Below are 57671 nucleotides of genomic sequence, written 5' to 3'. Positions count from 1 at the left end.
CGCCACCGGCTACCGCAACGGCGTGGCAACGGGTGCCGGCCATCCCTTTGTTGCCGATGCGGGCGGCTCCAACGTCACCGTCAATCTGCTGGCGGACTTCGGAAATGTCGACGAGGTCCGGATCACCACCACTGGCAGCGCCGGAGCGCCCAACCAGCTGTGGCAGGAAGGTTTCAACAACTTCGTGTTCACCGAGCCCACCGGCAATGCCGACTTGAGTGCCCTGTCGGCGTCGTCCGGCGGCTTTTCATTCTTGGCCGCGACAACCAGCTACGGCTTTACGGTCGCCAACGCAATAACCAGCACGACTGTCACGCCAACGGTCGACACTCCGGGCGCAACCGTCACCGTCAACGGTGTGACCGTTGCCAGCGGCACCGCCTCAGGGGCTATTGCGCTGAACGTCGGCTCCAACACCATCACCACCGTCGTCACGGCTCTCGACGGGAGCACCACCAAGACCTACACCATCACCGTCACGCGCGCGGCACCGCCCTCGAGCAATGCCAACCTGAGCAACCTAGCGCTCTCGGCAGGTACTTTGAACCCCGTGTTCGCCTCGGGCACCACCTCCTACACGGCCAGCGTGCCCTTCACTACAACATCGCTCACCGCCACGCCCACCGTGGCCGATGCCACTGCCAGCGTCACCGTCAACGGTGTCGCTGTCACCAGCGGCAATGCGTCGGGGGCCATTGCGTTGGCAGTGGGCTCCAACACGATTACCACCGTCGTGACCGCCCAGGACGGATCCACGACCAGCACCTACACCACCACCGTCACCCGCGCGGCCGCGTCGGGCAACAACCAACTGGGCGCGCTGTCGCTTTCAAGCGGCGCACTGACCCCCGCGTTTGCCTCGGGCACCACCGGCTACACGGCCAGTGTGGGCAATGCCACCACGTCGTTGACCGCCACCCCCACCGTGGCCGACGCTACCGCCAGCGTCACCGTCAATGGCGTGGCCACCACCAGCGGCAACGCCTCGGGCGCGATTGCGCTGAACGTCGGTAGCAACACCATCACCGTCACCGTCACCGCGCAGAACGGCACGCCGCTGAGCTACACCGTGACCGTGACCCGGGCCGGGTCGTCCAATGCCGACTTGTCTGCGCTGTCGCTGTCCAGCGGCACCTTGGCGCCTGCGTTTGCAGCTGGCACCACCAGCTACACGGCCAGCGTCAGCAACGCCACCACCTCGCTCACGGTGACTCCGACCGTGGCCGCCGGTACCGCTAGCGTCACCGTGAACGGTGTGGCCACTACCAGCGGCAATGCCTCGGGCGCGATTGCGCTGAATGTGGGCAGCAACACCCTGACCACGGTCGTTACGGCCCAGGACGGCACCACGACCAAGACGTATACCGTCACCGTGACCCGTGCCGCGTCGTCCAACGCTGACTTGTCTGCGCTGAGTCTCTCTAGCGGCACTTTGAGCCCGGTGTTCGCATCGGGCACGACGGGCTATGTCGCCTCTATCGCGGCCGGCACCTCCAGCCTTACCGTCACCCCCACCGCGGCCGCTGGCACCTCTAGCATCACCGTCAACGGGGTGGCTGTCACCAGCGGGGCCGCCTCGGGTGCCATCGCGATGAACCCGGGCAGTAACACGGTCACCATCGTCGTCACCGCCCAGAACGGCGCGACCAAAAGCTACACCGTGACCATCGCGCGCGCGCTGCCTTCGGGTGACGCTGATCTGTCTGCGCTGTCCTTGTCCAGTGGCACCTTGGCGCCTGCCTTTGCCGCTGGCACCACCAGCTACACGGCCAGCGTCGGCAACGCCACCACCTCCCTCACCGTGACGCCAACCGTGGCCGATGCCACTGCCAGCGTCACAGTGAACGGGGTGGCCACCACCAGCGGCAGTGCCTCGGGCGCGATTGCGCTGGCGGTGGGTGCCAACACCATTACCACCTTCGTGACAGCGCAGGACGGCACCACCACCAAGACCTACACGGTGACGGTGACGCGGGCGGGATCGGGCGACGCCAACCTGTCGGCCCTGGCGTTGCCGGGCGGCAGCATCAGCCCGGCGTTTGCGCCGAGCACCACGGGCTACACGATGTCGATCGCGGCCGCGACCACCAGCATCATCGTCACGCCGACGGTCAATGAACCGAACGCAGCGGTGACGGTCAACGGCGTTGCCGTGGCCAGCGGCAATGCCTCCGGCGCCATCGCCATGAACACCGGTTCGAACACCGTCACGGTCGTGGTCACCGCGCAGAATGGCACCACCAAGACCTACACGGTCACCGTGACGCGTGCGGTCTCGTCGAATAACGACCTGGGCGCATTGTTGTTGTCGAGCGGCACCCTGAGCCCGGTATTCAGCGCGGCCCAGCAGAACTACACCGCTACCGTGCCCGACAGCTCCATCACCGTCACCCCCACCGTGGCCGATGGCAGTGCGAGTGTCATGGTCAACGGCGTTGCCACGCCCAGCGGCAACGCGTCGGCCCCCATTGCGCTGAACGTCGGCAACAACATGGTCACTGTGCAAGTGACCGCCCAGAGCGGCTCCACCAAAAACTACACGGTCACCGTGATGCGTTCGCGCCCCACCACGGCGACGGGCATCAGCCCCACCGGAGGCGGTACGGTGAATGCCAGCCTGTCGGGGCCGGCTGGCTGCGGTTTTGACCAGGCGAATTTCATCCCCCGCACGGGAGGCGCGGGCTCGCCGCCTTCTGGGGGCACGGCCGGGTATGTGTTTCCCCAGGGCTTATTCGATGTGATCGTCGGAGGTTGCACCAACGGTGCCGCAGTGACCATCACGCTGACTTATCCGCAGCCGTTCCCATCCGGCGCCGTGTACATGAAATACGGCCCTACGCCGGGCCAGGGCGCTCCCCACTGGTACCCGTTCCCCGGAGCGACGATCACCGGCAACACAGTCACGCTGGTACTTACGGATGGCGGCTTGGGGGATGATGATCTAGCGCTGAATGGCTCTATCCCGGATCCGGGCGGTGTGGTACTGGCCGCAGTCTCCACGGGGATTCCAACGCTTTCCCAGTGGGGTGTGCTGTTGTTGTCCTTGATGCTGGCTGCAATAGCCGTTCTGTGGACTGGTGCTCCGTCTCGTGAACAACTGGTACTTATCGTGCGTACCAGTGAGGTATCTTTGAAACGGAGATACCGCGATGAGGACAGGCAGACCGAAGACTGAACTGGTGCTGTCGGATGAGGAGCGTTCGCAGCGGCTGTCGCTTGCTCGACGCCGCTCGCTGTCTGCGGTGGTAAGCAATCAAGGGAATTTTTAGAAACTATCAATCACACCGAAATGTGATAGTTATTCCACGTTCATATGATATTTTCTACCAGGGCCTGAGCCAGGGCGGGCGCCGTTGAGTATTTTCCAGTGTCGATGGAAATATAGTTCCCCAATTTTGTAGTTCCATAATCAGAACGGCGGTGCAGCGTTGATTTTCGATCCGAAAGTGCTCCTTGGCCGGCGGCAAAAACCCATCCACCTTCAAGGGTGGAACGCTCTGCTTGCTCGCGGATTTTTGCTACCCACGGCAATAAGGCTTGAAGATGATTGAGAATGGAATTCGATATATCCTCAGCATCTTTGGATGCTAAATGAGGCTCCGGTGGTGAAATGTCAGAGCTGTCTACACGCAAACCATCGGGATACCAGGAGAGATAAAAATCGCGCCCGTTGTAGTTTTTTATGTCTCCGAATGGTCCGGTGGCGATGACAGCGCAAGGGGCATGAACCGGTTCTGCAGTGTGCAAGAAAAGCGATTGACGGTATCTGTTCGACCAAACTCCTGTCGGCTCTAGCCCCGCAGTTCGATCTATCGCTAAACGACCTTGCCAGAGCGAGTTTATTACGTAGTCGTATGGGCCAAATATGCCTGCGGAAGTCTCTATTTTCCACATGCCGTTGATTCCAACCTCTGCGGGCCGTGCAGCCATGACACGGGTTCCCATAAATTGTTGAATCAATTTTTCAGCGCCTATCGCAGGTATAAACCGCTCGGCGACCCAATTGGTATCAACGGATCTTTCTGGAACCCGAAAGCCTGCAACAATATCTGGCGACGATGTGAAACCAGCCAGTTCGGAAGAGCTCAGCTGGTGAATCCGACTTTCAGACGCATCTGCTAGATATCGCGCTGCATCTGGGTGAGATCGCACGCGCTCAACGACTTTCTCCATGTACGTCTTCATTTCCGATGCAGAAGTCACGGATTTGCGATGGCAAAAAAACAGGTCGTCTTCGGAGGTAATGGCTGGAGCGAGGGACGTGCCGATCAATTCCTCTATCAATGGCCGAAATCTGAGACCGCCGGGAATCACATGATCCGCCGTGCTTAGCGATGGATCTGCGCTGTAGAGGCACCCCAAGTGGATTTTTCCTTCGTTCCATCGGCTTGCCGCACTGAACGGTTGTTCAGCCATATCGAAGATGGATACTTCGATTCCTTTGCGGGCAAAAAGCAGCGCTGCAGAGCAGCCCATGATTCCAGCACCAAGGATGGCAATTCGGGGGGGATTTCGCATATGTCTTAATTCCAGGTCGAGACATATGATCCGGGATCATAGGGTTCGCTGGCCAATACTAAAAGTGAGGAATCCGAAACCAAATAAGTCTGGCGGCACCACACGCCAGCTCCTAAAAGGAGGCCTGGTCCGGCTGGTGTCAGCACAGTATCCACTTCTTCGTGCCCCTTTCTGAGCAAGAGGCCGATCTTTCCATGCAAGCAAATGAGGAGTTGTTCCCCGCTGCGGTGGCCATGCTCCCCCCGAATGGATCCGGTTGGGGCATCTGTCACTGTGAATGCGCGGCGTGGCGTGAAGGGCAGGCTATCAAAATCGAGGGGCAGCAGATTGCCTCGCTCATCAGTGTGAGTGGGAAGGTCAATGAAGCGGACTCGCCCCCCAAACCAACTGGAACAGAGGTTTGGAGCGATGGTGTTCATCACTTTTCCTCTTTTTTGAGATCTGGATTGTTTTGATAGAGCCATCTCGCCAAAGGGCTGGCGAGCGTCATTTTTTGCTCAGTAGTGAGGTTGGAAATCCAAATTTCCCGCATTATCGCGGCATAGACCTCATAGCGTTGGCGTTTGGAGAATTCCCAACTTCTGGATAAGCTACCGGGTTTGTAGTATTTGTAGCATAGAGTTTGAGGGATGCGTGCGAATTCTCCCAGGAGGCTCATGTGGAACAGCCACGGCCAATCTGCGGAAAATTCTCCTGCGCGATGGGTTTTGAGGCCGTTGATTTGCCGCGCTTGATTTAGGCGAAATAGTCCCCGATTGGGTACCCACCATTTATTACTCCCACTCATCATGAGTGCACCCCGTTGGACCGGGTCGCGAACACCCTCAAGCTCCGTGAATATCCAGTGCTCTTGAGTTCCGTTGGTGTTTGTCAAGTGTACGTCCGAATAACTCATGACAACCTCTGGCCGCATGTCCAGCACTTCTGTCAGCAGTTTGATGTATTCGGGTTTTAGGATGTCATCGTGAAACGCAAACAGTACATAATCTGCGTCAGTCTGATCAAGTAAAAAGTTGCAGTTGCCCACATAACCTAGTCGATGCGGTTGCAAGATCACCCTGAAGCGCGAGTCTTTCTGAGCATGCGCCATGCAGATCTCATAAGTTGAATCACTGCATTCATCTACAGAGACGATAACTTCCAGGTGAGGGTAAGTCTGCGCGGAGAGGCAGTCGAGGGTTGCTTGAATGAATGCCGAAGACTGCCACGCCGGGACAAGCGCGGCCACTTTCGAGGGCTTTGGACTAGGTTGCATGGGCTTGGTAAAGTGAACTCCAATTCTCAGTGTAGTAGAGCCGAATGGGATCGCGGAGGGTTTGCCAGCCTACGTCGTGTTGGCCGCTTGCGTGCATGCCGCAGCACAGTCGGGTGGGCTAGTTCGGGATGCACCGCGACCCGCAAAAGCCTGGATACCTCCCGGAAACCGCTTGCGTCTGTTGCTCGCGGTCTCCCCTTTCTGACCATCAGAACCGGTACGTCGACGTCAACGTGTACGTCCGTGCCTGCCCATAGAAGCAGTCCCCCCGCGCCAGGCATTGCGTGATGTGCACCTTGTCCGCCAGGTTCACCACGTTGAAGGCCACGCGCCAGTCGCCGGCGTCGTACGCCACCATCGCGTCGGCCAATGTAGCGGCCGGGGTGCTGATGGCGCTGGTACCGCTCCATTGCGAGCCGGTGTAGCGCACGCCGGCGCCCACGGTCCAGCCACCGCGGCCCTCGCTGGCGAAGCGGTGGCTCAGCCAAGCCGATGCGGTGTGCTTAGGCACGCTGGCCACGGGGGTGCCTTGGTCGCCTGCGTTGCTGCGGCTGATCTTCGCGTCGGTGAAGGCGTAGCCCAGGGTGAAGTCCCACTGGCGGGCCAGGCTGGCCTGCACTTCGGCTTCAAAGCCCCGGACCTTGACTTCGCCGATCTGCAGGCTGTTGAGCGGGTTGCCGGGGTCGTTGGTCTTGCGGTTCTTCTCGCGCAGCTGGTAGACCGCCGCGAAGGCGCTGATGCCCTGGCCGGCGGGTTGCCATTTCACGCCGGCCTCCCACTGCTCGCCGCGCTGGGGTTTGAAGGCCGTGCCGTAGGCGTCCACGCCGCCCAGCGGCTGGAAGGACTCGGAATAGCCCGCGTAAGGGGCCCAGCCGCCGTCCATCTGGTAGGTGAAGCCCGCACGCTTGGTCCAGGCCTTGTCATCCACCGCGGCCGCGGGGCGGCCCACGGTGTCGGTCTGGGCGCTGTCGTGGCGAAGGCCCAGCGTGGCGGTCCAGCGGTCCCACTTGATCTGGTCCTGCAGGTAAAAGCCCAGCTGCTTTTGCACCACGTTCGGTTGCCGCACCAGCTGCGCTGTGGTGGGTGGCGTGAAGTTACCGTACACCGGGTTGTACACGTCGATGGCCGGTGCCACGGCGCGCCAGGCCTGCTGGCCGGTGTGGTTGCGCTGCACGTCCAGGCCCGCGAGCAGGGTGTGGTCCGCGCTGCCGGTCTTGAGCTTGCCTTCGAGCTGGGTGTCGATCAGCAGCATGCGGCCGGTGTTGATGTTCCACACCGCGTCGCGCACGACGGTGCGGGCGTCGCTGTTGAACACGGGGCGCGCGGGGCGCCCCGTGGCGGCGTTGGCGGTGAAGCTGGTGTAGATGGTGCGGTAGTCCACCTCGCTCACGGTGCGGCGCAGGTTCTGGCGCACGGTCCAGTCCGCGTTCAGGCGGTGGCTGAAGAGGTAGCCCCAGGAGTTGTTGGTGGTGTCAAACGCGTCCCAGCCCGGCTCGCCGATGAAGGTGTTGCGCGGGATCTGGCCGTAGCGGCTGGCCAGCTGCGTGCCCTGCCACGGGAAGAAGCCGATGATCGAGCCGCTCTGGTCCTTCTGGTGCAGCGCCTGCAGCGTGAGCGAGGTGTCGGCGTTGGGCTTCCAGGTGAGCGAGGGCGCGAACACCAGGCGGTCGTCGTCCACGTGGTCCACCTGGCTGCCGCTGTCGCGGCCCACGGCCACCAGGCGGTAGAGCCACTGGCCGTCCTGGTCGAGCGCACCGGTCAGGTCGGCGGCGATCTGCTTGCGGGCGTTGTTGCCCAGCTGCAGCTGCAGCTCGCGTTGCGTTTCTGCCTGCGGGCGTTTGCTGGTGAGGTTGAGCACGCCACCCACGCTGCCCTGGCCGTACAGCACCGAGGTCGGCCCGCGCAGAAACTCCACCCGCTCCAGCGTGTAGGGGTCGGGCCGGCTGGTGTTGTAGGTGCCGTAGGTGCGCAGCAGGCCGTCCTGGTACTGCGACACGGTGCCGCCGCGTGCGGCAAAGCTGTCCACGCGGCTGTCGAAGTAGTTCGACACCGCCCCGGCCGTGTATGCCGTGACCTGGCGCAGCGTCTGCACGCCCTGCGCCTCGATCTGGTCGCGGGTGATCACGCTGATGGCCTGCGGGGTTTCGATGAGGGGCGTGTCGGTCTTGGTGGCGCTCAGCGCGCGTTTGGCGACGAAGCCGGTGACCGGGGCTGTGGGGCTTTCCTGTTCGCTGCCCGCGCTCACGGTGACGGGGGCCAGGGCCCTTTCGGCGGTGGGGGCGGCCGTGCCTTCGGCGGTGGCCTGCTGGGCGTGGGCGGCGCCGCACAGCGCGAGCAATGCGGCCTGCGCGATGGCGGTGCGGCAGGCGGTGGTGCCAGGTCTCATGGTGCTGTTTCTCCGATGGTTGAAAACTCTTCAAGCCCGAGGCGCAAGGCTTGCGGGGGCAAGCGCTGGCCTGCGGTCAGGTGATGGGGTGGTGCGGACGGTGTGGCGCGCCCTCAGAACGTGTAGTCCAGCGACACCTGTACCGTGCGCGGCTGGCCGGGCACCACAGTGCCAAAGCCGGCGGCCGTGGCCGTGCCGTCCAGGTAGTAGCGGCGGTTGCCCGCGTTCTTCAGGTTGGCCTGCAGCCGCACGCCGCCCGCGAACTGGTAGCCCACGGCCAGGTCGACCACGGTGAAGCCCGGCAGGCGCCACTTGTTGTCGTTGGCGGTGAACTTGTCGCCCTGGTGCACCAGGCCGCCGCCGACCCACAGGCCGGGCAGTTGCGGCAGGCGGTACTGCGTCCACAGCGATGCGTTGCGGCGCGTGGCCAGCGCGACACGGTTGCCCACGTTGGCACCGGCGGTGGTGTCGGACAGCACCTTGGGGTCGTGGAAGCTCGCATTGGCCGTCACCGTCCAGCCGGGGGTGATGCGGCCTTGCAGCTCCAGCTCGATGCCCTTGATGCGCTGGCGGGCGGTCAGCACCGAGTAGCCCGGGTGCTGCGGGTCGGTGGCGGGCGCGTTGGTCAGCTCCAGCTCGAAGGCCGACACCGTGGTCATCAGGCGCTGGTCCAGCCATTCCTGCTTCCAGCCCACCTCCAGCTGCTTGCCCTCCGACGGCGGCGCGGAGCGGTCGCCCCACAGCAGCGTGCTGGTGTTGGCCTGGAACGAGCGCGCATGGCTCGCGTAGAGCATGCTGCCGGGGCGGGGCTCCCAGCTGATCGCCGCGCTCGGCTGTGTCTTGCTCAGGTCGGTGGCGGGCGTGGAGTACGCGTCCTTGAAGCGGTCGTGGCGCAGGCCCAGCAGCAGGCCGAAGTCGCCCAGCACCATGCGGTCCTGCACGAACACGCCGGTGTTGCGCGCGTCCGAGGACAGCCGGGACACGCCGGTGGACGCTGCCGCCGGCACCAGGCCCGTCACCGGGTTGTAGAGGTCGACGGCACCCAGGTTGCCGGTGGCGCGCGCGCCGTACACGCCCTGGATGGTGCGCCAGTCCACGCCGGCCAGCAGGGTGTGTTGCACCGGGCCGGTCTGCACCTTGGCGCGCAGCTCGGCCAGCGCGGTGTCCGACGTGTATTCCTGCCCGGGTGCCAGCCAGTAGCCGCGCGGGACCCGGCCGTTGGCCGCAGGGCCCATGGGCGAGGGCAGGTTCACGTTGCGGTTCGTCTCGTTGCGCGACAGGTGCACGCGGCCCTGCAGCCCATCGGTGAAGCGGTGCTCCAGTTCGGTGGAGTAAAAGCGCATGCGGCCGTCGGTGGTCAGCCACGGCTCGCCGTAGAACGCGCTCACCGGCAGCACGTCGGCGCTGCGCGGGTTCTTGGGGTCGGGCACCGCCAGGCCCACGGTGGAGACGCCGTCGATGCCCTGGTATTCGGCCTGCGCGCGCCAGACGGTGTCGGGCGTGATCTGCCACTCCACGCTGCCGGCGATGCCCTGCTTGCGCGGGGTGTTGCCGTCCACGAAGCTGCCGCCCCGGCTGGCGCCGCCATCGAGCCGGTAGCGCAGCGTGCCGTCGGCGTTGAGCGGGCCGGTGAGGTCGAACTCCGCATGGCGCCAGCCGTCGCTGCCCACGCCGACCTTCACGTTGCGCAGCGCCTCGGCCTGGGGCCGCTTGCTCACGTAGTTGACGAGGCCGCCGGGCGCGACCTGGCCGAACTCCAGCGCGGCAGGGCCCTTGATGACTTCGACCCGCTCGATGTTGAACAGTGGCGGGTCCAGCAGGTGGACGAACTTGGCGCCGTCGCGCAAAAAGTTGAAGGTGTTGTTGGCCCACAGCCCCCGGATGGAGAACTGCGAGTACGAGCCGTAGTACTCGCTGCGCATGGACACGCCCGAAGCGTTGCGCAGCACGTCGCGCTCGGTGGTGGCCATCTGCTGCTCCATCAGCGCGTTGTCGATCACGCTCACCGAGCGGGGTGTCTCCAGCACCGACAGGCCCAGGCGCGAGCTGCTCTGGGCGCGCCGTGCGGGCGTGGCGGCCGCGCCCGCGGTCGAATCGACCACATCCACCTGGCGCATCGATGGCGCCGCTGTGGGCGGGGCGGCGTCTGGCGCCGCGCCGGTTTGTGCCAGGGCTGTACTGCACAGGGCCAGCAGGGCGGCGTGGGCCACGGCGGTGCGCAAAAAGTTCGGTTGGATCATGATGCTATGTTTTTAATAGCTTCTAGCGCTTGTATATCTAGCGTTAGGTGGCAATTTGATGCTGAAAAATGGGCGTGAAGCGGCCCACATGAACCCGCTGGCGGCATCGGCTGGCTCTGGCAGGAAGTCGGGCCGTGTGGGGTCGCGCGGCGACGGCTCCGCGCGGCGCGGCCCAGGTGCGGTGGTGCCGGATGGGCTGTACCGGGCTGCGCCGCCGCCCGGCGCAGCGGTTATGCGGCGTGGTGCGGTCGTTGTGGCTCAGTGGGTTTTGGGGGGCGCGGGCAGGGCGGGCGACGCCATGCCGTCGGCCAGCACGAAGGTGAGCGTGGTCACGTAGCTGGCTTCGCCGTACTTCTCGCCCTGGGCTTCGCCGGGGGTCTTGTCGCTGTGCTTGACCTCGGCCACGTACTGGCCCTTCCAGGGGGTGACGAAGGTCACGGTGCCGTCTTCAGCCGCCTCGGCCTCGCGCGTCCAGCCCGAGGGGGCTGCCAGCTGCACCTTGGCCTTGGGCAGCGGCGCGCCCTTGTAGACCACCTTGAACTCGCCGGGCTTGCCGGTGGGCACCAGGTCCAGCGGCGCGGTGGGTGCCACGGCTTGCGTCAGGCCCGCCACCCAGCGGGCCGAGGGCTGCCAGTACATCGCGGGCAGGTTGCGCTTGCTGCGGTCGATCAGCGGGTAGGTGGCGGCGGCGAACAGCGTGTCGGGCGTGCCGGCCACGGTGTAGTGGAAGCCGTCCTTGCCCAGCTGGCCGTCCACGCGTTGCGCAACGGTGCCGGTGCGCTGCTCGAGCGCGGGCACGCCCTTGAACTTGTCCAGCGAGCCCGGCGAGGTCTCGCGCAGGTTGTCGTTGAACTCGCCAAAGTGCAGGCGGGCCTGGCCGCCCGCGTTCTCCAGCCACACCTGGTGGGAGTGGGCGGTGGTGACGGCGGTGAGGGATGCACAGGCGAGCAGGGCGGCAAGCACGGGGGCCTTGCGGCGCAGGGACGAGGACATGGCAGTTTCCTTTCGGTGGTTTCAACAAAAATCGGCAAGCACGCAGCGCTGCGCACCCCTGGACGAGGGGGCGAAACGCGACGCGAAAGGGATTGGCTGCCTACGCCCGGTGGTCAGGCGCTGGGTGGCTGTGCGGCGGCGTGCAGGGTGCAGCGTCCGGACGGACGCGCCGCTGGGGCAAGGGGCTGTGTGGGGTGAGGCGGTGGCGTCAGAAGTCCACGCCCACGCTGACCGACAGCGTGCGCGGCGCACCCACCACCAGGTAGCCCGCGCCGGGGTAGCCGCCCGACGATGCCCAGTAGTTGCGGTTGGTGAGGTTGTCCACGCGGGCGCGCAGCGTCACGAGGCGGCCTTGCACTTCGGTCAGGTAGCGCACGCCCACGTCCAGGCGGTTCCAGCCGGGCACGCTGATGGTGTTGGTGGCGTTGGCGTACACCGAGCCGGTGTGCACCAGGCGGCCGTCCAGCGCCAGGCCGGTCACGCCCGGCACATCCCATTCGGCGCCGATGTTGGCCTGCAGCTTGGGTACGCCGATCACGCGGAGGCCGTCGGTGCTGGCGGTGCCCGTGTTCAGCTGCTTGGCGTCGAGCCAGGTCAGGCCGCCCAGCAGGCGCAGGCCCTTGGTGGCCTCGCCCTGCACGGCCAGCTCGATGCCCTGGTGCCGGTCCTTGCCGTTGCTGCGGAAGATGTTGTCGCTGCCCACGTAGGCGCGCGGCTTGGTGGTGGAGAACAGCGCCACGCTGCCGCCAAAGCGGCCGCCGTCGAACTTCACGCCCACTTCCTTTTGCTTGGCGACGTAGGGCGACAGCATCTCGCCGCGGTTGGCTGCGGTGGAGGGCGCGGTCGCGCCCTGGCTCAGGCCTTCCACGTAGTTGCCGTACAGCGACAGGCTCTTGTCCAGCTTGTAGACGGCCGCCAGCAGCGGGCTGGTGCGGCTCTGGTCGTAGCGGTCGGTCTCGGCCGCCGTGCCGTAGGCGTAGTTGGCGATCTCGATGGTCTGGTGGCGCAGGCCGCCGGTGAGCAGCAGGCGCTTGTCCAGCAGCGACACCGTGTCGCCGATGGCAAAGCTGGTCAGGCGCGTGCTGCCGGTCAGGCGCGGGTCGGCCAGGTCGCCGCCCCGGAAGGCACCCGCGCTGAAGCCCGGCAGCGGGCTGTACACGGGGTTGTAGAGGTTGGTGGCCTGCGTGTTGGCAAAGTCCATCGCGTAGGCGTTCTTCTTGTCCGCGCTGAAGTGCGATGCCACCACCACCCATTCGTGGCCCATGCTGCCGGTCTGCAGCTTGCCGCGCAGGCCCAGCTCGCCGGTGTTCACGCTGTCCTTGCGGGTGTTGTCGAAGCGGTAGGTAGAGCCCGCGCCGGTGCTGCTGTCGCTCACCGTCAGGTTGGCCAGCGAGTTGGCCTCGGAGCTGCGGCGCGCGCCAGCAGCGGCCCAGCCGGTCACGTCCTGCGTGATGTCCCACTCGCCGCGCAGCGTGCCGAAGGTGTCGCGCTCGTTGGAGTAGGTCCAGGGCTGGGCGAAGTTGGTGCCGCCGTCCGGTGCCGTGGGCATTTGCGTGGCGGTGGCGCCCAGCGTCACATTGGTGCGGGTGCTCTTGAGCTTGTGGTCCTGCCAGCCGATGTCGCCCGACAGGCGCACGTCGCGGCTGCGCCAGTCCAGCCCCACGGCTGCCAGGCCGAGCTTGACGTCTTCATGGTCCACGGCCGTGCCGCCGTTGTGGGTGGCCGCATTCACGCGGATGCCCGTGTTGCCGTCGGGACCGAAGCGGCGCGCGATGTCGGCCGCCAGCTGCGTCTGCCCGCCACTCGACACGCCGAAGGTCACGCGGTTCAAAGGCTCGTTGGGCGCGCGCTTGGGCAGCAGGTTGATGGAGCCGCCGATGCCGCCGCCATTGGGGCTGGCACCGCTCAAGAAGGCCGATGCGCCGCGCAGCACTTCCACGCGCTCGAACAGCTCGGTGGCGATGTACTGGCGCGGCAGCAGGCTGTACAGGCCGTTGTAGGCCGTGTCGTCCGAATCGAGGATGAAGCCGCGGATGAAGTACGCCTCCTGGAAGTTGCCGAAGCCGCGCGCCACGCGCACCGTGGGGTCGCTTTGCAGCACGTCACCCACGCTGCGGGCGTGGCGGTCCTGGATGAACTCGTTGGTGTAGCTGGTGATGGAGAACGGCGTGTCCATCGCGTCCTTGGTGCTCAGCACGCCGGCACGGCCGCCGCGGGCCACCTGGCCGCCAGCGTAGGCCGGCGACAGGCCTTGCGCCGATGCGTCGGCACTGGCGTTCACCGTCACGGTGGACAGCGCCTTGCCTTCCGCCGGGGTGGTTGGCGCAGCCTGCTGGGCCAGCACGGCAGGCGCCGCCAGCGCGAGCATCACGGCGGCGGCAATGGCCACCGGCGTGGCGGCAAAAACGGGGCGCAGCGGGGCAGGCTGGAAGGATGTGGCTGGGCGCATGGTCGTTGTCTGAAAAAGTGAAGTTGAAGGGGGTGTCAGCGCGGGGCCGAAGCGGTGTCGCTGCTGCGCATGTCGGTATCTGCAGGGTCGCCGGTGCGACCTGGGGTGGCGTGCGGGGCAGGTGTGGAACGGTGGGCACGCTGTGCAAAAGGCCACGAGAACCATCCCATCACCGCCACCGGAACGCCCAGGCCCACCCATGACCACCAGTCGCCCCAGGTGTCGGACACCAGGGCGGTGATCAGGCCCGTGGTGGTGAGCACGCCCATCACGATGGGCCAGCCCCACAGCGACCAGAACGGGGTCGGCTTCATGCGCGGCCCTCCGTGCGCGGCAGCGGGCTGCCGGTGTGTACTGAAGCGGCAGCGGTGGTGGGCAGGCCGGTGGGCACTGGCGCGGTGGTGGCCGCCGTGGCGTTGCCCGCTTGCACGCCCTTGCGCAGCCACAGGTACAGCCCGCTGCCCAGCACGACGATGGTCGCGATGTCGAGCAGCGCCCAGATGATCTTCATCGGCATGCCGCCGTAGTCGCCAAAGTGCAGCGGCTGCGACACCAGCAGCGCCGTGAGGTACCAGGGCAACTGCGGCGCGGCCGTGACCTGGGCCGTGCGCGCGTCCACCATCACGGGCTGCAGCAGGCGCGAGGTCAGCGGTTCCTTGCCGCGCAGGAAGAAGGTGTTGTGGTGGGGGCTGGAGAACGCGGTGCCCGGGAAGGCGATGAACGACAGCTTCATCTCCGGCGCGTGCGCCTGGGCCGCCTGCAGGGACTGCTGCAGCGGGCCGCGCTCGGCCACGGGCACTGTGGGCTGGCCTTCGTAGGGCTTGAGCAGGACGGACAGCTGGTCGTACTGCCAGTACTTGATCATCAGGTCCGCCCAGGTATTGATCATGCCCGTGGCGCCCACCACGAGGGCCCACACCAGGGTGACGATGCCCAGCAGGTTGTGCAGGTCGAGCCACTTGACGCGGGTGGACCGGTCCCGGCGCACCTCTCCGAAAGCCAGCTTGCGCATGAACGGCGCGTACAGCACCACGCCGGTGACGATGGCCACCAGCAGCAGCAAGCCCATGAACCCCAGGAACAGCTTGCCCGCCAGGCCCGCGAACAGGTCCACATGCAGGCGGAACATGATGTACATGAAACCCTGGTCCACCGGCCGCTGCGACAGCACGGCGGCCGTGCGCGCGTCCACCGCGATCGACTTGAAATCCTCGGTCGGCGCGGGCGTGGGCGTGAGGGTGACGAACCACAGCGCGTCGTCGTCCTCGGGCTGCGAGGCGAACTGCACCACGCGCTCGGGGTGCAGGGCCTGCGCGGCGGCCAGCACCTTGTCCAGGCTGGCGCGCGGCGTGTGGGCGGGCATGGGGGGCGCCTCGACCTCGGTGCCCAGCAGGTGGCCGATCTCGTGGTGAAAGATGAGCGGCAGGCCCGTGAGGCACAGCAGCAGCATGAAGACGGTGCACACCAGGCTGGACCACTTGTGGGTCCAGCTCCAGCGGCGCAAGGCGGTGGGGCTCATGGCGGTGTCGGAAGATAGGAGCGCGGTGCCCGCGCGCGCGCCCGGTCCCCGCGCGGCGAGCACGGGCGACGCGGCGGTGGAGATGCCACCCAGGTGGCAAAAGCAGGGGCGAATGAAGTCAAGCCAGGCAACCCGGAAACGTCGAAGGGGCGGTGGGTGCTGGCTGCAGCCGGCTGCGGGGCGCGGGCTGTGGCTTGCGGATACCTAATTTTACATTGCAAATGGGAATTATTCCTATTGTGGGGGTGCGCGGGGCGCCGCGTTGTCTGGGATGAGCAACACCCGGTGGCGGGTGGGCGCGTGCAGGGGGCGCGCGCCCGTGGCATCGCGTGCAGTGTCCCGGCGCACTGGCGTTGGCCGAGCCACCAAAGTGCTTGCGTGGCTATAGTGCGCGGGCGTGCCCGAACGGGTGCGTGACCGTCGCCACTACAACACTTGGCCTTCCGGCCATCAAAAGACACTTTCATCCATGAAACATTGCCTTGCCCTTTGCGCCATCGCGCTGGCTGGCTGCGCTTCGCAGTACCACCCCCAACCCACCGCCGACAGCGCCACGCTGAAGATCATCGGCAACAACGCCCACTTCTTCACCGAGGCGTACGAGAACGAAGACTGCGTGCCCCACAAGGACGGCATCCGTCTGGCGACCTTCACCGGGATGACGAAGGACGTGGAGAACCCTTCCGTGGGCAAGACGGTGCAGATTCCGGCCGGCAAGCCGTTCGTGCTCTCGCACTACTACATCGATGCGCGCGTGGCCCAGAACCGGATCTGCCGGGTGACCGTGGCCTTCGTACCCGAGCGTGGCCAGAGCTACCAGACATACTTCCATGTGGAGCCGGACGTGAGCAGCTGCGATACCTTGGTGTCCGCCAGTACCGGCAGCCTGTCCATGAACGTGCCATCGTTCAAGTACGGCCGCAACCTGTGCGTGAGCGGCGAGAACCACGGGCCCGTCGCGCGCAAGGCCACACGGCTCGACTGGAAGGTGAACCTGCAGCGCGCTCCCGCACGCTGAGGCGCGGCAGCCGGCGGGCCCGGGCAGGCCCGCTGGCGGTAGCCCGCTTCCCCGTCAGTACCGCGCCTTGAGCGCCACCGTCACGCGGCGTGGCTCGCCATAGAAGTTCTGGCGCGACACCCCGGATACCTTCTCGTAGTAGGTCTTGTCCAGCAGGTTGTCCACCGACAGGTTCAACGACAGGTGGTCGTTGATCTGGTAGCCCACCTGCGCGTTGAACACCGCGTAGCCGGGCGCGTTGATGCGCAGCGCGCCGCTTTGCGCGAAGAACGCGCTGCGGTACGACATGCCTCCGCCCACGCTGAAGCCGCGCAGCGCCGGGCTGGTGAAGGCATAGCGGGTGAACAGGTTCACGCTGTGGCGCGGCGTGATGGGGCTGAACACCTGGCCCTGCTGGGCGACGGGCGCCTTCAGGTAGCGGGTGTCGTTGTAGGCGTAGCCCGCCACGATGTCCCAGCCGGGCTGTGGCTGGCCGCTGACCTCGGTCTCGAAGCCCTGCGCGCGCACCTTGCCGCCGGCGATCGATGCGTTGGTCACCACCGGGTCCGCGACAGCGCGGTTCTCGTCGATGATGCGGAACAGCGCTGCATGGGCCTGAAGGCGCTTTTGCAGGAACTCGCCCTTGACACCCAGCTCGACCTGCTTGCCCGTGCGCGGGTCGAGCAGTTGCTTGGCCGCGGTGAGCTGGGTTTGCACCACGAAGGTTTCGGCGTAGCTGGCGTAGCCGGTGTACTGCGGGTGGAAGTCCCACATCAGCGCGATGGAAGGCACGAACTGGCGGCCGGGATCGGCCGATGCGGTGACCGCGCCGGTACTGGTGCTGCGCGTCACCACCTCGGCCCACGAGAGGCGCCCCCCCGCGAGCAGCTTGACGGTATCGGCCAGGCTGACCTGGGCCTGCCCGTACAGCGCGTTCTCGCGGCGGGTGACGATGGAGGTGAAGCCCTTGAGCGTGATGTCGGGGTACGCCAGGTCGTAGTTGGGCCGCAGCAGGTTGAAGGGCAGGGTCGGCCCGTAGATGTAGTTGCCGTCCCAGGTCCTGCCTTCGTTGTGGCTGGCGCCCACCAGCAGCTTGTGGGTGCGGCCCGCCACCTGCACCGGCGTGGCCAGGAAGGCGTCGTAGTTGCGGGTGCGCACGTGGAAGTCTCCGTCCACGGTTTCCATGGTGAAGCTGCCGTCGGCGGCCAGGGCACTGTTGGCCCGGGCGGAGCGGTAGAAGGCCGTGCGGTCGATGTCCCGCGCGGACAGGCGCACCACGCCGCCGCCGGCCAGGCGGTGCTCCAGCTCGGCGAAAACGTCGGTGGTTTCCAGGTCCTGGCGGTTGGCGCGCAGGCCGGCAAAGGAACTGCGGGGCAGGTCGGCCAGGCGGCCGTCGGCATAGGTGGGCAGGCCCTGATCGATGGCGGCGCGCACGCGCTGCTGTGCTGCGCCCACCGACACGGTGGTGGACGGGGCGATGTCCCATTCCAGCGTGCCGTAGCCCAGGCGCTTGTTGTTGAACAGCGTGTCGATGTGGCTGTCGCGGTCTTCCACCACGGCCACGGCGCGCGCGCGGATCGTGCCTTCGGCGTTGAGGCCGCCGCCCACGTCCACCGTGCCGCGGCGCAGGCCGAACGAGCCCACCGCCGCATCGGCACCGATGGCCAGTTTGGACGGGGCGCGCTTGCGCACCAGGTTGACGGTGCCGCCGGGTTCGCTCGCGCCCTGCAGCAGGCCGGCCGGGCCGCGCAGCACTTCGATGCGGTCGTACATGGCCGTATCGAGCGTGCTGTAGTTGCCTTGCGGAATGGGCACACCGTCGAGCTGGATCGCACCCAGATCGAACCCCCGCGACTGGAACGAGTTGTAGTTGCCCGCGCCGTCCAGCCGCGTGATGGTCATGCCAGTGCTCAGCTTGATGGCGTCCTCGACCTTGGTCAGGTTGCGGTCGTCGAGCTGCTGGCGCGTGACCACGCTGATGGACTGGGGCGTCTCGCGCGGCGTCTGCTGCAGCTTGCCCACGCTGACTTCGCGGGCGGTGTACTGGCCGCTGCCCTCGGTGGTGGCGCCGTCCGCGCCATCGGTCACCTTGACCTCGGGCAGGGCGGCGGTGGCGGCAGGGGTGGGGGCTGTCTGTGCCTGGGCCTGGGCTGTGGCCAGCGTGGCCAGCAGCGAGGCCGCCAGGGCCAATGGGTGCATGCGCATGGTGCTTCTCCTCCTCGATGTTGCTATGAATTGAGTAGCTGCCAGCGCTTTTCCATCAAGCGCTGGTGGCGTAAAAGGCTTTGAATTTGCTGGCGGCGCCTGCATGTGCCGTGTCAGAACCGGGTGCGCAGCGTCACCTGCAGCGCGCGGGGCGAGCCGGGCAGGATCAGGTTGTCGTTGCTGCCGTGGGCCGACACGTAGTACTTGCGGTTGGCCAGGTTCTTCACGTTCACGTCCACATCCCACTGGCCCACCGTGTACTGCAGCGCGGCGTCGAGCGTGGTGTAGCCGGGCAGGGTGACCAGGTTGGTCAGCGAGGTGAAGCGTGCACCCACGTAGTTCACGCCGCCGCCCACGCGCAGGCCGTGGCCCAGGTCCTTCATGGCCCATACGAACGCGGAGTTGCGCGGCGTGAGCGCGGCCACCTTGCCCTGCGCCGCGATGGCCGCCGTGGGCAACTGCAGCGAGCCCGTGGTGGCCAGCGACCTGGTCATGCGACCATCGAGCCACGCGTAGCCGGCGCTCACGTCCCAGCGGCCGGGCAGGCGGCCATTGGCGGTCAGCTCCAGGCCGTTGGTGCGCTGCGTGCCCACGTTGATCTGGCGCGACGGGTTGGTCGGGTCGGTGTTCTTGATGTTGGTGCGCTCGAGGTTGAACAGCGCGCCGGTGAAGTTCAGGCGGCCGTCCAGCACGTCGAGCTTCACGCCGATTTCCTTGTTCTCGGTGATCTCGGGCTCGGCGCCGGTGGTGTTGGCCGCCAGCGCAAAGGTCTCGGCCGAGGGCTGGAACGACTTGCTGTACGACACGTAGTACGAGAGCGCCTCGCTGGGCTGCCACACCAGGCCCGCGCGGGGGCTGAACTTCTTGTCGGTACGCGAGAGGCCCGCGAGCTTGCGGTCGAACGTGGTCTCCTGCCCGAACACGTCGTAGCGCGCGCCCACCAGTGCCTTCCATTGCGGCGCCAGCGTGATCTGGTTTTGCCAGTACAGCGCGGCCGTGTCCTGCGTGGTGTGGCTGGGGATGGCGCCGTCGGCCGCAAAGCTGGCGGCCGGGATGGCGGGGGCAGGGCGGTTGCCGGGGTTGAAGATCGGCACGCGGTCGGCGCCGCCCGAGACGGACTCGGCGCGCTTCTTCTGCTGGCCCAGCTCCACGCCCATCAGCCATTCCTGCTGGAAGCCGCCCAGCTGGTGGCGCCAGGTGACGTCGGTCTGGTTGAAGAAGCCTTTTTCGTCGCGCAGGACGAACGAGCGCGTGCGGCCCACGGTCAGGTTCACCGGGTCGGTGGTGCCGCCGGGCAGGGTGTTGTAGCGGTCCAGCGCGTAGTCGTACAGGCGCGTGACGTTGCGCACCGACCAGTCGTCGTTGAAGCGGTGGTTCAGCGTGGCCGCGAACGACTGCATGGTGCTGGTGGTGGTGTCGTCCTGCGCGGCGTTGCTGGAGCCGTAGTACGTGCGGGGCGACACGTTGACGGGGCGGCCGTTGAGCGCGGGAATGCCAAAGTCCGTCAGGCGCTGGTCGCGGGCGTGGGTGTACTGCAGCAGCAGGTCGGTCTGCGCCGCGAGCTTGAGCGCGAGCGACGGCGCGAAGTTGTGGCGCTTGACGAACTGCTGGTCGCGGTAGCTGCCCGAGTCTTCCACCGCGGCGTTGATGCGAAAGGCCGCGGTGTCGCTGATGCCCACATTCACATCGGCCGTGGCGCGGCGGTAATCGAAGCTGCCCAGGCCCAGCGATGCCTCGCCCGAGGTCTCGCCGAACCTGGGCTTCTTGGTCACGCGGTTGATCAGGCCGCCCGACGATCCGCGCCCGTACAGCACGGCGGCGGGGCCCTTGAGCACCTCCACGCGCTCGATGTCGGCCAGGTCGCGGAAGTACAGCGCATCGTCGCGCACGCCGTCGACAAACTGGTCGGCGATGGCCGTGAAGCCGCGGATCACCACCTGGTCGCGCTGCCCGTCGCCGTGGCTCATGGCCACGCCGGGCACGTTGCGCAGCACGTCTTCCATCGACCGCGTGCCCTGGTCGCGCATGAGCTGCTCGGGCACCACGTTCACGGCCTGGGGCACGTCGCGCAGCGGCGCGCTGCCCTTGGTGGCCGAGGTGCTGGCGGCGGGCGAGTAGCCGTCGTCCCCAGTGGTGGACTGCACCGTGACCTCGCCCAGCGTCTGCGGTGCGGTGGCCGGCGGCGGGCTCTGCGCCCACGCGGCGCTGCAAAGCGCGGCGAGCAGGGCAGCCGACAGGGGTCTGAGCGTGTGGGACTGGCGGATGGCGTGCATGGTTTTTCCTCGGGCGTGTGCGCAGCGCAGATGAAGACGGCAACCCCGCACCCCGTGCCTGGCGCGGGCCGGTGGTCGGCCCTTGGCTGGGAGGTGTGCGAAGCGTGAAAAGGGGTGCGGGTGGTGGCGGTAACGTTCAGGGGCGGAGGTCTGGCGGGCGGGCGGCGGTGTTCATCACCAGCCCCAGGCCCACGCGAGCAGGCCGCCCGCCAGGGCCGCGCCCGCCAAGGCCGGGGCGCGCCGGGGTTGCCAGGTCATGGTGGCCGTCACGGCCACCGCCGCCACGGAGAGCGCGACGGTCCAGGCGGTGATGCCCAGCGAGGCTGGGGTCTCGCCCGAGGGGCGGGCCGCCAGCCACAGCGACAGCAGCAGCACCAGCCACCCGGCGCGGCGCAGGTGCAGCAGGCGGCGCTCCGTGCCTTCCCGGCCCAGCGCGTCTTCATGGTGGCGGTCCATGCCCAGTGCGATGGCGGACCACGCCGCGAAACACAGCAGAAAAGCGGACATGGATCAGGCCCCCGAGGTCGAGACGTCGGGCGTTGCCGACAGCGCCGGTGCAGCGGGCTGTGGGGCGGATGCGCTGGCAGCGGCGGCGTGGCGCAATGCCTTGGACACAGCGGCCTTGCCCTTGGGCACGCGCCCCGGGCGCAGCCGCCAGGACAGCCAGCCCAGCAGGAGGCCCGTGGCCAGGAACGACAGGTCCATGCTCGCCCAGATCCATTCGCCCGCGGGCAGCGTGACGCCCAGGTGGGTGTGGGTGGTCAGCGCATTGATCAGCGGCAGGGCCGTCCACACGGCACCCGCAGCGCCCAGCGGCACCGACCAGCCCATGCGGCTGGGGCGCACTACAGCGCAGGCCAGTGCCCACAGCAGCGCGATGCCCCAGGCGCTGAAGAACCAGGCCAGCTCGGTGTCCGCCCGGCCCTCGATGCCCACGGGGATCAGGCGGTTGGAGGCCACGTACACGCCGCAGGCCAGCGGCAGGCCCGCCAGCGTGGCGATATTGATGGCGGCCACCAGGCGCTCGCCAAAGGGCGCCTTGGTGCGCGCTGCAGGGGCGGCAGCGCCTTGGCGGCCGGCTTTGGTTTGCGACAGGGCGCTGCGCTTGACGGTCCACAGCACCATGCCCGTGGCGATCATCAGGCTGCCCAGCACGCCAAAGCCGAAGAGGGCCCAGCGCATGCCCACATCGGCAAAGCGCGCCAGGTGCAGCCCGTACAGCACGCCATACGTCTTGGCGGCGGGGCCCGTGGGGTCGGCCTGGTCCAGCCACTGGCCGGTGGTGGCGTCGAACAACAGGCGCGGCGGGCGGTACTGCAGTCGGTCGCCCTCGTGGCGCGTGACCTCGACCACGGCGCGGCCCTTGGCATCGCGGCGCGCCTGCAGGCTGCCGATGCGCCCGCCGTCCCAGCGGGTGCGTGCTTCGGTCAGGATGGGCTGCAGCGCGATGGCGGGCAGGGGCTCCACCTTGTCGTTTGCGCCGCGGCGGGGGCGGCTCTCGGCCTTCTCGCCCTGCAGGTCGGCAAAGTACGCGTTGGAGTCCACGCCTTTTTCATTCTTGTACGTGGTGGCGATGCCGGCGGGCATGTACAGCGTGTGGAAGATCATCAGCCCGCTGAAGGTGATCATCAGGTAGAACGGCAGCACCAGCACGCCGGTGACATTGTGCGCATCCAGCCAGGCGCGCTGCCCGCCCTTGGTGGGACGGAAGGTGAAGAAGTCCTTGAAGATGCGCCGGTGCGTGATCACGCCCGTGATCAGCGCGACGAACATCAGCATCGTGGCCACGCCCACCACCCAGCGGCCTTCGAGGGTCCAGCGGCCCTTCTGGGCCGTGCGCAGCTCGAAGTGAAAGCGGTAGAAGAAGTCGCCGCCCATGGTCTGGCGCGCCTCGATGGCTTCGCCGGTCTGCGGGTTCATGCGCAGCGTCTCGAACCGGCCGTTGCCGGTGCCGCGCCACAGCAGGTTGACGGCCGGGTCGCGCTCGTCGGGCAGGTGCATGATCCACTGCGTGACCTCGGGCGACTTGCGCTGCAATGCGTCCAGCGACTTCTGGGCCACCTGCGCATCCGCCGCGGGCAGGCCGTGCATCTCGGGGCGCATCCACAGGTTGAACTCGTTCTTGAAGAACGACAGCGTGCCGGTGAGGAAGATCGCAAACAGCAGCCAGCCCAGGATCAGCCCGGCCCAGGTGTGCAGCCACGACATCGCCTGGCGAAAGCCTTCTCGGTCATTGGGTGTCCTGGCGGCTTTGGCCTTGGCGTTGACCGGGGCAGCCGTGGGCATGCCCGCTGCCATGTCTGCGGACGCGTCGGGTGTCAGTGTGGTGGCGTTCATGCGGCGGCCTTCATCCATTGCGACGCCATGGCGCAGGCGCCCAGTACCAGCGCCGGCAGCAGCGTGCCGGCCCATGCACCCAGGGCGGTGCGGGCATAGAACGCCCAGCCCGCGGCCATGGCGTAGGCCAGCCAGGCCAGCATGGTGGCCGTCAGCACGGCTTCCACCCGCGGCATGAACTGCGCCAGCCCCAGCGACAACGCGGCCGCGAACCCCGCCGCCAGCGCATAGCCGCCTCCGATGGCCGCCACGGCGCGGGAGGTGATGGCCAGCCGGTAGCGCCAGTCGACACGCGCGGTCTTCATGGCGTGCCAGCCGGGGCGCGGCTGTCAGCAGGTGATCCGGGCGATCGGAAAGAAGCGGAGGCCCCGGGCAGGCAGGGGCTGGCGGTGCGGCGCAGCATCAGGAAGGCTCCAGGCAGGTTTGGACACAACAAACGTACAAACGCTGGCTGCAGCGGGGCAGGGCCCGGCTGACTGGCTGGCTAGGTATTCAGGGAATCAATCACGGCACCCGGGCGCAACGCGCACTCCATGCCATCAGGTCTGGGGAAGAGGTGGGCAGGGAAGGGCGGGCGCCGGTCGTAAGAACGCATTCTACTTTTGTTGAGAAGCATTCGCATTTATTGCGGCACAACTTTGGCGGCTTTGATGTGCAGTTGCAACATCCTGTGACTGCAGGGCGATGCGGCCCTGCCTTCGCGCGGACACAAAAAAACGGGCCAGGGCCCGTTTTTCTGATTTCTTCGTTGGTGGTTTTTTCGTGGAGCGCTCTGGTGAACTCTTGCTTCAGTCCGCGTCGCCCATCTGCGACTGCAGGTAGTTCTGCAGGCCGACCTTGTCAATCAGGTCGATCTGGGTTTCGATGAAGTCGATGTGCTCTTCCGTGTCATCCAGGATCTTTTGCAGGAGGTCGCGCGAGACGTAGTCACGCACGCTTTCGCAATGGGCCATGCCTTCCTTGATGGTGGCCTGGGCGCCTTGTTCGGAGCGCAGGTCGCAGGCCAGGATCTCTGGCACGTCTTCACCGACCTGGAGCTTGGCGAGGTCCTGCAGGTTGGGCAGGCCGTCGAGCATGAAGATGCGGTCCATCAGCCAGTCGGCATGCTTCATCTCGCCGATGGATTCGGAGTACTCCTTCTTGGCCAGCTTGTCGAAGCCCCAGTGCTTGAGCATGCGGTAGTGCAGGAAGTACTGGTTGATGGCCGTGAGCTCGTTCTTGAGCTGGGCCTGCAGATGGCCAATGACCTGTGCGTCACCTTTCATGGGGACTCCTTATTGTGTTGATTCCGCCCGATTGTCGTGACCTGCGTCAGCAGGCGCAAGGCAATCCCCTGCGGGGGCGCACGGGGTGCGTGTGATGCTGAGTTGTGTTCGCATTCCCGCGCGGGTGGGCCGTGAGCCGAGCGCGGCCGGGGCGGGCTTCGTGCGCGGCGCCATGCCGCTTCCCGCCAAAAAAAAGGCCCTGGGTGTGATGACCCAGGGCCCCGGCGCATCGCCGGGCCGCGCGTGGCGGCCTGGCCTGCCAGCGGGCTACAGCGCCTTGGCGGACGGGCCCGCTGGCGTGGCCGTGGGCTGCCCGGCGCGCTGCTGGTCGCGCCAGTGCGCAATGCCCAGCCACAGCGTGGGGACCAGCACCAGGGCCAGCGAGATCGCCTGGGCCATCGTGCCTTCGGCCAGATCCTCGGTGGCGGCGTGCCACCAGGCGTTGTCGATGCCCGGAATCAGCGCGCCTTCGGTGAATTCGTGGAAGGCATAGACCACGAGCTGGACCGCGAACACCGCCATGAACCACGAGGTCACGCGGAAGAAGCGGCCCAGGTTCACCGCACGGCCGTAGCGCGTCCAGGCCCATGCAATGGCGATGGCCAGGGCCAGGCCGGCGATGCCGCCCCAGGCCATGTAGCCCAGCTCGGCGCTGCGGGCCAGCGCGGCCAGCATCGTGGCGGTCTCCACGCCTTCGCGGCCCACCATGAACAGCGAGAACAGAAACACGGCCAGGGCGGCGCGCGGGCCCTCCAGCACGCTGGCGCGGTCGATGCGCTGGGCGATCTCCTGTCCCATGCCTTTGCCGGCGCTGCGCATGTGCACCACGCACCAGGCGACGGCGGCCGCGGCCACCAGGGCCATCACCCCCTCGGCCGCGGGTGACAGCGCGCCCACCTGCGACAGCACCCAGCCCAGCACCAGCGACAGCAGCACCGCCACCACGACACCGGCGCGCAGTGGCAGCAGCAGCGCCAGGCGCCCGGTCTTGCGCAGATACAAGGTGGCGATGGCCACGACAAGCAGGGCTTCAAGCCCCTCGCGGAAACAGATCAAGAGGGTCTGGAACATGGCGGATTCGGTTCTTTGCTATGAGTTTATGAGCTGCTTGCGCTTTTCCATCCAGCGCGCGGGGCCGGTGGGGTCACACCCGACGTGAGCCGTGCGGAGATGGATGTGCCTTGCGCCCCTGGAGCAGATCATAAATTCAACTGAGAATGAGTTGTATTTGAATATTTGACAAGGCGCAATGGTTGGGCATGTTCCCCTGTGGACCGGGGGCGGAGGATTTTCCGGTTTCAGTCTCGATGTATAGTTATTGGCAATTGATTTGATCTAATCAATTAATTGGATTGATGGCCCGGAAAGGCCTAGACTTCAGTCCTGTTCACTCAACCACCAACAAGGAAACAGCAATGTCCCTGATCAATACGCAAGTTCAGCCGTTCAAGACCACCGCTTTCGTCAACCGCAATGGCAAGGGTGAATTCATCGACCTGACCGAAGCCGACCTGAAGGGCAAGTGGTCCGTGCTGATCTTCATGCCCGCAGCCTTCACCTTCAACTGCCCTACCGAAATCGAAGACGCCGCCGAGCACTACGCAGAGTTCCAGAAGGCTGGCACCGAGGTCTACATCGTCACGACCGACACGCACTTCTCGCACAAGGTGTGGCACGAAACCTCGCCCGCCGTGGGCAAGGCCAAGTTCCCCCTGGTCGGCGACCCTACGCACCAGCTGACCAACGCGTTTGGCGTGCACATCCCTGAAGAAGGCTTGGCACTGCGCGGCACGTTCGTGGTCAACCCCGACGGCATCATCAAGACGTCCGAAATCCACTCCAACGAGATCGCGCGCGACGTGAAGGAAACCGTGCGCAAGCTCAAGGCGGCCCAGTACACCGCCGCCCACCCCGGTGAAGTCTGCCCCGCCAAGTGGAACGACGGCGCCAAGACCCTGGCTCCTTCGCTAGACCTGGTCGGCAAGATCTGAGCGGACACTGATTCGGCAGAGCGCTGCGGGCGCTCCCCAGCCGGACAGCGCCATGGCGCACGCGCGCCATGCCGTCCGGCTTTTTTACGCCTTTTTCACCTACCTTTGCGGTGCCGGGCTTGCCACAAGCAGCCCCAACCCCCACCCTGCAAGTCACAACTCGAAAGGACACCACCATGCTCGACGAACAACTCAAGACCCAGCTTTCCGCCTACCTGGAGCGCGTGACGCAGCCGTTCGAACTGGTGGCTTCCCTGGACGACAGCGAAACCGCCCGCGAGATGCGCGAGCTGCTGACGACCATCCAATCCCTGCGCAGCGACAAGATCACGCTGCGCACCGACGGCAACGACGCGCGCAAGCCCTCGTTCAGCCTGCAGCGCGTGGGCAGCACGAATTCGCTGCGTTTTGCCGGCCTGCCCCTGGGCCACGAATTCACCTCGCTGGTGCTGGCCCTGCTGTGGACCGGCGGCCACCCGCCCAAGGTCGAGCCCGAGGTGATCGAGCAGATCGCCGCGCTCGACGGTGACTTCAACTTCGAGGTCTACATGAGCCTGACCTGCCACAACTGCCCGGACGTGGTGCAGGCGCTGTCGCTCATGGCCATCGTCAACCCCAAGATCAAGACCACCGTGATCGAAGGCGGCGCCTTCCAGCAGGAAGTGGCCGACCGCGAGATCATGGCCGTGCCCATGGTGTTCATGAACGGCCAGGTGTTCGCCTCGGGCCGCATGTCGGTCGAGGAGATCGTGGCCAAGCTCGACACCGGCGCCGCCGCCCGTGACGCGGCCAAGCTGTCGGCCAAGGCACCGTACGACGTGCTCATCGTCGGCGGCGGCCCCGCCGGCGCCGCGGCCGCCGTGTACGCGGCCCGCAAGGGCATCCGCACCGGCGTGGCGGCCGAGCGCTTCGGCGGCCAGGTCAACGACACGCTGGCCATCGAGAACTACATCTCCGTGCTGGAAACCGACGGACCCAAGTTCGCCGCTGCCCTGGAAGCCCACACCCGCGCCTACGACGTGGACATCATGAACCTGCAGCGCGCCGACCAGCTGATCCCCGCGGCCCAGCCCGGCGGCCTGATCGGTGTGAAGCTGGCCAACGGCGCCACCTTGCAATCGAAGACGGTGATCCTGTCCACCGGCGCGCGCTGGCGCAATGTCAACGTGCCCGGCGAAGCCGAGTACAAGAACAAGGGCGTGGCCTACTGCCCGCACTGCGACGGCCCGCTGTTCAAGGGCAAGCGCGTGTCGGTCATCGGCGGCGGCAACTCGGGAGTCGAGGCTGCCATCGACCTGGCCGGCATCGTGGCCCATGTCACGCTGGTGGAGTTCGCCGACCAGCTCAAGGCGGACGCCGTGCTGGTCAACAAGCTCAAGAGCCTGCACAACGTGACCATCCACACCAACGCGCAGACCACCGAGATCACCGGTGCCGACGGCAAGGTCAACGGCCTCAAGTACAAGGACCGCGCCACGGGCGTGGAGCACCTGGTGCAGCTCGAAGGCGTGTTCGTGCAGATCGGCCTGGTGCCCAACACCGAATGGCTCAAGGGCACGGTGGAGCTGTCCAGGTTCGGCGAGATCATCGTCGACTCGCACGGCCGCACCAACCTGCCCGGCGTGTTCGCGGCGGGGGACTGCACCACGGTGCCGTTCAAGCAGATCGTGATCGCTGCGGGCGATGGGTCGAAGGCCGCGCTGAGCGCATTCGACCACCTGATCCGCATGCCGGTGGTGGCGGCCGCGCCAGCGGGTGCCCCGGCTGCGGAAACGGTGGCGGAAACCGTTTGATGTTTGATTGAAAATGGCCTGCAGCGCTTGATGGTAAAGCGCTGGAAGCTATCAATAGATGAGCGACCGGCTGTGTTGTGCGGCCGGTCGCTTTTTTTCGTGGGCCCGCCGTGTCTTGGGGAGCGGCTGGTGCCTTGTGGTTGTAAATCTGGTTACGTATTGAGAATTATTCTCATATAATTCACCCCATCAGCCAGCCACAACGGCCCTTTCTGCTGCCCGCAGAAGCCAGGACCGTCTGCATGGAGCCAGCTCTGTATTCGTTGTCGTTTCAGAGAAGGACTCCCCTCCGTGGCGCAGGCATTCCGTACCCCTCCGTTTTCTTCCCGGCGCGCACAGGCGCACCCCTCCGATCAATGGCTGCAAGGCCGTCTGCGGTCGCTCACGTGGCTGGTGGCCTGTGCATGCGCCGCCATCGGCAGCGCGCATGCGCAGGATGTGGCGCAACTGATCGCTGCCGGCCCGGTGCTCAAGGAGGTTGTCATCAGCGGCTCGCGCAGCGAGCAGGACCGCGACGAGCTGCCCATGAGCATCGACGTGATCAACGCGCAGGCCATCGAAGAAGGCCAGGTGCGCGACATCCGCGATGTGGCGCGCGAGCTGCCCAACGTGTCGGTCACGCGCTCGCCGGCGCGTTTCTCGCTGGCCAGCGGCTCCACCGGGCGCGAACAGAACGCGGGCTTCAACATCCGCGGCCTGGACGGCAACCGCGTGCTGATGATGGTGGACGGCATCCGCCTGCCGCGCAGCTACGTCTTCAGCGCCAATGCCTTCGGGCGCGACTACCTGGACATCGGCCTGCTGCAGCGCATCGAGGTCGTGCGCGGCGCCACATCGGCGCTGTATGGGTCGGACGGCATGGCGGGCCTGGTCAACTTCATCACCGCCGAGCCGTCGGCCTTCCTCGACGGCGACAAGCGCATCGGCGGGCGCGTGAGCCTGGGCTACGACGGCGACGACCACGGCAAGCGCGTGGGCGCCACGGTGGCGGGCCGGGCGGGCGACACGGTGCAGTGGCTGCTGGGCGGCAACGTCACGCGCGCCAGCGAGCTCGACAACATGGGTACCAACAGCGCGGCCAATGCCGACCGCACCCGTCCCAACCCGCAAAAGGACCAAAGCGGCGCGCTGCTGGGCAAGGTCATCCTCACGCCCGGCGGCGGCCAGCGCCATGTGTTCACGCTGGAGCATGTGGACAAGAACTCCGACTACGAGCTGCTCACCGCGCGCTCCAAGCCGCCGCTGGCCGCCACGTCCGTGCTGGGCTCCACGTCGTTCACCGACATGCAGCGCAGCCGTGCGACGTGGGAGGGCGCGTGGCGCGTGAACTCCGCCTTTGCCGACGACCTGAAGGCGACGCTGAGCTTTCAGGATTCCCACTCGCGCGAGTACGTCACCGAAGACCGCAACACCGCCGCCGACCGCGTGCGCGACGTGACCTACGACGAGCGCACCTGGCAGGCCAACCTGCAGGGCAGCAAGGTGCTGCGTTCGGGCGCTGGCGGCCTGGTGCAGAAGATCACCTACGGTTTTGACTACACGTCCGCCAGGGTCGAAAACCTGCAGACCGGCGTGACCCCGCCCGTGGGCGAGACCTTCCCGCTCAAACGCTTTCCGGACACCACCGAGACCAGCGCGGCCCTGTATGTGCAGGACGAGTTCGTGACCGGCCCCTGGAGCATCACGCCGGGCGTGCGCTTCGACAGCTTCCGCATCAAGGCCGACCAGGCGGGCTTTGGCGCGCAGGCCGTGTCCCTGTCGGGCAATGCCACCTCGCCCAAGTTCGGCGTGCTGTACCGCGCCAGCGAGCAGTGGAGCGTGTTCGGCAACTACGCGGCGGGCTTCCGTGCGCCCAACGCGGGCCAGGTCAACGCCTTCTTCGAGAACCCGGTCAGCAACTACCGCACGGTGCCCAACGCCAACCTCAAGCCCGAAAAGAGCCAGAACTTCGAGCTGGGCGTGCGCGGCCGGCTGGACGCGCTGTCGGTCGAAGCTGCAGCGTTCACGGGCCGCTACAAGGACTTCATCGAAGACCTGCGCCAGGTCGGCGGCACCGGTGCGCCGGGCAACCCGCTGGTGTTCCAGTCGGTCAACATCGGCCGCGTCAAGCTCAACGGCTTCGAGGTCAAGGGCGACATGCGCTGGGGCCGGTGGGCCGGCGGGCAATGGACATCGCCGTTCAGCTACGGCCAGACGCGCGGGCGCGATACCGCCACCGGCAGGCCGGTGAACACGGTGGACCCATCGCGCCTGTCTGCCGGCCTGCGCTACGACACCGGCCACTGGATGGCGCGCCTGGATGCCACCCACAGCGCGGCCAAGAAGGCCAGCGACGTGACCGTGGCGACGGGCAGCACGCAGTACCTCACACCGTCGTACACGGTGCTCGACCTGTCGGGCCAATGGCGCATCCGCAAGGACCTGCGCCTGAACCTCGGCATCTACAACCTGACCGACAGGAAGCACTGGCGCTGGGCCGACGTGCGCGGCCTGGCAGCCAACGCCAACTTCATCGACGCCTACAGCCAGCCCGGCCGCTCCGTGCGGGTGTCGCTGGTGGCGGACTTCTGAGCACCCACGTGAACACGTTCCAAGGCCACCCATCAAGGAGAACACCCATGAGCCACGTTCCCGACCCTTCCAATGCCTCCGATGCCAGCGCCCACTGCGACGAGGAGTACAGCCTGCCGTGCGCCGAGGCGCTGCTGGCCGGCACGCTCGCCCTGATGACGGGCTACGTGCAGGCCTGCTGCGACACCCACCGCGACGCCATGGGCCGCAAGATATCGGCCAACCTGCAGATGCTGGCCGACGCCGACGGCTTCACCGCTCACTTCCGCACGGTGGTCTGGAGCCTGCAAGGCCGTTGGGAACAGCAGTGCAAGGCGCGCCAGGACACCGCCGCCAGCGCCGCACTGGTGGCCGCAGAGCAGCGCCGCGTGCTGTGGCACACCGCGCCGGAGGCCGTGCAATGAGCCGCGCGGTGACGAACACCCCGGGCACTCCAGCCTCCGCGCCCCTGGCCGCACCCGACATTCGCGCGCAGTTCGCCACCGCACGTGCTGCCGGCAAGCGCGCCAAGGAGGCGGCCGAGAGCCTGGGGCTCTCGGAAGGCGCTGCGGTGGCGGCCCACGCGGGCGAGCACGGCCACCCGCTCAAGGCCGTGCCGCTGCAGGGTTCGTGGCTGGAGATGCTGCAGGCGCTCGAGGCCTGCGGCCCCTTGATGGCCCTCACGCGCAATGAAGGCGTGGTGCATGAGAAGACCGGCATTTACACCAACGTGTCGGCCACAGGCCCGGTGGGCATCGCGCTGGGCGAAGACATCGATCTGCGCCTGTTCTTCGCGCAGTGGCATGCTGGCTTTGCCGTGACCGAGCTGGCCAACGACCCCGCCAGGCCGCCGTCGCGCAGCCTGCAGTTCTACAACGCCAGCGGCCGCGCCGTGCACAAGATCTTTACCCGCGAAGCGACCGACCTGGCGGCGTTCGATGCGGTGGTGAGCCGCTTCGCGCAGCCCAGCGCGGGCTATGTGTTCGGCAAGGCGTCCGCGCCGGAAGCGGTGCGGCCCGATGCCGACATCGACGCCGACGGCCTGCGCGAGGCCTGGGGTGCCATGCAGGACACACACGAGTTCTTCGGCCTGACCAGGAAATTCGGCGTGGAGCGTCAGCAGAGCTTTCGCCTGGTCGAAGGCCAGTTCGCGTGGCGCGCCGAACCGCAAGCGGTATCGCGCCTGCTGGACGAGGCCGCAGTGGACGGCCTGCCCATCATGGTGTTCGTGGGCAGCGGCGGCTGCATCCAGATCCACACCGGGCCGGTGCGCAACATAAAGCCGCTCGACACACCGCACGCCCAGTGGATCAACGTGCTGGACGCAGGCTTCAACCTGCACCTGCGCACCGACATGGTGGCCAGCGTGTGGGTGGTGGAAAAGCCGACGGCCGATGGCGTCGTCACCTCCGTCGAGGCGTTCGACCATGCGGGCGAGCTGATGGCCATGTTCTTCGGTGCGCGCAAGCCCGGCAAGCCCGAGCTGCAGGGCTGGCGCGACCTGGTGGCGCGGCTGCCGCAGGCGCAGCAAGATGAGGTGGTCCATGCTGCGTGATGGCCTGACCGACACGGCGCGCAGGCAGCTGCTGCGCGGCATGGCAGCGCTGCCGCTGCTGTCTGTGGTGGGCGCGGAGCGCGCAGTCGCGGCCAGCCCGGCGCGCATCGTCTCGCTGGGCGGTGCGTTGACCGAGGTGGTCTACCTGCTGGGCGCGCAAGGCCAGCTGGTGGGCACCGACACCACCAGCCTGTTCCCCGAGGCCGCGCTCAAGACCGCCAAGGTCGGCTACATGCGCCAGCTCTCGGCCGAGGGGCTGCTGTCCCTCAAGCCCGACGCCGTGGTGGGCACCACCGAGGCCGGCCCGCCCGTGGTGCTGGACCAGGTGCGCAGCGCCGGGGTGCGGGTGGAGCTGGTCAAGGCCGACCACACCTGGGACGAGGTGCAGCGCAAGGTGGCCACCGTGGGCCGCGTGGCCGGCCGCGAGCGCGAGGCCACGGCCCTGCAGGCGGACCTGGATGCGCAGTGGGCGGCGGTGCACAAGCTGGTGGCCGCGTCCGCGCGCCGCCCGCGCGCGATCTTCATCCTGTCGCACGGCGGCAGCCCCATGGTGGCGGGCACCGGCACGGCGGCCGATGCGCTGATCCGTTTTGCGGGCGGCACCAACGCCATCACGCAGTTCGCGGGCTACCGGCCGCTCACGGCCGAGGCCATGGCCAGCGCCGCGCCCGAGGTGCTGCTCAACAGCACGCAGGGCATCGAGGCGCTGGGCGGCGAGGCCGCGTTCTGGCAGCGGCCGGAACTGGCGCTCACGCCCGCTTTCCGCCACAAGGCCCTGGTGACGATGGAGGCCAGCCAGCTGCTGGGCTTTGGTCCGCGCCTGCCCGGGGCCGTGCGCGAGGTGCACACCCGCATGCAGGCGATCACGGCGTGAGCGGCCTGGCCGTGGCGCAGCCGGGTGCGCGCTGGACCGCGGGGCGCCTGTCGCCCCGCACCGCGCTGACCGTGGGCTCGGCACTGGTGGTGCTGGCCTTGGCCTGGGCCAGCACCCAGGGCGCGTACGCCATCGCGCCCGCCCAGCTGTGGCAGGTGCTGCTGCAGGCCGTGGGGCTGGCGCCTTCTGCCGAACAGGCACCGGAATACCTGGTGTTCATCAACATCCGGCTGCCACGCCTGTTGATGGGCGTGGCGGCCGGGGCGGGCCTGGGGCTGGCGGGTGCGCTGATGCAGGGGCTGTTTCGCAACCCGCTGGCCGACCCCGGCCTGATCGGCGTGAGCAGCGGCGCCGCGCTGGCTGCTGCGCTCACCATCGTGCTCGGCATGCACTGGCTGCCCGACATGCCGCGCACGCTGGGCAGTTGGTCGCTGGTGACCATGGCCTTTGGCGGTGGCCTGGTGGTCACGGCGCTGATCTATGGGCTGGCGCAAGCCGATGGCGCCACGCGCATGGGGCTGATGCTGCTGGCGGGCGTGGCGGTCAATGCGCTGGCGCTGGCGGGGCTGGGCTACCTCAACTTCATCTCCACCGACGAGCAACTGCGCAACATCCAGATGTGGCTGCTGGGCAGCCTGGGCGGCGCGCGCTGGAGCGCCGTGGCGCTCGTGGGCACCGTCGTGGCGGTGGCCTGCGGCCTGGGCCTGGCGCTGGCGCGCCCGCTCAATGCGATTGCCCTGGGAGAGGCGCAGGCCGCGCTGCTGGGCGTGCCGGTGGAGCGCACCAAGCGCCTGGCGGTGCTGGTGACGGCGCTCGCCGTGGGGGCCGTCACGGCGGCCACCGGCATCATCGGCTTCATCGGCCTGGTGGCGCCGCACTGGGTGCGCCTGGTGGCCGGGCCGGATCACCGCGTGGTGCTGCCGGGATCGGCCCTGCTGGGCGCCGCGCTGGTGCTGGCGGCCGACGTGGTGGCGCGAACCATCGTCAAGCCGGCCGAGTTGCCGCTGGGCGTGCTCACCGCCTTCATCGGTGTGCCCTTGTTCCTGGCCATGCTGCGCCAATTCAGGAGCAAGGTATGAGAGCAGGCCCGCTCCATCCCGGCGATCCGCTGGTGTGCGATCGATTGGCGGTGGGCCTGCCCGGCCTGCCGCTGCTGGCGACCGTGCATGCGCGCCTGGCGCCTGGCCGCTTCACCGCCATCCTGGGGCCGAATGGCGCGGGCAAATCCACGCTGCTGTCCATGCTGTCGGGCCAGCGCGCGCCGCGCTCGGGCTCGGTCAGCCTGAGGGGCCGGGCGCTCACTGCGGTTGGTGCCTTGGAGCTGGCGCGCCTGCGCGCCGTGCTGCCGCAAGAGACGGCGGTGGCCTTCGACTTCACGGTGCAGGAGGTGGTGGAGATGGGCCGCTTTCCGCACCGCCAGTCGCCCAGCCGGAACGAGGCGTGCATCGCCCGCGATGCCATGGAGGCCACCGGCGTGGTCCACCTGGCGGCGCGCGGCGTGAACACCTTGTCGGGCGGCGAGCGGGCCCGCGCCCACCTGGCCCGGGCGCTGGCGCAGATCTGGGAGCCCCGGCCCGATGGCGCCACGCGCTGGCTGCTGCTCGACGAGCCCACCGCCGCGCTCGACCTGGCGCACCAGCACCAGGCCATGGCCCTGGTGCGCCGCTGGGCGGTGGAGCAGGGCATCGGCGTGGTGGCGGTGCTGCACGACCTGAACCTGGCGCTGCGCTATGCGCACGACGTGGTGCTGATGGGGGCCGGGCGCTGCGACGTGGGGTCCGTGGGGCAAACGCTGGACGCGGCGGCGATCGCACGCGTGTGGGGTGTGGAGTGTTCCGAAGTGCGCGCCAGCGACGGCACGCCGCAGTTTCTCGTGGCGGCCGGATGAAGCCGACATGACGATTTGGTCATCTGCTCCCGTCTTGCCCTTGGTCGCATGGGGATATGCACGGTTGCGCATGCTGCACCGCGCCATCTTGTCACTAGAATGCGCGCACACCACCATGCGCCGCCTGCTCCTCGTCTTTTTGCTGCTGTTCACGCCGCTCCAGTCCATCTGGGCGGCTGCATCGCCGTATTGCGGGCACGAGGCAGCGCCGCAGGCATCGCACTTTGGCCACCATGTGCACGAGCACCGGGCCGATGTGCCGGCCGAGCCATCCCATGCCAGCGAAACTCAGGACCACAAGGCCCTGGCCACCACCGGCACGGCCGACATGGACTGCCATGCCTGCCACGGCGTGGGCAGCGGCATGGCGCTGAGCGCGGGTGCCCAGGCCATCGTGGTCTCGGTCGCCCGCCCTGTTTCCCAGGTGGCACCTGCCTGGGTGCATCCACCCCTCTCACGCCCCGAACGTCCCAACTGGTCCGTCCTCGCCTGAGCGGCGAGGCGGGGCACCGGGTAGCCCCTTCCTGACGATTCCACGCAGCTCTCGCGAGCGGCGGCGGCGCGTGCTTGTGCGCCGGACATCGTCGTGCCTTGCCGATTTCAACCCCGTGGCCCCCGGCCATTGCAGAGGAATCGGATGCAACGAACGAGAAGAACGAACCACACACCACGGCTGTGCATGGCGGCCGTGGCCCTGGGGTGGGCGCTGGCCGGCAGTGCTGCGCTGGCCCAGACGCCGGCGCCACCGCTCACGCTCAAGGCCTTGTTCGACAGGGCCTGGGAGCGCCAGCCCGAGGCGCAGTCGGCCGCGCTGCGGCGCGAATCGGCACAGGCCGCGCGCAGCGGTGCATCGTCCTGGACGGCCGAACCCGCCGCGCTGGAGCTGCAGGCCAAGACCGACCGCCCCGGCAGCAACCAGGGCAACCGCGAAGTGGAGATGGGCGTGGCCCTGCCGCTGTGGCTGCCCGGCGAGCGCGCCCGCAAGGCCGCGCTGGGCGATGCCGAGATCAAGGCCGTGGAAAGCCGCCGCCTGGCCGCGCAGCTGCAATTGGCCGCCACCGTGCGCGAGGCCTGGTGGACCCTGCAGCGCGCGCAGGCAGAACTGGGCCTGGCGCAGGACCGGCTGCACAACGCGCAGCGCCTGGCGGCCGACGTGGCGCGGCGCTTCCAGGCCGGAGACATGTCGCGGGCCGACCAGGCCCAGGCCGATGGTGCCGTGGCCCAGGCCGAAGCCGCGGTGGCCGAGGCCACGGGCGCACGCGATGTGGCCCAGGCAGCCCTGGCGGCATGGGGCGGTAACGGGGTGCTGGCCGACGGTGCCGAGCCCGAGGCCGAAGCGCTGCCAGCAGCCGGCCTGCCCACCGACCACCCGGCGGTGGCGGACTGGAACGACCAGGCCGCGGTGGCGCGCCGCGCCGCCGACCTGGCCGCCGTGCAGACCCGTGCCAACCCCGAGCTGACCGTGGCCGCCACGCGCGGGCGCGAGCAGGCCGGCGAGCGCTATCTGCAAAGCTTCACGGTCGGCGTGCGCGTGCCCCTGGGCGGTGGGGACCGGGCGCGCGCCAAGGAGACAGCGGCCCGTGCCGACGCGCTGGACGCCGAGGTGCGCGCCCACGCCGAGCAGGACCGCCTGGCCGCCGACCTGGCCGCGGCCACGGCCCGTGTGAAGGCCAGCCAGGCCCAGCGCGACGCCATGGCCCGCCATGCGGCACTGGCCCGCGATACGCGCGGTTTCGTCGACAAGGCCTTCCGCCTGGGCGAAGCCGACTGGCCCACGCGCCTGCGCGTGGAGCTGGAAGCCATGCAGGCCGAGCGCCAGCTGGCGCGTGCCCGCATCGATGCCGCGGCCGCCGTCTCCACCCTGCGCCAAGCCCTGGGCCTGTTGCCGCAGTGAGCGCCCTATCCATCCCGACACCCTGTTTGTGATCACCATGCAACTCCTTTCTTTTCCTTCCGCGCTGGCCCTGGCCTTGGTGCTGGGCCTGGCGCCTTCGTGGACACTGGCTGGCGATGGCCATGACCATGGCGAAGCCCCCGCCGCCGCAGCCGGCCCTGCGATACCGCGCTTTGCAGCCACCTCCGACCTGTTCGAGCTGGTGGGCGTGCTCGACGGGCAAAAACTGGCGCTCTACCTGGACCATGCGGGCGACAACAGCCCGGTCAGGGAGGCCCAGTTGGAGATCGACATCGCCGGCACGCGCGTGCCCGTGACCCGCGTGGCCGACGGCGAGTTCCAGGCCGCGCTGGCCGCACCGCTGGCCGAGGGGGTGAGCCCCGTCACCGCCACCGTCGTGGCCGGCAACGACACCGACCTGCTGGCCGGCGAGATCGACGTGCACGCCGCGGCCCAGGCCCACGCCGAGCCCACGGGCCGGCGCAACGCGCTGGTCGCCGGTGCCCTGGCCGCCGTGCTGGCAGCCCTGGCCCTGGCGTGGGGCCTGCGGCGTGGCCGCGCCGCGCGCGCCCAGCGCCTGGGAGGTGCAGCATGAAGCGCCTGACCTCTCTCCATTCCGTCGTGGCCCTGGCGATGGCCGCTGCGCTGTGCGCCCCGCTGGTGGCGCGTGCCGGTGAAGGCCATGACCATGGCGACGCGCCCGCAGCGGCCGACGGCAACGGCCCCAAGCGCCAGCCCGATGGCAGCGTCTTCCTGCCCAAGCCTGCGCAGCGCCAACTCGGCGTGCGCACCCTGGTGGCCGCCGAGGGCCAGCACCCTAAGGCCTTCGAGCTGGCCGGCACGGTGGTCATGGACCCCAACGCTGGCGGCAAGGTGCAGGCCGCGCTGGCCGGCCGGCTGGAGGCAGGCCCCAAGGGCCTGCCCGGTGTGGGCCAGGCGGTGCGCAAGGGCGAGGTGCTGGCCTATGTGGTGCCCACGGCGGGCGCCATCGAGCGATCCAACCAACTGGCCCAGCAGGCCGAGCTGCGTGCTGCACGCGACCTGGCGGCACGCCGCGTGGCGCGTTTGAAGGACCTGTCAGACACCGTGCCCCGCAAGGACATCGAGGCGGCCGAGAGCGAGCTGCAAAGCGTCACCCAGCGCCTGGGCGCGGTGGGGGCGGGCCTTTCGACCCGCGATGCGCTGGTGGCGCCCGTCTCGGGTGTCATCGCCTCGGCCAATGCCGTGGCAGGGCAGGTGGTGGATGCGCGCGAGCTGGTGTTCGAGGTGGTGGACCCCACGCGCCTGCGCGTCGAAGCCCTGGCTTACGACACGGCGCAGGCCCACAGCGTGGCCGGCGCCGCGCTGGCCGTGGGCGGGCAGCGCGTGCCGCTGCGTTTTCTGGGCGCGGCGCGCAGCCTGCGCGACCAGGCGCTGCCGCTGCAGTTTGCCGGCGACTCGGCCGTGCTCGGTACCTTGGCCCTGGGCCAGCCCGTGCGCGTATTCGTGCAATCCACCCAGCAGGCCGTTGGCGTGCAGGTGCCCGTGGCTTCGCTGCTGCGCAATCCCGCGAACCAGACCATCGTCTGGGTCAAGGAGTCGCCCGAGCGTTTCGTGCCGCGCGTCGTCACCTACGTGCCCCTCGACGGCACCTCGGTGGCCGTGACCTCGGGCCTCAAGGCCGGTGACCGCGTGGCCACGCAGGGCGCCACGCTGATCAACCAGGTCCGTTGAAGGAAACCACGCAATGTTCAAGTGGCTACTCGAAAGCAGCCTGGCCAACCGGCTGCTGGTGCTCATCGCGGCGGGCGTGCTGATGGCCTATGGCGCCTTCACGCTGTCGCGCACGCCGGTGGACGTGTTCCCCGATCTCAACAAGCCCACCGTCACGCTGATGACCGAGGCCGGCGGCATGGCCGCCGAGGAGGTGGAGCAGCTCATCACCTTCCCGCTGGAGACGACCATGAACGGCCTGCCCGGCGTGGAGAGTGTGCGCTCCACCTCCAGCGCGGGCCTGTCCTTCATCTACGTCACCTTCGACTGGAGCACGGACATCTTCCGCGCGCGGCAGATGGTGTCCGAGCGCCTGTCGTCCATGGAGGAGGGGTTGCCCGCGGGCGTGACGCCGCGCATGGGGCCCATCAGCTCCATCATGGGCGAGATCATGCAGGTGGCGATCCCCATCGACGTGCAGCGCACCACGCCCATGGCCGTGCGCGAGTACGCCGACTGGGTGCTGCGTCCGCGCCTGCTGGCGATTGCCGGCGTGGCGCAGGTGATCCCCATCGGCGGCGAGGTGCGCCAGTTCCAGGTGCAGCCCAACACGGCGCGCATGGCCGAGCTGGGCATCACGCACGATCAGCTCACGGGGGCGCTCAAGGGCTTCTCGGCCAACACCTCGGGGGGCTTCCTGGAGCTCAACGGGCGCGAGTACTTGATCCGCCACCTGGGCCGCACCTCGCGCCTGGAGGATCTGCAGAACCTAGCGCTCACCGCAAAGAACGGCCAGCCCGTGCTGCTGCGCCAGGTGGCCGAGGTCACGTTTGCTGCGGCCCTCAAGCGCGGCGATGCGGGCTTCGAGGGCAAGCCGGCCGTGATCCTCGGCATCCAGAAGCAGCCCACGGCCGACACCATCGCGCTCACGCGCAGCATCGAGTCGGCGCTGGGTGATTTGAAGAAGTCGTTGCCCGCAGGCATGGAGGCGCCGCGCGTCACCTTCCGCCAGGCGAGCTTCATCGAGGCCTCGGTCACCACCCTGCAGGGCAAGCTCATGGGCGCCTCGGTGTTCGTGGCGGTGATCCTCTTCGTGTTCCTCGGCACGCTGCGGCCCACGGTGATCGCGCTCACGGCCATCCCGGTGTCGATCTTCATCACGGCGCTGGTGTTCAAGTACTTCGGCCTGTCCATCAATACCATGACGCTGGGCGGCCTGGCCATTGCCATCGGTGGCCTGGTGGACGATGCGGTGGTGGACGTGGAGAACGTGCTGCGCCGCCTGAAGATGGACCGCAGCAAACACCCCCACCACCGGCTGCACCCGCTGGAGGTGGTCAAGCTCGCATCGATGGAGGTGCGTTCGGGCATCCTCTACGCCACGGCCATCATCGTGCTGGTGTTCCTGCCGCTGTTCGCGCTGCCGGGCATCGAGGGGCGTTTGTTCGTGCCGCTGGGCATCGCGTTCATCGTCTCCACCGTGGCTTCGCTGCTGGTGTCGGTCACCGTCACGCCGGTGCTGGCCTTCTACCTGCTGCCGCGCATGAAGAACCTCGACCATGGCGACACGCGCGTGGTGGCCTGGCTCAAGGCGCGCTACCGCCGTGGGCTCACCCGGGTGCTGGCACGTCCGCGCATGGCCATGGCGGTGAGCGGGGTGGCGGTGGTCCTGTCGGTGGCGGCGGTGCCGTTCTTTCCGACGACCTTCTTGCCGCCGTTCAACGAGGGCACGCTGCTCATCGGCATGCGCCTGAACCCGGGCGTGACGCTGGCCGAGTCCACCGCCCTGGCCAGCCAGGCCGAGGTGCTGGTGCGCCAGGTGCCCGAGGTCACGCACGTGGGTCGGCGCAGTGGCCGGGCCGAGCTGGACGAGCATGCCGAGGGCGTGCACGTGAGCGAGCTCGATGTGGGTCTGCTGCCAGCGTCCGAGCTCACACGCAGCATGGCCGAGGTGCAGGCCGACATCCGCAGCCGGCTGGCGCAGATGCCGGCGGCGATCGCCATCGGCCAGCCGATCTCGCACCGCATCGACCACATGCTCTCGGGCGTGCGCTCGCAGATCGCGATCAAGCTCTTCGGCGAGGACTTGGATACCCTGCGCGGCCAGGCCGATGCGCTGCGCGGGCGCCTGGCCAGCATCGACGGCCTGGCCGACCTGGAGGTGGAAAAGCAGGTGCTGGCTCCGCAGATCACCGTGCGCGTGGACCACGCCGCCGCCGCGCAGTACGGCGTGCCGGCCGCGCAGGTGCTGGCCACGCTGCAGGGCCTGGTGGAAGGCGAAAAGGTCACGCAGATCGTGGAAGGCAGCCGGCGCTTCGCGCTGGTGGTGCGCCTGCCCGAGAGCGCGCGCTCACTCGATGGCCTGGCGCAGATCATGATCGAGACTCCGCGCGGGCGCGTGCCGCTGTCGCGCCTGGCGAGCATCGAGGACGGCGACGGCCCCAACCAGATCAGCCGCGACGATGGCAAGCGGCGCATCGTGCTCTCGGCCAATGCGCAGGGCAGGGCACTGTCCGACGTGGTGGCCGACATCCGCAAGGTGGTGGGCGAAACGCGCCTGCCGGACGGCTACTTCATCACCCTGGGCGGCCAGTTCCAGGCGCAGGAAGAGGCCAGCCGCCTGGTGGGCATGCTGGCCGTGGTCTCGCTGGTGCTGATGTTCGTGGTGCTGTACACACGCTACCGCTCGGCCACGCTGTCGGCGCTGATCATGGCCAACATCCCGCTGGCGCTGGTGGGGGCCGTGCTGGGGCTGTGGATCTCGGGCCAGCCGCTGTCAGTGGCGGCGCTGATCGGGTTCATCACGCTGGCGGGCATCTCGGTGCGCAACGGCATCCTCAAGGTCAGCCACTACCTGAACCTGATGCGCGTGGAAGGCGAGAACTTCGACACCGCGATGATCGTGCGCGGCTCGCTGGAGCGACTCTCTCCCGTGCTCATGACCGCCCTGGTCACGGCCTTCGCGCTGGCGCCGCTGCTGCTGGAGGCCGAGCGCCCCGGCACCGAGATCCTGCACCCGGTGGCGGTGGTGATCTTCTCGGGCCTGATCAGCTCGACCCTGCTCGACACCTTCCTCACCCCGGCCCTGTTCTGGCTGTTCGGCCGCCGCGACGCCGAGCGTCTTCTGGACGACAAGAACGCCGAGGCGTTCTGACCCTGTTCCCTGTTTCCATCCTCCCTTTGAAAGGATCACCATGACAACGAAACATCTTCTCGCCACCCTGGCCCTCGCATTCTGTGGCACTGCCTTTGCGGCAGGCGACCACGCCCACGGGCACGAACACAAGCCGCTGCATGGCGGCATCGTCGTGGAAGCCAATGACATGGACTACGAACTCGTGGCCAAGCCCGACCTCCTCACGCTGCACCTGCGCGACCACGGCAAGCCCGCCCGGACCGAAGGCGTGAACGCCAAGCTCACGCTGCTGAACGGTACGGAAAAATCCGAGGCGATGCTGGTGCCGGCGGGAGAAGGCCGGCTGGAAGCCAAGGGCACGTTCAAGGTGGCCGCGGGCACCAAGGTGGTGGCGCTGGTGGCGCTGCCGGGCAAGAAGCCGGCGAATGTGCGGTTCGCGGTGAAGTAGGCGCGCGCTCATTCAGCGTGCAGCAGGCCGGCGGCATGACCCCGCCAGCTGCTGCGCATGGATTCGCCCTCAGGGCCGGCCTACTTCCACTGACGTCCATCGCCGGTAGCGCACCCGTAGGGTGGCACGACCCGGGCAAAGCGTTCCTGCAGTTGCGCGCAGCCCTGGCGGTTCAGGGGCGCTGGCGCCCTGGAGTTCAGTTCGAGCCCCACTTCGTCGTAGGGCGAAGTGGCCTTGTGCACGTAGTCGTACCAACGTTTGCCGACGAACAGCACCACCATTGCGGCGGCTGCAAAAGACACCAGGGCAACGTGAAGGATGCGGGATTTTTTAACGAGGCTCCGGGGGGGCTATGCCGCACACAGCGATCCACGCGCAGGGGAGCGGTCGAGGTTGGTGCTCCCAATCGCTCACATATTAATAGCTATCAGATATTGCTGATCAAGCGCTAGAGCCTTTTTTAATCAAGCGACGGGGTGCGACGCGTTCGGCGCAAACGCTCGGCGGTTCGCCCCTCAGTACACCAGCCGCTCCGGCCGGATCTCCTGCAGGATGGTCGTGGCGATCTCTTCGATGGACTTGGTGGTGGTGGACAACCACCGGATGCCCGCGCGGCGCATCATGGCCTCGGCTTCGGAGACTTCCATGCGGCAGTTCTCCAGGCTGGCGTAGCGGGAGTTGGGCCGGCGCTCCGCGCGGATTTCGGCCAGGCGGTCGGGGCTGATGGTCAGGCCGAAGATCTTGCTGCGAAACGGCACCAGCGCGGGGGGCAGCTGGCGGCGCTCGAAGTCTTCGGGGATCAGCGGGTAGTTGGCCGCCTTGAGGCCGCACTGCATGGCCAGGTACAGGCTGGTCGGTGTCTTGCCGCTGCGGCTCACGCCCACCAGGATCACGTCGGCCCCCGCCAGGTCACGGTTGCTCTGGCCGTCGTCGTGCGCCAGGCTGAAGTTGATGGCCTCGATGCGGTCGGTGTATTCCTTGCTGCGGCTCACGTCGCTGAAGCGGCCGACACGGTGGTGCGACTTGATGCCCAGTTCTTCTTCCAGCGGGTGCACGAAGGTGCCGAACATGTCCAGCAGCATGCCCTTGCAGCCTTCCTGGATGACCTTGAGCACTTCCATGTTGACAAGGGTGGTGAAGACCACAGGCTTCTTTCCCTCGACCTCGCCCGTGTGGTTGATCTGCCGCACCGCCTGGTGGGCCTTGTCCACGGTGTCGATGAAGGGCAGGCGCACATGGCGCGGCTTCATCTCGAACTGGGCCAAAATGGCATTGCCGAAGGTTTCGGCGGTGATGCCGGTGCCGTCCGAGACGAAAAAAACGGTGCGCGTGTGCATGGAGCAGGGTGCCTTTCAGTACGTCAGCCTGCCGCCAGTGCCGCAGGCCTACAATTGTGACAATTATCCAAATTCTCACCATGCACTTCGTCGGCCCACAACCACAACGACAAAGCCGCTGCCCGTGCATGGCCGCTCGCCCATCGCTCCAAGGGGGCGGGCGCGCAGACCCGGTTTCAACTTCTGGAGCTTTCCCATGTCTGCACTTTTCAGCCCGACCGCCCTGGTCGTACCGTTTGAAAACCTGAGAATGACCGATGTCGAGGCCGTAGGCGGTAAAAACGCCTCCCTCGGCGAGATGATCTCCCAGCTGCCCCAGGGCGTGCGGGTGCCCACGGGCTTTGCCACCACGGCGCACGCGTTTCGCCAGTTCCTGGCCCACGACGGCCTGGCCGACAAGATCAGCGCCAAGCTCAAGAGCCTGGACACCGAAGATGTGCGCGCCCTGGCCGCCGTCGGCGCCGAGATCCGTGCCATGGTCGAGGCCCAGCCTTTTCCGGCCGACCTGCAACAAGCCATTGCCGAAGCATTCGCCACGCTGAGCGCCGGCAACCCCGCCGCCTCGTTCGCGGTGCGCTCGTCCGCCACGGCCGAAGACCTGCCGGACGCATCGTTTGCGGGCCAGCAGGAGACCTTCCTGAACGTGGTGGGCATCGACGACGTGCTGCACAAGATGAAGGAGGTGTTCGCCTCCCTGTACAACGACCGCGCCATCTCCTACCGCGTGCACAAGGGCTTCGAGCACGACGTCGTGGCCCTGTCGGCCGGGGTGCAGCGCATGGTGCGCTCCGACCTGGGCGCGGCCGGCGTGATGTTCACCATCGACACCGAGTCCGGTTTTGAAGAGGTGGTGTTCATCACCAGCAGCTACGGCCTGGGCGAGACCGTGGTGCAAGGCGCCGTGAACCCCGACGAGTTCTACGTGCACAAGCCCATGCTTCGTGCCGGCAAGAAGGCCGTGATCCGCCGCAACCTGGGCAGCAAGCTCATCCAGATGGTGTTTTCCACGCCCCAGGAGAAGGCCGCCTCGGGCAAGCTGGTGAAGACCACCGACGTGCCCACCGAGCAGCGCAACCGCTATTCCCTGACCGATGCCGACGTGCAGCAGCTCGCCCAGTACGCACTGGTCATCGAGCAGCACTACGGCCGCCCGATGGACATCGAATGGGGCAAGGACGGTACCGACGGCCAGCTCTACATCCTGCAGGCACGGCCCGAAACCGTGAAGAGCCAGTCCAAGGGCCAGGCCGAGATGCGCTACAAGCTCAAGGGCCAGGGCACCGTGCTGGCCGAGGGCCGCGCCATTGGCCAGAAGATCGGCACCGGCCCCGTGCGCCTGGTGCACAACATTGCCGAGATGGACAAGGTGCAGCCCGGCGACGTGCTCGTGACCGACATGACCGACCCCAACTGGGAACCCGTGATGAAGCGCGCCAGCGCCATCGTCACCAACCGGGGCGGCCGCACCTGCCACGCCGCCATCATCGCTCGCGAGCTGGGCATTCCGGCCGTGGTGGGCTGCGGTGACGCGACCGAACTGCTGAAAGATGGCACGCTGGTCACCGTGAGCTGCTCCGAGGGCGACACCGGCCGCATCTACGACGGCCTGCTCGAGACCGAGGTCACCGAGGTGCAGCGCGGCGAGATGCCCAGCATCCAAACCAAGATCATGATGAACGTGGGCAACCCCCAGCTGGCCTTCGATTTCTGCCAGCTGCCCAACGAGGGCGTGGGCCTGGCGCGCCTCGAGTTCATCATCAACAACAACATCGGCGTGCACCCCAAGGCCATCCTGGACTACCCGCAGATCGATGCCGACCTGAAGAAGGCCGTGGAGTCCGTGGCCCGGGGCCATGCCAGCCCGCGCGCCTTTTACGTGGACAAGGTGGCCGAAGGCGTGGCCACCATCGCTGCCGCCTTCTATCCCAAGCCGGTGATCGTGCGCCTGTCGGACTTCAAGTCCAACGAGTACAGGAAGCTCATCGGCGGCAGCCGCTACGAGCCCGAGGAAGAAAACCCGATGCTGGGCTTCCGCGGTGCGGCGCGCTACCTGAGCGCTGATTTCGGCGAAGCCTTCGCGATGGAGTGCGAGGCCCTGAAGCGCGTGCGCAACGACATGGGCCTGACCAACGTGCAGGTGATGGTGCCCTTCGTGCGCACGCTGGGCCAGGCCGAGCGCGTGACGCAGCTGCTGGCCCAGCACGGCCTGCAGCGCGGCAAGGACGACCTCAAGGTCATCATGATGTGCGAGGTGCCGAGCAACGCCATCCTGGCCGAGCGTTTCCTGGAGTTCTTCGACGGCTTCTCCATCGGCTCCAACGACCTGACCCAGCTCACCCTGGGCCTGGACCGCGACTCGGGGCTGGAACTGCTGGCGCACGACTTCGACGAGCGCGACCCCGCTGTGCAGCAGCTGATCCACCAGGCCATCAAGGCCTGCCTGGCACAGGGCAAGTACATCGGCATCTGCGGCCAGGGCCCCAGCGACCACCCGGACTTCGCCCAGTGGCTGGCCGCCGAGGGCATCTCGTCGATCTCGCTCAATCCCGACAGCGTGATCGCCACCTGGCAGCAACTGGCAGGCTGACGTGACGCGGCAACCCCCCGGGCGGCCGTGCCGCTTTCCCCTTCTCGCGCGCCACGCGCAGAAGGGGGTGCGCGCCCGGCGCGGCGGGGCGGCACTTGTGCGGGGGGGCCTGTTGTTCGACCTGCCCTCATTGCACGGGCCACGCGTGGCCCGCAGGGCCGTGGATCGCTGAGAGCCTGCGTGAACGACTCCGCCATGCCCCGTCGATCACCATCCGAGGCGGAAATGGCGGGCCCGTTCCCGCCCGATCTGCACGATGTGCGGCACCTGAAACTCAAGGCGGGCCTGCTGCTGCTGTGGGCGCTGGTGTCGTTTGGCGCCACCTACTTCGCCAGGGACCTGCAGTTGCTGGTGTTCGGCGCCTGGCCCCTGGGCTACTGGATCGCGGCACAGGGTGCGGTGCTGGTGTTCATCGGCATCGTGGTGGCCTATGGATGGGCCATGAACCGGTTCGAGCGCCAGGACGCTGAGCGCATTGCGGCCGCTGCGGCCGCATCCCTGGAAGACGCGGCCCGTCCTCCTGGCTGACCATGGCTGAGAACAATTCCTCCGGCGCAGACCGGGCCTACCTGTGGCGGCTGCACCGCATCCTGGCGCTGTATGTGGCGGGCGTGCTGGCCTTCCTGGCGCTGATGACCTGGGCGGAGCATCAGGGGCTCTCGCGCCACTGGATCGGCCCCATCTTCCTGTTCCTCACTGTGATGGTGTACGCGGGCATCGGCGTCTACGGCCGCACCACCGACCCGGAGGAATACTACGTGGCCGGCCGGCGGATTCCGCCCATGTACAACGGCATGGCGGCGGCGGCCGACTGGATGAGCGCCGCGTCGTTCATCAGCCTGTCGGGGGCGCTCTACCTGCAGGGCTTTTCCGGCACGCCGGGGCAGGCGGGGGGCCTCGCCTACCTGCTGGGCTGGACGGGCGGCTTCTGCCTCGTGGCGATGCTGATCGCGCCGCACCTGCGCGCCATGGGCCTGTACACCGTGCCCGATTTTTTCCACGTGCGTTTTGGCGGCCGGTGGCCGCGCGTGATCGCCGCGCTGGCCGCCGTGCTGTGCTCGTTCACCTACGTGGTGGCGCAGATCTACGGCGTGGGGCTGATCGCCTCGCGCCTGACCGGCGTGCAGTTCGAGATCGGCATCATGCTGGGACTGGGCGGCGTGCTGCTGTGCTCGTTCCTGGGCGGCATGCGCGCCATCACCTGGACGCAGGTGGCGCAGTACGTGGTGCTGCTGCTGGCCTTCCTGATCCCGGTGTCCTGGCTGGCCTACAAGCAGCTTGGCAACCCGCTGGCGCCGCTGGTCTATGGCGAGCAGATCAGCAAGATCGCCGATCTGGAGGCGCAACTGCTCGATTCGCCGGCGGAACACCAGGTGGTGCAGACCTACCTGCGGCGCGCCCAGGATTTCGAGGCCCGCCTGAGCGACGTGGAGGGTGCCCTGGAGCGCGAACGCGAGAAGGGGCGCGAGCGCATCCGCGCGCTGCGCACCCAGAACGCCGATGTGGGCCTGATCGTCACGGCCAGCCGCGAGCTGGCGGCCCTGCCGCGCGATGCCGCCGCGGCCCGCGAGCGCTGGACCCGCGAGATGCGCGAGAACTATGAGCGTGCCCGCCCCCTCGGTGGCCTGCCCCTGCACAGCCAGGCCTATGTGGGCGACCCGAAGGGCACCCCCGAGGAGCAGCGCGACTACGAGTTGACGCGCCGCAATTTCCTGGCGCTCATGTTCTGCCTGATGGTGGGCACGGCGGGCCTGCCGCACCTGCTCACGCGCTACTACACCTCGCCCACGGTGTCGGCGGCGCGCGCCTCGGTGGCGTGGTCGCTGTTCTTCATCGCCTTGCTGTACCTGAGCGCCCCGGCGCTGGCGGTGCTGGTGAAGTTCGAGGTCATGCAGAACCTGGTGGGCAGCAGCTTCGAGGCCCTTCCCAACTGGATGGCCCAGTGGGCGCGCGTGGACAGCTCGCTGCTGTCGGTGGAGGACGTGAACAGCGACGGCATCGTGCAGTTTGGCGAGATCCGGCTCGGGGCCGACCTCATCATGCTGGCCACGCCGGAGCTGGGGGGCCTGCCGTATGTGGTCTCCGGCCTGGTGGCCGCGGGTGGGCTGGCCGCGGCGCTGTCCACCGCCGACGGCCTGCTGCTCACCATCAGCAATGCGCTGGTGCGCGACCTGTATTTCCAGGACACCCAGCGCGAGGCATCGCCCGAGCAGCGTGTGATCCTGAGCAAGTTCGCGCTGCTGGCGGTGGCCTTGTCGGCGGCCTTTGTCGCGGCGCTCAAGCCGTCAGAGATCCTGCCCATGGTGTCGGCGTCGTTCTCCCTGGCCGCATCGGCTTTCGTGCCGGTGATGGTGCTGGGCATCTTCTGGCGCGGCACCACGCGGCAGGGCGCGGTGGCCGGCATGGTGGCGGGGCTGGGCGTGGCGGTGTACTACATGCTTTCGCATGTGTCGGCCATGCGCGCGCTGCCCAGCTGGATGCTGGCGGACGGGCTCTGGTTTGGCATCCAGCCCATCTCGGCCGGCGTGTTCGGCGTGCCGACGGGACTGGTGGTCGCCGTGGTGGTGAGCTGGGTGACGCGGCCCGCGCCCGCCTTGCCGCGCATCCGCTCCGAGATGTAGCGGCGCGGCGGGATTGCGGGTTGCGGCACGGGGCCAGGAGGGGCGCGACCGCGTTCCGGCCAGCGCTGCCATGGTTATGCGTAAACCCCGATTTTCAATGGTGCACAAACGTGAGAATCTGGCCTGCAGGGGCTCGTGGGGTGGTGGGTGCCCCGCGTCAACCCGCCACCGTTCAGCTCAAGGAGGCTCATGGTTCTCGTCAAAACGCCGGCAGGGCAAGAAGCGCTCAAGGACCGGCACGGCAGTCTCAGTTCGCGCCAGCGTTCGGCCTTCATCCTGTTTGATGGCAAGCGCTCCACGGGCGAGATTCTGGCGGCCACCGCCGCCATGGGAATCACGCAGGACGACGTGCAGGCCATGATCGCCCAGGGGCTGCTGGCGCCGCTGGCGGGGCAGTCCCTGCCTGCCGCAATGGCCGCCAGCCAGCCCGCCCCCGTGGCCGAACCCGCGCCAGCGACGGACCTGGGCACGGTGGCGTCGCCGCTGGAGGGGTCGGGGCGCACGCCGAAAGAGCGCTACCAGGCGGCCTACCCGATTGCCACCGAGCTGACCGCCGCCATGGGGCTGCGCGGGTTCCGGCTGAACCTGGCCGTGGAGGGAGCGGGCAGTTTCGAGGACCTGGCGGCGCTGGCACCGAAGATCCGCGAGGCCGTGGGCGACGCGAAGTTCGAGCGGCTGGACAAGGCGCTTTTTGATTGACGGGACACCCCGAGCCGCTCTGTGCCTTTCCTTTCTACGGCGCGGCATCCTTGCGCGCGGGCCTGGCCTGGGCTGCGCCCGTGCCAGAGGTGCTGGGCCAGGCGTAAAAAAAGCGGCCCGAAGGCCGCTTTGGTGTCGTGTCGGATGCTGCCGCGCAGGCTGCGCGATCAGCGGCCGACCTTGAGCAGTTCCACATCGAACTTGAGCGTGGCGTTCGGAGGGATCACACCGCCCGCGCCGCGCGCGCCGTAGCCCAGGGCCGCGGGGATGATCAACGTGCGCTTGCCGCCGATCTTCATGCCCTGCACGCCTTCATCCCAGCCCTTGATGACCATGCCGCCGCCCAGCGAGAACTCGAAGGGGTCGTTGCGGTCGTGGCTGGAGTCGAACTTGGCGCCTTGCTCGCCGTTGTTGTAGAGCCAGCCGGTGTAGTGCACCGACACGTTCTGGCCCTTGGTGGCTTCGGCGCCGTCGCCCACGGTGGTGTCTTCGTATTGCAGTCCGGATGCGGTGGTGGTCAGTGCCATGGATGAAATTCCTTGCTTGCTATTAAAAATATAGCTTCTAGCGCTTGTATGTCATGCGCTAGAAGCTAATTTGGCCCTGTATTTTAACGAGAAGCCCCTTCGCGGGGAACAGACGGGACCGCTGGCCTGTGGTCAGACCTTCTTGGCGCGGCCGGCCACCCAGCGGGTGGCGAAGGCCTGCACGTCCGACAGGCGCTTGAGCAGGTCGGCGCCGGAAGGAGTGACGGTGTAGCCGTCGCTGCCATGGTCCACGAAGCCGGCTTCGCGCAGTTCCTTGATGCGGGTGTTGAGCGTGTTGGGGGTGATGCCCCCCACGCTGTCCTGCAGCAGACGGAAGGTCTGGGGGTGGCCGTCCTTCAGGGCCCAGAGCACGCGCAGTGCGTAACGGCATTCGAGCCGCTCGAACAACTGGTTGATGGCGGCATTTTCTTTGGAGCTCATGGACGCTTCTCCTCGCGCAAGTGTTGGATCAAGTTTTCATTCGGGTGGGCGAATGCCGGGCCCGCTGATGCGCTGAGACTATAGCGCGGAACCCATTTTGCTACAAGTTTAGTAGCTCAGAACGCACACCACGCATGCGCTACGCCCCAAAAATGACGTGTTACAACTCAAACTGTTGCGATGGGGCCACGGTTGGAGGCGGTCATTCCTGGCGGCCCAGCCCCGCCAGATGGTGGACCAGCAACTGTGCGGCCGGGGTCAGCATCTGGGCGCTGCGGTAGCAGATGGCGAAGCGCCGCCGGGCCCAGGGATCGCTCAGCGGAATCACGCGCACCGGGGCGGTCTGGGCAAAGGGCAGGGCGACCTCGCGCGGCACGACGCTGATGGCCAGGTTGGCGCGCACCACCCGCAGGGCCGCGTCGAAGTTGGACACCAGCACCCGGTGCGCGAGCATTTTTCCCTCCACGGCCGCGGCGCGCGCCAGCAGCACCTGCACGGCGCTCAGCGCGGGCATGCTCACGAATTCATGGTCCAGCACGTCGGCGAACCGCACGCTGGCGTGCCGGGCCACGGGGTGCGAGGCATGTGCCACCACGGCGAGGTGGTCGTTGCGGTAGCCGCGCGTTTCCAGGCCGGAGAGGTCCGCCGCGTCCCAGCAGATGCCAATGGACGCGCTGCCGTCGCGGATGCCCTGCACCACGTCCGGGCTCACGCGTTCCTCCAGGCTCACCTGGATGTCGCGGTGCGCCGGGTCCTGCAGGAAGGCGGCCACATCGTCGGCCAGCGATTCGGCCATGACCGAGGCCGTGACCAGCATGCGCACGTGGCCCCGGATGCCGGTGGCATAGGCGGCCATGTCACGCTCGATCTGGCCCACGCTGGCGAGCATGGTGCGCGCGTGTTCCAGCAGCGTTTCCCCCGCCGGGGTAGGAATGACGCCGCGCCGCTTGCGCACCAGCAGGGCGGTGCCCACCGTGTCCTCCAGCTGGGCCAGCCGCTTGCTGATGGCCGAACCCACGATGGACTCCTGCTCGGCCACGCGCGCGATGCTGCGCTGCTCGCACACGGCGGCAAACAGGCGCAGGGTCTGCAGGTCGAGATCGCGCATGCAATTGCCTCCGCTTGAAAGACTGTGATGTTCCTTTTGGGAATCATATGGCTTCCGAGATGTATTTTCTGATTCTGTTGGGAATTTCTAGAATCTCCCACGGAACACCAACGAGCTGGAGACAACGCCGTGAACACCCCTTCTTTTTTCCCCGCGACCCGTCCCGCGCCCGGCATGGCGCCCGCGCGGGCCGTGGTGCGCGAAGTGGGCCTGCGCGACGGCCTGCAGAGCATCGCCACCATGGTGTCCACCGCGCACAAGATCGACTGGCTCGACGCGGCCTATGCCGCGGGCCAGCGCGAGATCGAGGTCGGCTCCTTCGTGCCCGCCCGCCTGCTGCCCCAGCTGGCCGACACCGCCGAGGTGCTGGCCCATGCCAAGACCCTGCCGGGCCTGGTCGCCTCGGTGCTGGTGCCCAACTACAAAGGCGCCGAACGTGCGCTTGAATGCGGCGCCGACCTGATGGTGGTGCCCCTGTCCGCCAGCCATGCCCACAGCCTGGCCAACCTGCGCAAGACACCCGACGACGTGGTGGCCGAGGTGGCGCGCATCCGCGCGCTGCGCGACGCCAGCGGCAGCCGCTGCCTGATCGAAGGCGGCGTGGGTACGGCGTTTGGCTGCACCCTGCAGGGCGAGGTGGCCGAGATCGAGGTGCTGCGCCTGATGCAGGCCCTGCTGGATGCCGGGGCCGACCATGTGAGCCTGGCCGACACCGTGGGCTATGCCGACCCGGCCTCGGTGGCCCGCCTGTTCGAGAAGGCCCGCGCGCTGGTGGGAGACCGGCTGGCCTGCGCGCACTTTCACGACACGCGCGGCATGGGCCTGGCCAACGTCTACGCGGCCTGGCAGACCGGCATCACCCGCTTTGATGCCTGCCTGGCCGGCATCGGCGGCTGCCCGCACGCGCCGGGCGCCAGCGGCAATGTCACCACCGAAGACCTTGTGTTCATGCTGGAACGCATGGGCGTCGCAACCGGCATCGACGTGGACGCGCTGCTGGCGCTGCGCGAGCGTGTGGCGGGCTGGCTGGCCGGGGAGACCCTGCACGGCACGCTGTGGCAGGCCGGGGTACCGCGCACCGGCGCAGGGGCCGTCTCCCTGGCCGCCATCCACTGAGCTCGCCACGAGCTCAACATTGAGCCACCGCCGCGCGCCCTTCCATCCCGTATCGTCGCCCCATGACATCCCACACCGATTCTTCTTCCTCCCCGCTCGCGCCACCCGGCACCTCTGCCCCCTGTGCACTGCCCCTGCAGGGCCTGCGCGTGGTGGAGTTCACCCACATGGTCATGGGCCCCACCTGCGGCATGGTGCTGGCGGACCTCGGGGCCGAGGTCATCAAGGTCGAGCCCGTGGACGGCGACCGCACGCGCCACCTGCTGGGCGCCGGCGCGGGCTTCTTCCCCATGTTCAACCGCAACAAGAAGAGCATCGCGCTGGACCTGCGCAGCCCCGAGGGCCTGGAGGTCGCGCGCAAGCTGGCCGCCTCGGCCGACGTGGTGGCGCAGAACTTCAAGCCGGGCGTGATGGCGAAATACGGGCTGGACCACGCGGCCCTGAGCCAGCTCAACCCGCGCCTGATCTACGTGAACCACACCGGTTTCTTGCCGGGCCCGTATGAGCACCGCACGGCGCTCGACGAGGTGGTGCAGATGATGGGCGGCCTGGCCTACATGACCGGCCGGCCCGGCGACCCGCTGCGCGCGGGCACCAGCGTGAACGACATCATGGGCGGCATGTTCGGCGCCATCGGTGCCATGGCGGCGCTGATGCAGCGCGGCATCACCGGGCGGGGGCAGGAGGTGGATTCGGCGCTGTTCGAGAACAACGTCTTCCTGGTCGGCCAGCACATGATGCAGTACGCCGTCACCGGCCAGCCGGCCGCGCCCATGCCGGACCGCATCTCGTCCTGGGCGCTGTACGACGTGTTCAGCGTGAAGGATGGCGAGCAGATTTTCCTGGCCGCCGTCAGCGATGCGCAATGGATCACCTTTTGCGACGCCATGGGGTTCGCCGACCTCAAGGCCCACCCGCAACTGGCCACGAACAACGACCGGGTGCGCGCCCGTGCCACGCTGATGCCCGACCTGCGCCAGCGCCTGGCCACTTACAGCGCCGCCGAGCTGGCGGCCATCTTTGAAAAGCACGGCCTGCCGTTCGCACCCATTTCGCGGCCCGAGCAGCTCTTTGACGACCCGCACCTCAACGCCACGGGCGGCCTGGCCGACATCACCCTGCCCGATGGCGAGCGGGCGGGGCAGACCGCCCGCACCACGCTGTGCCCGCTGCGCATGGACGGCCAGCGCCTGGGCGTGCGGCTGCAGCCGCCCGTGCTGGGCCAGCACACCGGCGCGCTCATGCAGGAACTGGGCTACACCCCCGCGCAGATCCAGGCGCTGCAGGACAGGCACGCCGTGGCTTGAGCAATGCGCCCGCAGGGGCGCGTGCACCCGCCGGGCGATGGATGAGATCACAACACGGAGACAACCGCCATGCACCACCATCCTTTCATCCACCACCACCCCGCCTGCCCGCCACCGGCGCTGCGCCGGCGCACGGCGCTGGCCGCGTTGGCCGCCGGCCTGGCAGCGCCTTTGCACGCGTGGGCCCAGGCGGCGTCGGAGCGCCCGCTGCGCCTGATCCTGCCCGTGAGCGCTGGTTCGGGCGTGGACGGCCTGGCGCGCGCCTTCGGGCCCGGCCTGGGCAAGTCGCTCGGGCGCGCCGTGGTGATCGAGAACTTCCCCGGAGCGGGGGGCATCACCGGCACCTCGATGATCGTCAAGGCGCCCAGGGACGGCTCGGCACTGGGCATGGTGTCCAACAACCACGTGGTGAACCCCAGCGTCTTCAAGAGCATTCCGTACGATGCCGTCGACGACGTGACGCCCATCACCGTGATCGGTGCGACGCCGTTCGTGCTGGTGGCGCACCCCTCGGTGGCCGCCCGGAACGTGCGCGAACTCATCGCCCTGGCCAAGGCCCAGCCCGGGACCCTGAACTACGGTTCATCGGGCAACGGGACCATCCTGCACCTCGCGGCCGAGATGTTCGTGCACGAAGCGCAGGTCGACATCAAGCACATCCCCTACCGTGGCATGGGGCCGCTCACGGCCGACGTGCTGGGCGGGCAGATCCAGCTGGCGTTCATCGCGGTGGCCGTGGCGGCGCCGCATGTGAAGGCGGGCACGCTCAAGGCCATCGGCCTGTCGTCCACCACCCGCTCGCCGCTGTTGCCGGATCTGCCCACCATCGCGGAACAGGGCCTGCCGCAGTACGCGCTGGATGGATGGGTCGGCATGGTGGGGCCCGCGGGCCTGCCCAAGGCGGAGGCCGAACGGGTCTACCAGGCCGTGCGCGCCACCCTGGGGATGCCCGAGGTGCGCGACGCGCTGCTCGGCCAGGGCTACCTGCTGCAGGCCACAACGCCGGATGCCACGGCTGCGTTCTTCCGCACCGAGGTGGCGCGCATGGCGAGGCTGGTGAAGCAGTCCGGGCTCAAGATAGATTAGTTGAGGAGCCCTCCCTCCGAGGCGCTGCGCGCCTGCGCGGCCCCGGTTGCAGGGGCAATGCGCAGGCCGCTGGACAACGGAGATCCTCCGCCGTGGTCCAGGAAATCCATGGAAACGGGTGTCCGGCGCTTATTGGAAAAGGGCCTATTGCTATACAAAATATAGCAATAGGCGCTTGTTCGACGCCAGTACGTCCCTGTGCGGCATTCAATGCGCCGCAGGTGGCAATGCCAAGGCACGGTGGCTGCCGCGCAGGCGGAACACCTCCACGGCCTCCACCAGCTGGCGCGCCTGGCCGCTCAGGCTGCCGGCCGCCGCCGCGCTTTCTTCCACCAGGGCCGCGTTCTGCTGCGTGGTTTCGTCCATGCGCACGATGGCTTGCGTGACGCGCAGCATGTCGCTGGTCTGCGCGGTGCTGGCCTGGCTGATTTCGTTCATAAGCGCGCTCACGCCCTGGATGGAGGAGACCACCTCCGTCATGGTGCTGCCCGCGTTGCGGGCCAGGTCGGAGCCGGCCTGCACGCGCTCCACGCTGGTCTGGATCAGCTCCTTGATCTCGCGCGCGGCGCTCGCACTGCGGGTGGCCAGGTTGCGCACCTCGCTGGCCACCACGGCAAAGCCGCGCCCCTGCTCGCCGGCGCGTGCGGCTTCCACGGCGGCGTTGAGCGCCAGGATGTTGGTCTGAAACGCGATGCTGTCGATGACGCCGATGATGTCGGCAATGCGGCGCGAGCTGTCCTGGATGCCCTGGACCACCGTCACCATCTGTGTCACCACGTCGCCTCCGCGCTGGGCCACCGATGCGCCATTGCGGGCCAGCTCGCTCGCGCGCTGTGCGTTGGAGGCGTTCTGCTGCACGGTCGCCTGCAGCTGCTGCATGGACGAGGTGGTTTCGTCCAGCGACGACGCCTGCTCCTCGGTGCGCATGCTCAGGTCCACGTTCCCCTGGGCGATCTCTGCGCTGGCGCTCGCCACGCCCTCGGCGTTGCTGCGCACGCCCGACACCACGTTTTCCAGGTTCTCCTGCATGGTGCGCAGGGCCTCGAGCAACCGCGCGGGTTCGTCCTTGCCATCGACCCGGATGGTCGTGGTCAGGTCGCCCGCAGCCACCTTGTTGGCGACGGAGACGGCCACCCGCAGCGGGCGCACCACCGAGCGCGTGAGCAGCCAGCCCGCGCAGCCGCCCAGGGCCGTGACCAGCGCCAGCGCCACCAGGCTGCTGGCGAGCGCCCGCCGCGCGTTCAGCGCCGCCTGTTCGGCAATGGCCGCGCTGCTGGCGGCCACCTGCTCGCTCAGTGCGGTGAGCAGCCTGGCGGGGCCCTGGTCGATGTCGGCCACGTCGGCATCGCCCGCGGAGGGCACAAAACCGAGCGACTGGAACACTTCAAAGCCCTTGCGGTAGCCCTGCGCCATCTGCGCGTGGGCCTGTGTGAACTTCTGCAGCGCCGCCTTTTCCTGCGCATCGGTCAGCTGGGGCTCCAGCGCCTTCGCCGCATCGGCCACGCGCTTTTCGCTGGCCTGGAACGCCGCCCAGTGCAGCTCGCGCTTGCGCGAGTCCTCGCCCCGCAGCAGGGTGTTCTTCCACTCCTGCACCTGGGTCTTGAACTCGTTTTCCATGCGGCTTACCGCGCGTTCCTGGGCCACGCGCTCCTGCACCGTGGTCTCGTAGGTGCCCAGGCTGCGGTACAGGGCCGCGATTCCGAACAGCGCGGCCCCCAGCAGAAGGGCGAGCACCAGGCCCAGCGCGGTGGCCATGCGTGCGCCGATGGAGTGGTTGGACATTTTCATCAGCGGCTCCTGGCAATGCTTTTCAGATGAACTGGCTGCGGTGGCAACTGGCATGGCCATGGCCCGAGGCCGCCATGCAAGGGCCGCCCCCGCCGCGCGGGCGGCGCACCCGCTTGCGGGGCCGGGCGTCGCCACTCCAAGCGGTTTGCCGGCGCCGGCCTGCACGGCCCCGAAGGGCGGCCGCTCCTGGCCGCTGCGCCGGGGCGCGAAGCGACCCGGGGGTGTCTCTAGGCTTTCAGCTTGAGCAGGTACACCATGACCCGCGCCGTGGTGAGGTCCAGCTCCATGAACTCTGCCAAATCCTTGCCCGTCAGCCAAGAGGGTTCCCAGCGATTGTTCTTGAGCGTGCGCAGCCAGGACTCGTGGGCGGTGGCCGCCTCGACCGCGGCCAGCATCTCGGCCACGCGTGCGGGCGGCACGCCTTTGCCGGTGAACACGCCCCGCCAATTGGCCATGGTCGCGTCCAGTCCCTGCTCACGGAAGGCCGGCAGGCCAAAGGCGCTGCGGCGGGACGATACCCCGATGGCGCGCAGCTTGCCCGCCGCGATGGCGTCGCTGAATTCGCTGTAGCCGGAAAGGCCCATCGCCGCACCGCCGGACACGACGGCGTCCACCACTTCGGAGCCGCCAGCGAAGGGCTTGTAGACCAGGCCTTCCGGGCTGGCTTTGGACGCGCGGGCCAGCACCCCGGCAAAGATGTGGTCCACGCCCCCCGCGGAGCCTCCGGCCACCGGCACGGCGCGCAGGTCCGCGCGCATGGCTTCGGCCAGGTCCTTGGCGTTCTTGATGGGGGATT

The 57671-nt window shown here is 67.9% G+C and carries 46 protein-coding genes (2 of these 46 cut by a window edge); 23 read left to right on the top strand and 23 right to left on the bottom strand.

The genetic code is table 11. The annotated features are described in order from the left end of the window. Positions 1-3175: the 3' portion of an IPTL-CTERM sorting domain-containing protein gene (locus AC07PV_RS19575; protein WP_494631097.1), read on the top strand. The gene continues 956 nt to the left of window position 1, outside the view; the window shows 3175 of its 4131 coding nt (coding positions 957-4131); the start codon falls outside the window, past its left edge; its stop codon occupies positions 3173-3175. A gap of 134 nt (positions 3176-3309) precedes the next feature. On the opposite strand, the gene AC07PV_RS19570 is transcribed toward AC07PV_RS19575, so the two are convergent. The 9 genes from AC07PV_RS19570 to AC07PV_RS19530 form a co-directional block, all read right to left on the bottom strand. Then, the gene (locus AC07PV_RS19570; protein WP_494631095.1) at positions 3310-4518 is read right to left on the bottom strand and encodes an FAD-dependent oxidoreductase; all 1209 of its coding nucleotides are present in this window, start codon (positions 4516-4518) and stop codon (positions 3310-3312) included. 5 nt (positions 4519-4523) lie between these two features. Further along, positions 4524-4937 (bottom strand): sugar 3,4-ketoisomerase, encoded by a 414-nt coding sequence (locus AC07PV_RS19565; RefSeq protein WP_218295419.1) that lies wholly within the window; start codon positions 4935-4937, stop codon positions 4524-4526. Continuing rightward, positions 4937-5746 carry a glycosyltransferase family 2 protein gene (locus tag AC07PV_RS19560; RefSeq protein ID WP_369642901.1) on the bottom strand — a complete coding sequence of 270 codons (810 nt, stop codon included), beginning with the start codon at positions 5744-5746 and terminating at the stop codon, positions 4937-4939. Before AC07PV_RS19560 ends, AC07PV_RS19565 begins: the two co-directional genes overlap by 1 nt. Before the next feature lie 235 nt (positions 5747-5981). Continuing rightward, positions 5982-8159, bottom strand: coding sequence for a TonB-dependent siderophore receptor (locus AC07PV_RS19555; RefSeq protein WP_494595206.1), 2178 nt, complete (start codon positions 8157-8159; stop codon positions 5982-5984). 113 nt (positions 8160-8272) lie between these two features. Further along, complete coding sequence (locus AC07PV_RS19550) at positions 8273-10399, bottom strand: TonB-dependent siderophore receptor (protein ID WP_494631094.1); 2127 nt, start codon at positions 10397-10399, stop codon at positions 8273-8275. Between the two features lie 258 nt (positions 10400-10657). Continuing rightward, entirely contained in the window at positions 10658-11392 is a 735-nt protein-coding gene (locus AC07PV_RS19545) for a TonB-dependent receptor (protein ID WP_494631093.1), read from the bottom strand. A gap of 208 nt (positions 11393-11600) precedes the next feature. After that, entirely contained in the window at positions 11601-13841 is a 2241-nt protein-coding gene (locus AC07PV_RS19540) for a TonB-dependent receptor (protein WP_494631091.1), read from the bottom strand. 35 nt (positions 13842-13876) lie between these two features. Next, on the bottom strand, positions 13877-14155 hold the full coding sequence (locus AC07PV_RS19535; protein WP_494631090.1) for a hypothetical protein: 279 nt from the start codon (positions 14153-14155) through the stop codon (positions 13877-13879). Beyond that, on the bottom strand, positions 14152-15360 hold the full coding sequence (locus AC07PV_RS19530; protein ID WP_494631089.1) for a PepSY-associated TM helix domain-containing protein: 1209 nt from the start codon (positions 15358-15360) through the stop codon (positions 14152-14154). Before AC07PV_RS19530 ends, AC07PV_RS19535 begins: the two co-directional genes overlap by 4 nt. A 469-nt stretch (positions 15361-15829) precedes the next feature. Between AC07PV_RS19530 and AC07PV_RS19525 the strand changes: the two genes are divergently transcribed. Beyond that, positions 15830-16378: a hypothetical protein gene (locus AC07PV_RS19525; RefSeq protein WP_369642894.1), complete on the top strand. Its 549-nt coding sequence runs from the start codon at positions 15830-15832 to the stop codon at positions 16376-16378. A 54-nt stretch (positions 16379-16432) separates the two neighbouring features. Here the strand turns inward: AC07PV_RS19525 and AC07PV_RS19520 are convergent, their stop codons facing one another. From AC07PV_RS19520 to AC07PV_RS19490, 7 genes are all read right to left on the bottom strand, one after another. Next, positions 16433-18562: a TonB-dependent siderophore receptor gene (locus AC07PV_RS19520; protein WP_218340224.1), complete on the bottom strand. Its 2130-nt coding sequence runs from the start codon at positions 18560-18562 to the stop codon at positions 16433-16435. A gap of 113 nt (positions 18563-18675) precedes the next feature. Then, the gene (locus AC07PV_RS19515) at positions 18676-20835 is read right to left on the bottom strand and encodes a TonB-dependent receptor (RefSeq protein WP_494631088.1); all 2160 of its coding nucleotides are present in this window, start codon (positions 20833-20835) and stop codon (positions 18676-18678) included. A gap of 174 nt (positions 20836-21009) precedes the next feature. After that, positions 21010-21342, bottom strand: coding sequence for a DUF3325 domain-containing protein (locus AC07PV_RS19510; protein WP_218295410.1), 333 nt, complete (start codon positions 21340-21342; stop codon positions 21010-21012). Positions 21343-21345: 3 nt separating this feature from the next. Further along, positions 21346-23121 (bottom strand): PepSY-associated TM helix domain-containing protein, encoded by a 1776-nt coding sequence (locus AC07PV_RS19505; protein ID WP_494631132.1) that lies wholly within the window; start codon positions 23119-23121, stop codon positions 21346-21348. A 47-nt stretch (positions 23122-23168) separates the two neighbouring features. Beyond that, positions 23169-23477, bottom strand: coding sequence for a DUF3649 domain-containing protein (locus tag AC07PV_RS19500; protein WP_494631086.1), 309 nt, complete (start codon positions 23475-23477; stop codon positions 23169-23171). Between the two features lie 483 nt (positions 23478-23960). Then, positions 23961-24437, bottom strand: coding sequence for a bacterioferritin (gene bfr / locus AC07PV_RS19495; protein WP_218295408.1), 477 nt, complete (start codon positions 24435-24437; stop codon positions 23961-23963). A gap of 267 nt (positions 24438-24704) precedes the next feature. Further along, entirely contained in the window at positions 24705-25508 is an 804-nt protein-coding gene (locus tag AC07PV_RS19490) for an FTR1 family protein (RefSeq protein WP_218340228.1), read from the bottom strand. A gap of 344 nt (positions 25509-25852) precedes the next feature. Between AC07PV_RS19490 and ahpC the strand changes: the two genes are divergently transcribed. The 14 genes from ahpC (at position 25853) to AC07PV_RS19420 (ending at position 42258) form a co-directional block, all read left to right on the top strand. After that, positions 25853-26428 carry an alkyl hydroperoxide reductase subunit C gene (gene ahpC, locus AC07PV_RS19485; RefSeq protein ID WP_218340229.1) on the top strand — a complete coding sequence of 192 codons (576 nt, stop codon included), beginning with the start codon at positions 25853-25855 and terminating at the stop codon, positions 26426-26428. A 176-nt stretch (positions 26429-26604) separates the two neighbouring features. Next, positions 26605-28221 carry an alkyl hydroperoxide reductase subunit F gene (ahpF, locus tag AC07PV_RS19480; RefSeq protein ID WP_218295405.1) on the top strand — a complete coding sequence of 539 codons (1617 nt, stop codon included), beginning with the start codon at positions 26605-26607 and terminating at the stop codon, positions 28219-28221. A gap of 360 nt (positions 28222-28581) precedes the next feature. Beyond that, positions 28582-30792, top strand: a complete 2211-nt coding sequence (locus AC07PV_RS19475) for a TonB-dependent hemoglobin/transferrin/lactoferrin family receptor (RefSeq protein ID WP_494631130.1) — start codon at positions 28582-28584, stop codon at positions 30790-30792. Between the two features lie 47 nt (positions 30793-30839). Beyond that, positions 30840-31196, top strand: coding sequence for a hypothetical protein (locus AC07PV_RS19470; protein ID WP_218295404.1), 357 nt, complete (start codon positions 30840-30842; stop codon positions 31194-31196). Further along, on the top strand, positions 31193-32326 hold the full coding sequence (locus AC07PV_RS19465; RefSeq protein WP_218340230.1) for a hemin-degrading factor: 1134 nt from the start codon (positions 31193-31195) through the stop codon (positions 32324-32326). The genes AC07PV_RS19470 and AC07PV_RS19465 overlap by 4 nt, the downstream gene beginning before the upstream one ends. After that, positions 32316-33200 (top strand): heme/hemin ABC transporter substrate-binding protein, encoded by an 885-nt coding sequence (locus tag AC07PV_RS19460; RefSeq protein ID WP_218340231.1) that lies wholly within the window; start codon positions 32316-32318, stop codon positions 33198-33200. Before AC07PV_RS19465 ends, AC07PV_RS19460 begins: the two co-directional genes overlap by 11 nt. Next, entirely contained in the window at positions 33197-34279 is a 1083-nt protein-coding gene (locus tag AC07PV_RS19455; protein WP_218340232.1) for a FecCD family ABC transporter permease, read from the top strand. The genes AC07PV_RS19460 and AC07PV_RS19455 overlap by 4 nt, the downstream gene beginning before the upstream one ends. After that, positions 34276-35088: a heme ABC transporter ATP-binding protein gene (locus AC07PV_RS19450; RefSeq protein WP_218340233.1), complete on the top strand. Its 813-nt coding sequence runs from the start codon at positions 34276-34278 to the stop codon at positions 35086-35088. Before AC07PV_RS19455 ends, AC07PV_RS19450 begins: the two co-directional genes overlap by 4 nt. 115 nt (positions 35089-35203) lie before the next feature. After that, positions 35204-35581, top strand: coding sequence for a hypothetical protein (locus AC07PV_RS19445; RefSeq protein ID WP_494631085.1), 378 nt, complete (start codon positions 35204-35206; stop codon positions 35579-35581). 144 nt (positions 35582-35725) lie between these two features. Then, positions 35726-36982 carry a TolC family protein gene (locus AC07PV_RS19440; protein WP_494631084.1) on the top strand — a complete coding sequence of 419 codons (1257 nt, stop codon included), beginning with the start codon at positions 35726-35728 and terminating at the stop codon, positions 36980-36982. Between the two features lie 37 nt (positions 36983-37019). Next, a complete protein-coding gene (locus AC07PV_RS19435) occupies positions 37020-37577 on the top strand; it encodes a hypothetical protein (RefSeq protein WP_494631083.1) in 558 nt (185 codons plus the stop codon). Beyond that, positions 37574-38695 (top strand): efflux RND transporter periplasmic adaptor subunit, encoded by a 1122-nt coding sequence (locus AC07PV_RS19430; protein WP_494601712.1) that lies wholly within the window; start codon positions 37574-37576, stop codon positions 38693-38695. The genes AC07PV_RS19435 and AC07PV_RS19430 overlap by 4 nt, the downstream gene beginning before the upstream one ends. A 13-nt stretch (positions 38696-38708) precedes the next feature. After that, positions 38709-41828 (top strand): efflux RND transporter permease subunit, encoded by a 3120-nt coding sequence (locus AC07PV_RS19425; RefSeq protein WP_494631082.1) that lies wholly within the window; start codon positions 38709-38711, stop codon positions 41826-41828. Between the two features lie 40 nt (positions 41829-41868). Further along, positions 41869-42258, top strand: coding sequence for a hypothetical protein (locus tag AC07PV_RS19420; RefSeq protein WP_218295396.1), 390 nt, complete (start codon positions 41869-41871; stop codon positions 42256-42258). Between the two features lie 80 nt (positions 42259-42338). Here the strand turns inward: AC07PV_RS19420 and AC07PV_RS19415 are convergent, their stop codons facing one another. Beyond that, positions 42339-42560, bottom strand: a complete 222-nt coding sequence (locus AC07PV_RS19415) for a hypothetical protein (protein WP_369642881.1) — start codon at positions 42558-42560, stop codon at positions 42339-42341. A 213-nt stretch (positions 42561-42773) separates the two neighbouring features. Further along, on the bottom strand, positions 42774-43595 hold the full coding sequence (ppsR, locus tag AC07PV_RS19410) for a posphoenolpyruvate synthetase regulatory kinase/phosphorylase PpsR (protein WP_218295395.1): 822 nt from the start codon (positions 43593-43595) through the stop codon (positions 42774-42776). Between the two features lie 196 nt (positions 43596-43791). On the opposite strand from ppsR, the gene ppsA reads away from it, so the two are divergent. The 4 genes from ppsA (at position 43792) to AC07PV_RS19390 (ending at position 49502) form a co-directional block, all read left to right on the top strand. Beyond that, positions 43792-46182: a phosphoenolpyruvate synthase gene (gene ppsA, locus AC07PV_RS19405; protein WP_492244039.1), complete on the top strand. Its 2391-nt coding sequence runs from the start codon at positions 43792-43794 to the stop codon at positions 46180-46182. A gap of 195 nt (positions 46183-46377) precedes the next feature. After that, positions 46378-46710, top strand: a complete 333-nt coding sequence (locus AC07PV_RS19400; RefSeq protein WP_369642880.1) for a DUF4212 domain-containing protein — start codon at positions 46378-46380, stop codon at positions 46708-46710. A gap of 2 nt (positions 46711-46712) precedes the next feature. Continuing rightward, the gene (locus AC07PV_RS19395) at positions 46713-48803 is read left to right on the top strand and encodes a VC_2705 family sodium/solute symporter (protein ID WP_218295392.1); all 2091 of its coding nucleotides are present in this window, start codon (positions 46713-46715) and stop codon (positions 48801-48803) included. A gap of 189 nt (positions 48804-48992) precedes the next feature. Beyond that, the gene (locus tag AC07PV_RS19390) at positions 48993-49502 is read left to right on the top strand and encodes a hypothetical protein (protein ID WP_218295391.1); all 510 of its coding nucleotides are present in this window, start codon (positions 48993-48995) and stop codon (positions 49500-49502) included. 167 nt (positions 49503-49669) lie between these two features. Here the strand turns inward: AC07PV_RS19390 and AC07PV_RS19385 are convergent, their stop codons facing one another. The 3 genes from AC07PV_RS19385 to AC07PV_RS19375 all read right to left on the bottom strand — a co-directional run bounded on the left by AC07PV_RS19385 (position 49670) and on the right by AC07PV_RS19375 (position 51578). Then, on the bottom strand, positions 49670-50029 hold the full coding sequence (locus AC07PV_RS19385) for an FKBP-type peptidyl-prolyl cis-trans isomerase (protein WP_218295390.1): 360 nt from the start codon (positions 50027-50029) through the stop codon (positions 49670-49672). Between the two features lie 132 nt (positions 50030-50161). Then, positions 50162-50470 carry a winged helix-turn-helix transcriptional regulator gene (locus AC07PV_RS19380; RefSeq protein WP_218295389.1) on the bottom strand — a complete coding sequence of 103 codons (309 nt, stop codon included), beginning with the start codon at positions 50468-50470 and terminating at the stop codon, positions 50162-50164. Positions 50471-50672: 202 nt separating this feature from the next. Continuing rightward, entirely contained in the window at positions 50673-51578 is a 906-nt protein-coding gene (locus AC07PV_RS19375) for a LysR family transcriptional regulator (RefSeq protein WP_218295388.1), read from the bottom strand. A 174-nt stretch (positions 51579-51752) separates the two neighbouring features. Between AC07PV_RS19375 and AC07PV_RS19370 the strand changes: the two genes are divergently transcribed. The 3 genes from AC07PV_RS19370 (at position 51753) to AC07PV_RS19360 (ending at position 55087) form a co-directional block, all read left to right on the top strand. Then, the gene (locus AC07PV_RS19370) at positions 51753-52694 is read left to right on the top strand and encodes a hydroxymethylglutaryl-CoA lyase (RefSeq protein WP_218295801.1); all 942 of its coding nucleotides are present in this window, start codon (positions 51753-51755) and stop codon (positions 52692-52694) included. Positions 52695-52756: 62 nt separating this feature from the next. Then, on the top strand, positions 52757-54001 hold the full coding sequence (locus AC07PV_RS19365; RefSeq protein ID WP_494631080.1) for a CaiB/BaiF CoA transferase family protein: 1245 nt from the start codon (positions 52757-52759) through the stop codon (positions 53999-54001). A 69-nt stretch (positions 54002-54070) separates the two neighbouring features. Continuing rightward, positions 54071-55087: a tripartite tricarboxylate transporter substrate binding protein gene (locus tag AC07PV_RS19360; RefSeq protein WP_492244037.1), complete on the top strand. Its 1017-nt coding sequence runs from the start codon at positions 54071-54073 to the stop codon at positions 55085-55087. A gap of 207 nt (positions 55088-55294) precedes the next feature. Here the strand turns inward: AC07PV_RS19360 and AC07PV_RS19355 are convergent, their stop codons facing one another. Both AC07PV_RS19355 and AC07PV_RS19350 read right to left on the bottom strand, forming a co-directional pair. Next, complete coding sequence (locus AC07PV_RS19355) at positions 55295-56875, bottom strand: methyl-accepting chemotaxis protein (RefSeq protein WP_218340242.1); 1581 nt, start codon at positions 56873-56875, stop codon at positions 55295-55297. Positions 56876-57102: 227 nt separating this feature from the next. Continuing rightward, on the bottom strand, positions 57103-57671 hold the 3' portion of the coding sequence (locus AC07PV_RS19350; RefSeq protein WP_218295385.1) for a Bug family tripartite tricarboxylate transporter substrate binding protein. Its footprint extends 469 nt past the window's final position; only the last 569 of its 1038 coding nucleotides appear in the window; its start codon lies off the right edge, out of view — the gene reads right to left on this strand; the stop codon is at positions 57103-57105.

The sequence above is a fragment of the Acidovorax sp. GW821-FHT09A11 genome (assembly GCF_059418365.1).
Note: the sequence above shows the minus strand (reverse complement) of the source record. Positions and strands in the feature narration are given on the sequence as shown.

Coding starts and splice junctions, on each gene's coding strand:
- AC07PV_RS19570 (WP_494631095.1), bottom strand. CDS start 4,518: ATGCGAAATCCCCCCCGAATTGCCATCCTTGGTGCTGGAATCATGGGC.
- AC07PV_RS19565 (WP_218295419.1), bottom strand. CDS start 4,937: ATGAACACCATCGCTCCAAACCTCTGTTCCAGTTGGTTTGGGGGGCGA.
- AC07PV_RS19555 (WP_494595206.1), bottom strand. CDS start 8,159: ATGAGACCTGGCACCACCGCCTGCCGCACCGCCATCGCGCAGGCCGCA.
- AC07PV_RS19550 (WP_494631094.1), bottom strand. CDS start 10,399: ATGATCCAACCGAACTTTTTGCGCACCGCCGTGGCCCACGCCGCCCTG.
- AC07PV_RS19545 (WP_494631093.1), bottom strand. CDS start 11,392: ATGTCCTCGTCCCTGCGCCGCAAGGCCCCCGTGCTTGCCGCCCTGCTC.
- AC07PV_RS19540 (WP_494631091.1), bottom strand. CDS start 13,841: ATGCGCCCAGCCACATCCTTCCAGCCTGCCCCGCTGCGCCCCGTTTTT.
- AC07PV_RS19535 (WP_494631090.1), bottom strand. CDS start 14,155: ATGAAGCCGACCCCGTTCTGGTCGCTGTGGGGCTGGCCCATCGTGATG.
- AC07PV_RS19530 (WP_494631089.1), bottom strand. CDS start 15,360: ATGAGCCCCACCGCCTTGCGCCGCTGGAGCTGGACCCACAAGTGGTCC.
- AC07PV_RS19525 (WP_369642894.1), top strand. CDS start 15,830: ATGAAACATTGCCTTGCCCTTTGCGCCATCGCGCTGGCTGGCTGCGCT.
- AC07PV_RS19520 (WP_218340224.1), bottom strand. CDS start 18,562: ATGCGCATGCACCCATTGGCCCTGGCGGCCTCGCTGCTGGCCACGCTG.
- AC07PV_RS19515 (WP_494631088.1), bottom strand. CDS start 20,835: ATGCACGCCATCCGCCAGTCCCACACGCTCAGACCCCTGTCGGCTGCC.
- AC07PV_RS19510 (WP_218295410.1), bottom strand. CDS start 21,342: ATGTCCGCTTTTCTGCTGTGTTTCGCGGCGTGGTCCGCCATCGCACTG.
- AC07PV_RS19505 (WP_494631132.1), bottom strand. CDS start 23,121: ATGCCCACGGCTGCCCCGGTCAACGCCAAGGCCAAAGCCGCCAGGACA.
- AC07PV_RS19500 (WP_494631086.1), bottom strand. CDS start 23,477: ATGAAGACCGCGCGTGTCGACTGGCGCTACCGGCTGGCCATCACCTCC.
- bfr (WP_218295408.1), bottom strand. CDS start 24,437: ATGAAAGGTGACGCACAGGTCATTGGCCATCTGCAGGCCCAGCTCAAG.
- AC07PV_RS19490 (WP_218340228.1), bottom strand. CDS start 25,508: ATGTTCCAGACCCTCTTGATCTGTTTCCGCGAGGGGCTTGAAGCCCTG.
- ahpC (WP_218340229.1), top strand. CDS start 25,853: ATGTCCCTGATCAATACGCAAGTTCAGCCGTTCAAGACCACCGCTTTC.
- ahpF (WP_218295405.1), top strand. CDS start 26,605: ATGCTCGACGAACAACTCAAGACCCAGCTTTCCGCCTACCTGGAGCGC.
- AC07PV_RS19470 (WP_218295404.1), top strand. CDS start 30,840: ATGAGCCACGTTCCCGACCCTTCCAATGCCTCCGATGCCAGCGCCCAC.
- AC07PV_RS19465 (WP_218340230.1), top strand. CDS start 31,193: ATGAGCCGCGCGGTGACGAACACCCCGGGCACTCCAGCCTCCGCGCCC.
- AC07PV_RS19460 (WP_218340231.1), top strand. CDS start 32,316: ATGCTGCGTGATGGCCTGACCGACACGGCGCGCAGGCAGCTGCTGCGC.
- AC07PV_RS19450 (WP_218340233.1), top strand. CDS start 34,276: ATGAGAGCAGGCCCGCTCCATCCCGGCGATCCGCTGGTGTGCGATCGA.
- AC07PV_RS19445 (WP_494631085.1), top strand. CDS start 35,204: ATGCGCCGCCTGCTCCTCGTCTTTTTGCTGCTGTTCACGCCGCTCCAG.
- AC07PV_RS19440 (WP_494631084.1), top strand. CDS start 35,726: ATGCAACGAACGAGAAGAACGAACCACACACCACGGCTGTGCATGGCG.
- AC07PV_RS19435 (WP_494631083.1), top strand. CDS start 37,020: ATGCAACTCCTTTCTTTTCCTTCCGCGCTGGCCCTGGCCTTGGTGCTG.
- AC07PV_RS19430 (WP_494601712.1), top strand. CDS start 37,574: ATGAAGCGCCTGACCTCTCTCCATTCCGTCGTGGCCCTGGCGATGGCC.
- AC07PV_RS19425 (WP_494631082.1), top strand. CDS start 38,709: ATGTTCAAGTGGCTACTCGAAAGCAGCCTGGCCAACCGGCTGCTGGTG.
- AC07PV_RS19420 (WP_218295396.1), top strand. CDS start 41,869: ATGACAACGAAACATCTTCTCGCCACCCTGGCCCTCGCATTCTGTGGC.
- ppsR (WP_218295395.1), bottom strand. CDS start 43,595: ATGCACACGCGCACCGTTTTTTTCGTCTCGGACGGCACCGGCATCACC.
- ppsA (WP_492244039.1), top strand. CDS start 43,792: ATGTCTGCACTTTTCAGCCCGACCGCCCTGGTCGTACCGTTTGAAAAC.
- AC07PV_RS19400 (WP_369642880.1), top strand. CDS start 46,378: ATGCCCCGTCGATCACCATCCGAGGCGGAAATGGCGGGCCCGTTCCCG.
- AC07PV_RS19395 (WP_218295392.1), top strand. CDS start 46,713: ATGGCTGAGAACAATTCCTCCGGCGCAGACCGGGCCTACCTGTGGCGG.
- AC07PV_RS19390 (WP_218295391.1), top strand. CDS start 48,993: ATGGTTCTCGTCAAAACGCCGGCAGGGCAAGAAGCGCTCAAGGACCGG.
- AC07PV_RS19385 (WP_218295390.1), bottom strand. CDS start 50,029: ATGGCACTGACCACCACCGCATCCGGACTGCAATACGAAGACACCACC.
- AC07PV_RS19380 (WP_218295389.1), bottom strand. CDS start 50,470: ATGAGCTCCAAAGAAAATGCCGCCATCAACCAGTTGTTCGAGCGGCTC.
- AC07PV_RS19375 (WP_218295388.1), bottom strand. CDS start 51,578: ATGCGCGATCTCGACCTGCAGACCCTGCGCCTGTTTGCCGCCGTGTGC.
- AC07PV_RS19370 (WP_218295801.1), top strand. CDS start 51,753: ATGGCGCCCGCGCGGGCCGTGGTGCGCGAAGTGGGCCTGCGCGACGGC.
- AC07PV_RS19365 (WP_494631080.1), top strand. CDS start 52,757: ATGACATCCCACACCGATTCTTCTTCCTCCCCGCTCGCGCCACCCGGC.
- AC07PV_RS19360 (WP_492244037.1), top strand. CDS start 54,071: ATGCACCACCATCCTTTCATCCACCACCACCCCGCCTGCCCGCCACCG.
- AC07PV_RS19355 (WP_218340242.1), bottom strand. CDS start 56,875: ATGAAAATGTCCAACCACTCCATCGGCGCACGCATGGCCACCGCGCTG.